This is a genomic window from Kribbella polygonati (genome assembly GCF_050320105.1).
Taxonomy (GTDB): domain Bacteria; phylum Actinomycetota; class Actinomycetes; order Propionibacteriales; family Kribbellaceae; genus Kribbella.
Window position 1 is genome coordinate 1,069,525 of record NZ_CP190129.1, and the last position, 56,065, is coordinate 1,125,589.

The window sequence follows — 56,065 nt, forward strand, 5'->3', positions numbered from 1 at the left end:
TGCCGGCGTTGTTGACCAGTACGTCGATCCGGCCGAACGCCTCCACCACCTGCTGCACCGCCGTACGGACGCTCTCGTCGTCGGTGACGTCCGCCCGGATGCCGAGCACACCCTCGGGCGCCCCGGACGGGTCGAGGTCGAACGCCGCCACCCGCGCGCCGCGGGCGGTCAGTTCGCGGGCGGTCGCCGCGCCGATCCCGGAGCCGCCGCCGGTGACGATCGCGACCAGCTCGCCGTATTCGTTGGAGCTCATCGAGCGGCCTCCCACGCCACGTACTCCTGGCGCTGGCGGCCGAGGCCGTCGATCTCCACCTCGACGACGTCGCCCGGCTTCAGGTACGGGAAGCGGCCGGAGAGCGCGACGCCTTCCGGCGTACCGGTCATGATCAGGTCGCCCGGGTCGAGCACCATGTACTGGCTCAGGTGGTGGATCACGGTCGCGACGTCGAAGATCTGGTCGGCGGTGCCGGAGTCCTGCCGCGGCTCGCCGTTCACGAAGCTGCGCAGCGTGAGCTTCTGGTGCTCGACCTCGTCCGGCGTGACCAGCCACGGACCGACCGGGCTGAAGCCGGCGGCGATCTTGCCCTTGCTCCACTGGCCGCCGGACTGCTCGATCTGGAACGCGCGCTCGGACAGGTCGTTCGCCACCACGAACCCGGCGACGTGGTCGAGGCTGTCGGCGGGGGAGTCGAGGTACGACGCGCGCTTGCCGATCACCACGCCGAGCTCGACCTCCCAGTCGGTCTTGGTGCTGCCGCGCGGGATCGTCACCGGGTCGTTCGGGCCGGCCAGCGTGTTCGGCGCCTTGAAGAAGATCACCGGCGTCGACGGCGGCTCGGCGCCGGACTCGGCGGCGTGCGCGGCATAGTTCATGCCGATGCAGACGATCGCGCCGGGCCGGGTGATCGGGGCGCCGATCCGGAGGTCGCCGGCGTTCTCGACCGGCGGCAGGTCGCCGGCGGCCAGCGCGGCCGCGGCCCGGGCCGGTCCGCCGGACTCCCAGAACGCGGCGTCGAGGTCCGCGGTGATGCCGGTGAGGTCCCAGGCCCCGTCGTCGGTGACGACGACCGGCTTCTCGGCGCCGGCCGGACCCAAGCGGGCGAACTTCATCGCGACTCCCTAGATCTTATCTTTGCCGGGATATTCCGGCTGATGTGGCGAGCTTTCGTAGCTTGACACGCTAAAGATATGATGTCTAGCGTGCTGCCGTGATCGACGTACCGCAGTTCGGACTCGGGTGCGCGCCGCTCGGCAACCTGTTCGAGGAGTTCACCGACGAGCAGGCCGACGCGATCCTGACCGCCGCCTGGGACGCCGGCGTCCGGTACTTCGACACCGCGCCGCACTACGGCCTCGGCCTGTCCGAGCAGCGCCTCGGCCGCTTCCTCGCCACCAAGCCGCGCGACGAGTACGTCGTCTCCACGAAGGTCGGCCGGCTGCTCCGCGAGAACCCGTCCTGGGACGGTACGGCGCTCGACGCGACCGGCTTCGTCGTACCGGCGAGACTCCGCCGCGTACTCGACTACTCGGCGGCGGGCGTGCGGGCCTCCGTCGAGGACTCGCTGACCCGGCTCGGCCTGGACCGGATCGACATCCTCTTCGTCCACGACCCCGAACTGTCGGGCGACCCCGGCGCGACCGAGTCAGCCCTGACCGCGTTGGCCGACGTCCGCTCGGAGGGCGTCGCTGCGGCGATCGGCACCGGCTCGCTGGGCATCGACGCGCTGCTGACCACCGCGCGTTCGGGTCTGGCCGACGTACTGATGGTGGCCAACCGCTACACGCTCCTTGACCAGAGTGTGGCGCCCGACCTCCTGACCGCCTGCGACACGCACAACGTCCGCATCATCGCGGCCGCCGTCTTCAACAGCGGTCTCCTCGCGTCCACCCCGAGCCGAGCTGCGAAGTACGACTACGCCGCCGTACCCGACGACGTGCTGGCCCGAGCCCTGGAACTCGACGCGATCTGCCGAGCCCACGGCGTCGAGCTGCCAGCGGCCGCTCTCCGTTACCCCTTGCAGGACCCCAGGGTCGTCGCGGTGGTGGCCGGTGCGACCAGTGCGGCGCAGGTCCACCAGAATGTTGCTCGCCTCACCACCGATATTCCGGCGGCGCTGTGGGACGCCCTGATCAGCTGAACGACCGGAGCGCCTCGTCGGCGTGGACGTTCATGTTGGTCTCGCTGTGGATGACCTTGCGGACGCGGCGGTCGGTGTCGATCGCGAACGTCCAGCGCTTGACCGGGGTGATCTTCGCGAGTACGCCGTTGCGGGCCACGCCGAACGTACGGGCGACCGCGCCGTCGGCGTCGGACAGCAGCGGGTAGTCGAACGAGTGCAGGTCTGAGAACTGCTTCTGCTTGTCCACGGCGTCCCGGCTGATGCCGACGCGCTGCACTCCGGCAGCCTCGAAGTCGGCGGCCACGTCGCGGAAGTGGCAGGCCTCCTTCGTACAGCCGGCCGTCATCGCCGCGGGGTAGAAGAACAGCACGACCGGTCCCTTCGCGAGCAAGTCGCTCAGAGACCGCGTCTCGCCGTACTGGTCGGGGAGTTCGAAGTCCGGGACGAGGTCGCCTTCCTTCATGCTTCTCCTGTCCTAGGTCCTGCTGCGCGGCGGAGTCGGTTGGCGATCGCCAGGCCGAGGCCTTGTTCTTCGGGGAGGGTCGCGAGGATGACGTCGCAGCCCTGGTGGTCGAGGTCGCGGAGGTAGCCGAAAAGGCCGCGGGCGTAGTCGGCGAGGTCGGCGGGCAGCGGTACGACGGCGTGGGCCTCGATCGCGGTGCCGGCCAGGGCGGGCGGGACGAGGACTCCGACCTTGTGGTCGGCGTACCGGACGGCCTCGGCGGCGAGGTCCTGCGGCTCGACCAGTACGACGCGGGCGCGCGGGGCGTAGTGCGACGGGTGCTGGCCGGGGACGCGGACCGGGCTGGAGGCCGGTACGGCGAGGGCGTGGCCGAGGGCTGCTTCGAGGTCCTCGCGGGTCACGCCGCCGGGGCGGAGAACGGTCGGCGCCGGGCCGGTGACGTCCACGATCGTGGACTCGACGCCGACGCCGCACGGGCCGCCGTCGAGGACGAAGTCGACGTCGTCGCCGAGTTCGAGGCGGACATGCTCCGCGGTCGTCGGGCTGACCGAGCCGAACCGGTTGGCCGACGGCGCGGCGACGGCGCGGCCGAACGCGGTCAGCAGTTCCAGCGCGACCGGGTGGTCCGGCACCCGGATCGCGACCGTCTCCAGCCCGCCGGTGGTCTCGAGCGGCACCCGCCGTCCACGTCGCAGGACGAGCGTCAGCGGGCCGGGCCAGAACCGCTCGGCCAGGAGTCGCGCGGTCTCCGGTACGTCGTCGGCCCAGTCGGCGAGCTGCTCGGCGCCGGCGATGTGGACGATCAGCGGGTGCGACGGCGGCCGGCCCTTGGTCGTGAAGATCCGGCCGACCGCCCGCGGGTTCTCGGCGTCGGCGGCCAGCCCGTAGACGGTCTCGGTCGGGATCGCCACCAGGCCCCCGGCACGCAGTACGTCGACGGCGTTCTGGATCTCCTCGGTTCCTGGCGGCACGTGTGCCATGGTCTCACGGCGTACAACCGGTTCTGAAAGGGTAGGGGCATGACTGATCGCCCTGTCCTCGTGCCGCCCGCCGGTGTCCGCGGCGAGAACCTCCAGGTCTGCTACGACGCGGCCCTGCACAACCTGCTCGACGTGAACACGATTCCGGACGGCGGTACGGCGTACCTCCGGGCCGGCGGCGGCTACTCCGATCCGTGGACCCGGGACGCCGCCATCAACGCGTGGCATGCGGCGAGCCTGCTGACGCCGGAGGTGGCGAAGCACACGTTGCTGAAGGTCTGTGCCGGCGGACTGATTGCCCAGGACAACCAGTGGTGGGATCAGATCATCTGGGTCATCGGCGCTCGGCAGCAGTGGCTGGTGACCGGTGACGCGGCGTTCGGCGCGGAGGCGTTCCGGATCGGGGCCGCTTCGTTCGAGATCCTGCGCCGGGAGCACTTCGACGCTTCGACCGGCCTGTACCGTGGGCCGTCGCTCATGCAGGACGGGATCGCGGGCTTCCCGGAGCCGCCGTACCAGCCTGGCAATCCGTCGTCGTTCGTCCTCGACCATCCGGGTGCGGCTGACCTTCGTTGCCTGTCGACGAACGCGGTGTACGCCGGGGCACTCGGCGCGCTCGAACAGCTCGCGGCGGTGGCCGGGGCGGATCCGGCGCCGTACGCCGCGCAGCGGGCCGAACTTGTTGCTGCCGTCAACGAACAGCTCTGGTCGGGGGACACCTACGGCTACTTCCTCGGGCCGGAGGGGCTCGACCCGCATCAGGAGACGGCCGGGCTCGCGCTGGCGGTGGAGTTCGGGATTGCCGGGCCGGAGCGTGCGGCTCGGGTCGTCGCGGGGATTCATCACGAGCCGTACGGCGTGGTGAACGTGTGGCCGCACTTCCCGCGGTTCGACGCCGAGCACCCCGGGCGGCACAACGCGATCTGCTGGCCGATGGTGATGGGGTTGTGGGGGTACGCCGCCGCGAAGGTGGGGGAGGCGGACGAGTTCGGTCGTACGGTCGACGATCTGGTCAGGTTGTTCCGCTCGAGCGGGGACGAGTTGTTCGAGCTCTACAACGCGACCACCGGCGCGGTGGACGGCGGCTGGCAGGTGGGGCGGCAGTGGGAGTCGCTACCGGATCAGGCCTGGTCCGCCACGGCATTGCTACGGCTGGTCCACGAGGGCCTGTTCGGCCTCGAGTTCACCGCCGACGGCATCACCTTCCACCCGACGGTCCCCACGACGTACGCCGGTGAGTGGTCGCTGCGGTCGCTCCGCTACCGGGCCGCGACGCTCGACATCACCCTCCACGGCGACGGCACCGAGGTCCGCTCCGTGCAGCTCGACGGGAAGGATGTCACGCACGTGCCGGCAACGCTCACCGGTCACCATCACGTCGTCGTCAGCTGATCACAGTGATCTCGGACGGCCCGGTCACCTCGGCCGGTGCGCCCGCGGTCGCCCGGACCTCGAGTGGGCCGTACGGCGTCGGGACCGAGGCCTGCGCCCATTCGAGACCGCCGAGCTGCGGCGTCACCGTGACCGTCGTCATCCCGGGCGCCGTCGGTCGTACGCCGAGGAGGGTCGCGGCGTAGTGGTACAGCGGGTGCGCGCCCCACGCGTGGCAGTCGCTCCGGGTCGGCTCGGGGTGCTCGATGACCGTTCGTAGCCCCCGATCCAGCAGGCCGTACCAGAGATCGAGCCGGTCGAGCAGTACGTCGGTCCGCCCGATCCGCTGGAGCGCCTCGAACAGGTAGTGATCGAAGTACACCGTGGTGCGTGCCAACGATTCGCCCAGCATCGTCCGGACGGCCGTCTCGCCGTACTTCGCTCCCGCGAGCACCGCCAGCGATTGCGCGTGTTCGGAGAAGGCCGTGTGCTCCAGGTCGTCGGCGTACAGCTTGCGATCCGTGTCGTAGAAGGCCTGGTCGGCGGCGTCGAGCAGGCGGTCGGCCAGCTGCGCGTATTCGGCACCGGACCCGCCCGTCCAGTTCTCCAGATCGGCGGCTTGGCGCGCGACCAGGGCCAGTTGGAGGTGGAGGACCGACGAGACGCCGTGGCTCGGTCCGGGCCAGTCGGGGTGTACTTCGCCGTCCTGGACGATTCCCGGCGGGCAGCCGGCTTCCCAGCCGGGCACCCAGTCGGTGAAGTTCCAGCCGTGCAGGGCGTGGAAGACGCCGCGGTCGTCGACGGTACGGCGGTGTGCGTCGAGGGCGGCGCGGACGCCTGGCATCAGCTCGGCGACGAAGGCGAGATCGCCGCGCCACAAGGCGAAATCGTGCACCATCGCCACCCACCAGAGCGTGAACGGCGGGATCGGCGAGGAATGCCGAGAGGGAGTGCGAGAAGGGACCAGGCCGTCCGGAGTCTGGGTTCGGGCGAAGGCACGGAGCGCTTGGCGGGCGAGCGAGTCGTCGCCGGTGGCGGCGTACGCGATCAGGCATTGGAGGCGGGTGTCGCCGGTGTACTGGAGTTGCTCGTAGTACGGGCAGTCCATGGTTGTCTCGTGGCTGCAGGCCTGGAGGGTGCGGAAGGCAAGGGCGCCGACCTTGGCGAGCCGGGGGTCGCTGGAGGTGAAGTTGAGGCGGTCTTCGTAGGGGTAGTGGGTTTCGCGGAAGCGCAGGGCGGTGATGGTCAGGGGTTCGGTGGCGGTGATGACGAGGAGCTCGACGTAGCGGCCGGATTGCCACCAGAGCGTGGTGTGTTGTTCGCTGTTGCCGCCGGCAATGAAGAGGTCGCCGATGCCGTCCTCTTCCAGTCCGGGGCGGCCGAAGAGTTTGCCTTGGACAACGTCGCGATTTCCCTTGCCTGCTTGGGGATCTGGTTCGTAGAGGGATTCTTGCCAGTGCATGCGTACTTCGGCGTCGCGGCCGCCGTCGAGGTCGAGGACCGGGTAGGCGCAGACGTACTGGTCCAGATCGATCAACACCCGCCGACAGGTGCTCGGCGGCACCACCAGCGGCGTACCGTCGAGAAGTTGTTGCCAGGCGCCCGCTTCATGCTCCAGATGGTCCGCTGCGGATACCACCCGGTGACGCGTCGGTTCACCCACCGGATGTTCCGCGACATGCCGCACACGGGCACCCGAAGCCCACTCCTGCGCAGGCGCAGGCAGCCGAGCCGGCTCCAACAGCCGGCCGCCACGTCCACCGTCGGCTGCGGCGCTCGGCCAGGGGAGGCTGTCGGCGGCGGTTTGCCAGCCCCAGGGGTAGGTGCGGCCGTCGGTGGTGTGGCGGGCGCCGCAGCCGTAGCCGTCGCCTTTGGAGCGGAGGGCGTGGCCGGGGAGAGTGGTGGCGTGCCAGTCCGCAGTGCCGGTGTTGACGTCGAGGTCTGACGAGGCGAGCAGGAAGGTTGGGCCGTCGCCGAGCGTTTGCTGAGCGAGCGGAGCGTCGTCGCCGAGGCTCCAGACTCGGGCGGCCAACCAGTGCACACCGGCCGGCAGTTGCAGCTGGTAGCTCTCGAACGACCAGTGGTCGACCTCACCCCGCGACGGCCCGCGCCCGACCAGCTCGCCGTCCACCCACAGCTCGTACCGCTCGTCGGCACTCACGTGTACGACGCCCTCGGCTGCCTCCACACACTCCACCCGCAGCCGGAACCCAACCACCACCGGACCCACGGCACGGGGCCGGGCGGCGATGTCCGCGGCGCGGATCCAGTGGGCGGGCCATGGGCCTTGGAAGGGGGTGATTTCGAGCTGTCGCCAGGTTGTGGGCACCGGGTAATGGTGACAGGGGGCAGGGTGGGAGGGGTAGCCTGAGCGCTGCCAGGCGGGCTCGGTGGAGAACGGCTGTGGAGGTGCGAATGCGGCTGGACGGCAAGGTCGTGTTGGTGACCGGTGGCTCCGCGGGGATCGGTGCGGTCGTCGTGGACGCCCTCGCCGCGGCGGGGGGGCGGGTGATCGTCCACGGGCGGGACAAGGACCGCTGTACGGCGGTGGCCGAGCGGGTCGGCGGTGCCGTCGTACTCGGGGATCTGGCCGTCCCCGGAGCGGCGGCCGACGTCGCCGAGGACGCGGTCGCCGTCCACGGGCGGGTCGACGTACTGGTGGCGAACGCCGGTGCCGGCTGGTCCGGTGCTTTCGTGGACCTGACCAGGGACGAGCTCGACCGGCTGGTCACGCTTGATCTGCTGGCCCCGCTGCATCTCGTTCGTTGCCTGCTGCCACCGATGGTCGAGCGGGGTACCGGCCACGTCGCCCTGGTCGGATCGATCGCCGGCCGTACGGCGGTCGCCGGGGAGGCCGTCTACGCCGCCGCCAAGGCCGCCCTCGACATCTTCGCGGAGAGCCTCCGGCTGGAACTTCGTGATACAGGTGTTGGTGTGAGCCTCACCGTCCCCGGCGTCGTGGACACCGGGTTCTTCGCCGCACGCGGTCGCCCGTACGACCGGAGACACCCGCGCCCGGTCCCTGCCGCCGTGGTCGCGAAAGCCCTGGTCGATGGCATCGCCAACGACCGCCCCGAGACCTGGGTACCGTCCTGGCTGCGGGTCGCGCCCGCCGTCCGTGCGCTCACCCCCGGCCTCTACCGCCGGCTCTCCGCCCGATTCGGCGAACACGTGTGAACGGGATCGTGGTCCCCTCGGCCGACGCGTTCTTCCTGCACGTCGAAGGTACGGGCGCCGCCCAGCACGTCGGCGGCGTCGTCGTCCTCGAATCGACCGGCCACCGACCGTCGATCGAGGACGTCCGCGCGCTGGTCGCCCGAGGTTTCGCCCAACTCCCGCGGATGCACCAACGCCTCGACCCGACGTCACGCTGGCGCCGGCTGCGCTGGGTCGAGGCCGAGCACGTCGACCTCGACTGGCACGTCATCGAGCACCGGTCGCCGGACGGCCGCGCAGGGCTGCTGCGGTACGTCGGTGAGCTCGCCGAGCAGCCGATGCCACGCGACCGGCCGCTGTGGCGGATCGTGCTGGTCCGCGACATCGGCCCGGGCGGCGCCGACGCGCTCGTCGTCCTGCTGCACCATTCGATTGCCGACGGCATCGGTGCGGTCATGCACACGTTCAGCCTGTTCGAGCCGCGCCCGGAGCTGCCCGAGCCGGCCGGACCGCTGCCCGGCCGGCTCAAACGGGCCGCGGCCATTGCGATGGGCCTCGCGGAACTCGCCACCGACGGCGTCGCACGGCCCTTGCCGCCCGGTTCGAAACGTCGCGCGTTCGCCGTCGCCGAGGTCGAGCTGGACGTCGTACGGCGGGTTGCTGCCGCTCGCGGAGTCCGCGTGACCGACCTGCTGATCGCCGTCCTCGCCGACGGCATCCACGCCGCGTCGACGGAGCTTCCGCCGGCCCTGCGGATCTCGGTGTCGACCGTCGTACGGACCCCGGGCACCGCGGTCGAGGGCAACGCGATCGGCGCGAGCATGGTCCAGGTGCCGGTCGACGGACGCCCGTTCGACGAGCTGCTGGCGGAGGTGTCCGCGCGGCGGGAGCGGCTGCGCCGTTCGACCCGCGCGCTGGGTGCCCGCTTCGTGATGGCGACCGGCCTGCGGGCGGTACCGGAACCGGCCGTCCGCTGGTTCGCGCAGACCGTCTACGGGCCGAGGTTCCTGCACGGCGTGGTGTCGAACATGCCCGGACCGACCGTGCCGATGACGTTCCTCGGCGTACCGCACCACCGCGTGTACCCGATCCTGCCGCTGGCACCCGGTACGCCGCTGTCCGTCGGCGCTCTCAGCTGGGGAGGCGTGCTCGGGATCGGGCTGGCGACAGACCCCGGGCTGCTCGACGCCGCCGTCCTCGCCGACCACGTGAACCGCGTACTACGGGCCGGGCCACTCGAGGGCGAGGAAGAGGCGAGCGCGTGAGTCAGGGTCCTCCAGGCGGTCGCCGTACAGGGTCCTGAGCCGCGCCATCCGGTAGCGCACGGTCTGCGGGTGGATGCTCAGTTCGTGCGCGATCGCCTGCCGGTCGCCGAAGTGCCGCAGCCAGCTGGCGAGCGTCTCGGCGAGCCGTTCGCGGGCGGCGTCGGTCTCGCCTGCGAGCGGCGCGAGCATCTCGTCGCGGAGCGCCGCGACCAGCGCCTCGTCGCGCCAGACGATCAGCGCGTCCAGGTGCTCGTCGGCGAACACCGGGTCGTCGGACAGTACGCCGGTACTCCGCAGCCGGGCCGCGATCCGGGCGATCTCCAGGCTGCGCGGCAACTGCGCGAGCGTGACCGCGTTGCCGACCACCGCTCCCATCCCGGCGAGCTCGCGGCTGAGCTGCAGCCGGCGACCCGGACCGGACGGTTCCGGGACGATCGCGCCGACCACCAGACCGTTGCGCCGGATCGGCAGCGCGCCGGGCTCGAGCCGGGCGACCAAGGTGGTGGCCGCGTGGTGGTCGCCGCTGTAGATGACCACCGCGGCGGTCTCGGGGACCCGCCAGGCCGCCTGCAGTGCGGCGATCCGGAGCGCCTCGCTGGTCGCGCTGCCGGCGAGCAGCAGGTTGGCGAGCTCCTCGCGGCGCCGTTCCCGGGCGACCGCGTCGTCGATCTGCTCCTGCAGGTAGCCGTTCGCGGCCGAGAACGAGAGCTGGTTGACGAAGACGAAGACCGAGTCCGCCAGCGCCGCGAGGTGGTCCGGTGCGAAGTCCAGCTGGAGCGCGGTCGCCGCGACGTGCCGCCACGCCACCCGCGCGCCGAGCTGGAACGCGGTCAGCAGCCGGGTCAGGTCGTTGCCCTCCCGGAGCTGGGTCCGGCCGATCTCCTCGAACACCGCGCGGACGGGGGTGTCCGCGCGCTCGAAGGTGGTCTGGTCGGGGTTCCGCAGATTCGCGAGCGACATGTCGAGCAGCCGGTGCACGAACAGCTCGGCCGGGCCGAGCACGGCGTCCCGGTCGGTGTCCAGGAACGCCGCGTAGTCCGGCCAGTGCTCGACCAGCCGGTCGCGGACCTCGGCGAGCAGGTCCGGCAGGTCGTCGAGCAGGGCCTTCTCCAGGCCGGCGCGGTCGAAGGTGGCGATGGTCATGTGCCCTCCGCGCTCAACTGTAACGCCGTGACAATTTCCGGCCGCCGGAATGTTCTCCGGCGGCGCAGAGTTGGCAGGAAACCGCTTCCGATGATGGAGCTGTGCCTCCAGACGGACTGCAGAGCGAACTCGGCAGGAGGGAACACGGGGAGAACTTCCCTGTTGCGCTGAAGGTCCTCCCCGGCGGACCGCGGGAAGGACTGCATGCTGTCTACGCCTATGCCCGGACGGTCGACGAGCTGGGCGACACCTACCAGGGCGATCGGGCCGCCGCGTTGCAGTCGTTCGCGGCCGACCTGGACCGGATCTGGTCGAGCGGGCAGCCGGTGCATCCGGTCCTGCGCCGGCTGCTCCCGGTCGTCCACGCCCACGACCTCCCGGCGGACCCGTTCCACCGGCTGATCCAGGCCAACCTGCAGGACCAGACGGTCACCCGCTACCAGACCTTCGACGACCTGCTCGGCTACTGCCGGCTGTCCGCCGACCCGGTCGGACGGCTGGTGCTGGGTGTCTTCGGCGTCAACGATCCCGAGACCGAGCGGCTGTCGGACCTCGTCTGTACGGCGCTGCAGCTGGTCGAGCACTGGCAGGACGTCGGCGAGGACCGCCGGGCCGGGCGCGTCTACCTGCCGCAGGAGGACCTGGCGACGTACGGCGTACCCGACAGCGATCTCGACGCGGCCGAGGCGTCGGACGCGCTGCGGCAGTTGATGGCGTTCGAGACCGAGCGGGCCGCGCGGCTCCTCGGTGACGGCGCCGGGATCGTACGGCGGTTGCGCGGGTGGGCGCGGGTGTCCGTGGCGGGGTTCGTGGCCGGCGGGCAGGCGACGGTGCGGGCGTTGCGACGTACCGGCGGTGACGTGCTGGCCCACCAGGCACGGCCGTCGAAGGTGGACACGATCCGGCTGCTGGTGAAGGCGGTGGCGTGATGACCGTTGCCGAGGCGTACGACGCGTGCCTGGACATCACCAAGGCGGAGGCGCGCAACTTCTACTACGGCATCCGGCTGCTGCCGCCGCCGAAGCGGAACGCGTTGTCGGCGTTGTACGCGCTGGCGCGGCGGATCGACGACATCGGCGACGGCGACCTGCCGCTCGCGGACAAGCGGACCGCGCTCGCCGAAGTCCGCAAGGACCTCGGCCGGCTCGACGACCTGACCGACCCGGTGTACGTCGCGGTCGCCGACGCGGCCCGCCGGTACCCGGTCCCGCTCGGCGCGTTCGAGGAGCTGGTCGCGGGCGTCGAGACCGACCTCGGCGACGTCCGGATCGCCGACTTCGACGAGCTGGTCGTGTACTGCCGGCGCGTGGCCGGGTCGGTCGGACGCCTGTGCCTGTCGATCTTCGGTACGGCGGACGCCGACTTCGACACGCTCTCGCAGTACGCCGACCAGCTCGGCATCGCGCTGCAGCAGACCAACATCCTGCGCGACATCCGGGAGGACTTCGGCAACGGCCGGATCTACCTGCCGGCCGACGAGCTGGAGCGGTTCGGGGTGCGGATCGCGCTCGACGAGCACGGCGTCCTCGAGGACCCGCAGGGCCGGCTGGCCGGGTACATCCGGTACGCCGCCGGCCGCGCGCAGGACTGGTACTCGCTCGGCTGGCGGCTGCTGCCGTACCTCGACCGGCGCAGCGGGGCGTCGTGCCGGGCGATGTCGGGCATCTACCACCACCTGCTCCGCCGGATCGGTGCGAACCCGGTGCTCGTGTACGACCGGCGGCTGTCGTTGTCGCCGGCGGAGAAGGCCCAGGTGGCGCTGACCTCGCTGGCCGGGGTGCGGTCATGAGGCGGGTCGCGGTCGTCGGCGGCGGCCTGGCCGGGATCACCGCGGCGCTGTCGCTGGCCGATGCCGGATGCGCGGTCGTGCTGCTGGAGGGGCGGCCGAAACTGGGTGGGCTGACGCATTCGTTCGAGCGGGGCGGGCGGTGGATCGACAACGGCCAGCACGTGTTCCTCCGGTGCTGTACGTCGTACCTCCGGCTGCTGGAGCGCTTGGGGGTGCGGGACCAGGTGCGGCTGCAGCGGCGGCTCGACGTGCCGGTGCTGAGCGGGCGGCACTCGGGAGTCGGGCGGATTCGGCGGAACGGGATGCCGGCGCCGCTGCATCTCGGTCCGGCATTGCTGTCGTACCGCTGGCTGACGGTCGCGGAGCGGATCGCGGCCGTGCGTGGCGCGCTGGCGATGGGGCGGGTGGATCGGACGGCCGTGGAGACGGACGCACAGTCGTTCGGGGAGTGGCTGGCCGCGCACGGCCAGGACGCGCGGGCGGTGGAGGCGTTGTGGGAGCTGATCGGGATCGCGACGCTCAACGCCCGGGCCGACGATGCGTCGCTGGCCGTCGCGGCGACGGTGTTTCAGCTCGGGCTGCTCGAACGCAGCGATGCCGCGGACATCGGCTGGTCGACCGTGCCGCTGCAGCAGTTGCACGGCGACGCCGCGGCGCGCGCGTTGGCGTCGGCGGGTGCCGCGGTGCGGTTGCGGGCCCGGGTCCGGTCGCTGGACGAGAAGGAGGGTGGTTGGGCGATCGAGGGGGAGACGTACGACGACGTCGTACTCGCGGTGCCGCCGGAGGATGCGGCGGGGTTGCTGCCGGACGACGCGGTGTCGCTGCCGGACGGGTGGGCGGCGGCACTCGGCAGTTCGCCGATCGTCAATGCGCATGTGGTGTTCGACCGGGTGGTGCTGGCCGAGCCGTTCGTCGCCGGGGTGGACAGCCCGCTGCAGTGGGTGTTCGACCGCGGCGCCGAACCGGGCGGTCAGTACGTCGCGGTCTCGTTGTCCGCGGCCGACGCGTTGATCGACGTGCCGGTCGCGGATCTCCGTGAACTGTTGGTACCCGCTCTCCGGCAGCTGCTTCCCGCGGCTGCCGACGCGCGTGTGAAGGAGTTCTTCGTGACCCGAGAACGCAATGCCACGTTCCGGCCGGCGCCCGGCACCGGGCGCTTCCGGCCCGGTGCGACGACGAACCGCGCCGGTCTGCACCTGGCCGGCGCCTGGACCGCGACCGGCTGGCCCGCCACCATGGAGGGCGCCGTGCGCAGCGGCGAGGCGGCGGCCGCGTCGGTGCTGAACACCGCCGTACCAGTGCCGGACGCGGCCTCATGACCGCCGTCGAACCGATGCCCTCGGCAACCAAAGCGCCGGAGCTGCTGGCCCGCGGGCGGGACCTGGTCGAGCCGCCGCTGCGGAACGCGCTGGGCCGGCTGGACGACCACACCCGGCTGATCGCGTCGTACCACTTCGGCTGGTGCGACACCGACGGCCGGCCGATGACCGGCAGCTCCGGCAAGGCGATCCGCCCGGGCCTGACGCTGCTGGTCGCCGAGGCGGTCTGCGGTACGCCGGAACCGGGCATCCCCGGCGGCGTCGCGGTCGAGCTGATCCACAACTTCTCGCTGATCCACGACGACCTGATGGACCGCGACACCCGGCGCCGGCACCGGCGGACGGTCTGGTCGGTCTGGGGCGACGCGACCGCGATCCTGGTCGGCGACGCGCTCGCCTGCCTGGCCGACGAGGTGCTCGACGAGTGCGATTCGCCGTACGCCGCCCGCGCCGGTCACGCGCTCGCGGTGGCGACCCGGGAGCTGATCCGCGGCCAGGTGCTCGACCTGGCGTTCGAGCGGCGCGACGACGTCGGCATGGACGAGTGCGTCGACATGGCGCTCGGCAAGACCGGGTCGTTGCTCGGGGCATCGGCCGAGCTGGGCGCGATCCTGGCCGGTGCGGACGCCGCGGCGTGCGAGGAGTTCCGGAGCTACGGGCGCGAGCTGGGGCTGGCGTTCCAGTTGGTCGACGATCTGCTGGGGATCTGGGGCGAGCCGGAGAAGACGGGCAAGCCGGTGTTCTCGGATCTGCGGGCGCACAAGAAGACGCTGCCGGTCGTGTGGTCGCTGGAGTACGGCGGGACGTACGGGCAGGAGCTGGCCGACTGGCTGGCGAAGCCCGGCGTACCGTCCGAGGACGACGTACAGCGGGCCGCGGTACTCGTGGAGCGCGCTGGCGGTCGCGAGTGGGCGCTGGCCGAGGCGGGGGAGCGGGTGCGCAGGGCCGGGCGGGCCTTGTACATGGCCGGGGTGGACGAGGCCGGGCGGGCGCACTTCGACGAGTTGTCGCGGTTCGTGGCGGAGCGTCAGCTGTGACGGCCTCGCGGGTCGACGCACCGGTCGACGTTCGGGTGCGCGAGTGCCTCGACGCGGCGGTCGCGTACCTGCGGTCGTTGCAGCACGAGGACGGGTGGTGGAAGGGCGACCTCGCGACCAACGTGACGATGGACGCCGAAGATCTGATGCTGCGGCACTTCCTCGGGGTGGCGACGGAGCGGACGGACGCGGAGACGGCGCGCTGGATCCGGTCGCAGCAGCGGGCGGACGGCACCTGGGCGACGTTCCCGGGCGGGCCCGGTGATCTGTCGACGACGGTCGAGTCGTGGGTCGCGTTGCGGATGGCGGGTGACGATCCGGGAGCGGAGCATCTGGTCCGGGCCGCTGCGTTCATCCGGTCGAACGGGGGTGTCGAGAAGGCTCGGGTGTTCACGCACATCTGGCTGGCGTTGTTCGGCTTGTGGGCCTGGGACGAGTGTCCGGATCTGCCGCCGGAGTTGATCTTTCTGCCGAGTTGGGCGCCGTTGAACGTCTACAACTGGGCCTGCTGGGCGCGGCAGACGATCGTGCCGCTGACGATCGTCAGTGCGCAGCGGCCGGTGCATCCGGTGGAGTTCACGGTCGAGGGGCTGCGGGTCGGTACGCCGCCGGTCGCGCGTCGGCGCGTGTGGACGATGGAGGGGGCGTTTCAGCGGTTGGACGTCGTACTCAATGCCTATACCCGGCGGGGGCCGTTGAAGTCGGTGCGGCGGTTGGCGATGCGGCGGGCGACCGAGTGGATCGTGGCGCGGCAGGAGGCCGACGGCGGGTGGGGCGGGATCCAGCCGCCGTGGGTGTATTCGCTGATCGCGCTGCGGTTGATGGGGTATCCGATCGACCATCCGGTGATGGCGGCGGGTTTGCGTGGGCTGGACGGGTTCACGGTTCATGCGGAGCTGCCGGACGGGCCGGTGCGGTGGCTGGAGGCTTGTCAGTCGCCGGTGTGGGACACCGGGCTGGCGGTCGGCGCGCTGCTCGACGCCGGCGTACCGGGCGACGACGAAATGGTGCTGAAGGCAACGGATTGGCTGCTGGCGGAGCAGATCGACGCGCCGGGGGACTGGCAGGTGCGGCGGCCGGGGCTGGTGAGTGGCGGGTGGGCGTTCGAGTTCGCGAACGACGGGTATCCGGACACGGACGACACCGCGGAGATCGTGCTGGCGTTGCGGCGGGTGGTGCATCCGGAGCCCGCGCGGTTGCGGGCGGCGCTGGACGACGCGGTGGCCTGGACGACCGGGATGCAGTCGGCCGACGGCGGGTGGGGTGCGTTCGACGCGGACAACACGGACACGACCCCGTTGAAGTTGCCGTTCTGCGACTTCGGCGCGGTGATCGATCCGCCGTCGGCCGACGTCACCGCGCATGTGGTGGAGATGCTGGCCGCGGAAGGGAAGACCGGGACGGACGAGTGCCGGCGCGGGGTGCGCTGGCTGCTCGCCGCGCAGGAGGACGACGGGTCGTGGTTCGGCCGCTGGGGCACGAACCACGTGTACGGCACGGGGGCCGTCGTCCCGGCGCTGATCGCCGTCGGCGTGCGGGCGGACGATCCCGTCGTACGGCGTGCTGTCCGCTGGCTCGAGGATCACCAGAACGCCGACGGCGGGTGGGGTGAGGACCTGCGGTCGTACGCCGATCCGTCGTGGATCGGCCGAGGTGAGTCCACTCCGTCCCAAACCGCGTGGGCCTTGCTCGCACTGCTGGCTGCGGAGCCGGGTGGGGACGCTGTTCAGCGGGGCCTGTCATACCTGGTGGGCACGCAGCGGGCGGACGGTGGGTGGGACGAGGACAAGTACACCGGGACGGGCTTCCCGGGAGACTTCTACATCGGCTACCACCTGTATCGCTTGGTCTTCCCGATCTGGGCCCTGGGCCGCTACCTCAGGAGCCCCCGATGACCGTCTGCACCCCGCTGTACGCCGAGTGGCTCGCCCTCCACTCCACTCACCCCACCCACACCGGCCGCTCCCGCGGCACGCCCCACGAGGACCCCGTCCTCGTCGCCGGAGTAGCGGGCGCACTGGTCGACGGAATCAACCCAGGCGACATCGTGGTAGCCACCGAAATCCAGCACGCCGGGCGGACTGTGGCTTGTCAGGCGGCGGGGTTGGTGGCGGGGGAGTTGCGGCGGCGGGGGTTCGTCGTGCATGTCGGGCCGATTGTGACTGCCGATCACGTCGTGGACTCTCCGGCGGAGCGGGCTGTGCTGGCGGGGCGTGGGGCTTTGGCGGTGGATACCGAGTCGGGGTTGCTGGCGGGGGACGACGGGCGGGCTGTGGTGGTTCGCGTGGTGGTGGATACGCCCAGCGAGCCGCTCAAGCGGATCGGAGCCGTACGGCGGGGGGCGCGGGCGCTTCGGGAGTTGCGGCGTACGGCGGACGTGATCAACGCGTGGAGTGCCGCCACCGGCGAGCGGGAGGTGTTGCTCGCGGCGCCCCGGTCGTTCTGTGCGGGAGTGGAACGGGCGATCGAGACGGTCGAGCGAGCGCTGGAGCTGTTCGGCGCGCCGGTGTACGTACGGCGCCAGATCGTCCACAACCGCCACGTGGTCGCCGACCTCGAACGTCGCGGCGCGATCTTCGTCGAGGAAGTCGACGAGGTCCCCGAGCACAGCGTCCTCGTCCTCGCGGCACACGGCGTCGCCCCGGCCGTCCGCGCCCAGGCCGCCGTCCGCGACCTCCGCGTCATCGACGCCACCTGCCCCCTCGTCGCCAAGGTCCACCAGGAGGTACGCCGGTACGCCGCGACCGGCAACACCGTCGTACTCATCGGCCACGCCGGCCACGAGGAGATCGTCGGCACCACCGGCGAAGCCCCCGACCACGTACTCGTCGTCTCCGACCCCGCCGAGGCCGCGACGATCGACGTACCCGACCCGGCCCGCGTCGCCTACGCCATGCAGACCACCCTCGCCGTCGAGGAAGCCGCCGAAACCGCCGCCGTCCTCCGCCACCGCTTCCCGGCACTCAAAGGCCCGCGCACAGACGACATCTGCTACGCCACCAGCAACCGCCAAGCCGGCGTCCGCGCGATCGCCCGCCGCTCCGACCTGGTGATCGTCCTCGGCTCCCAGAACTCCTCCAACTCCCACCGGCTGGTCGAAGTCGCCGAGGCCGCGGGCATCCCCGCCGTACTCGTCGACGACGCCGCCGGCCTCCCGCTCGACCGCCTCGCCGGCGCCCGGACCATCGGAATCACCGCCGGCGCCTCCGCCCCGCCGACCCTCGTCGACGACCTCGTCCGCTGCCTGTCCGGCCTCGGCCCGATCACCGTGACCGAGGTCGGCGAGCCGGCCGAGGACGTCCGCTTCGTGCTACCGAAAGAGGTGACCCACCCGTGAGCATGCCGTTGCGGCAGTCCGTCCGCCTGGGCGGATATCTGATGAAGCAGAAGCTCCGGCGCCGGGAGAAGTTCCCGATCCTGCTCGAGCTCGAGCCGCTGTACGCGTGCAACCTGAAGTGCGCGGGCTGCGGCAAGATCCAGCAGACGCACGACTGGCTGAAGCAGCGGATGCCCGTCGAGCAGGCGATCGCCGCCGTCGAGGAGTGCGGTGCGCCGATGGTGTCGATCGCCGGCGGCGAACCCCTGATGCACAAGGAGATCGACGAGATCGTCCGGCAGTTGCTCGCGCGGAACAAGATCGTGTTCCTGTGCACCAACGCCGTACTGCTGCCGAAACACCTGCACAAGTTCACGCCGCACAAGAACTTCGCGTGGATGGTGCACATCGACGGTCTCCGCGAACGGCACGACCAGTCGGTCTGCAAGGACGGCGTGTTCGACCAGGCCGTGGCCGCGATCAAGCAGGCGCAGGCTGCCGGGTTCCGGGTGATGACCAACACGACCTTCTTCGACACGGACAGCCCGCAGGACGTGATCGACGTACTCGACTACCTGAACGACGACCTGCACGTCGACAACATGCAGATCTCGCCGGGGTTCGCGTACGAGAAGGCGCCGGACCAGGAGCACTGGCTCGGGCCGGAGGAGACCCGGCAGCTGTTCCGGAAGGCGTTCGGCGACGGGCGCCGGAAGAAGTGGCGGCTGAACCACTCGCCGCTGTTCCTCGACTTCCTGGAGGGCAAGGTCGACTTCGACTGCACGGCGTGGGCGATCCCGCTGTACTCGCTCAAGGGCTGGCAGCGGCCGTGTTACCTGATGGACGACGGGTACGTCGCGACGTACCAGCAGCTGCTCGACGAGACCGACTGGTCGACGTACGGCCGCGGCCGGGACCCGCGGTGCGCGAACTGCATGGCGCACTGCGGGTACGAACCGACCGCGGTGGTCGCCACCCTCGGCTCGCTCCGGGAATCGCTGCGCGCGGCGGTCAGCTGACCCTGATCGGTGACAGGGGGCTGCTGTCGGGTCACGCCTTGTGTAGCGAGTAGCCTTGTCCGTTGGACTGGCGGACGGCGTGGGCGGGGACGGATGTTGATCGGGGAGCGGTACCGGCTGGGCGCGTCGCTGGGACGCGGCGGCATGGGCGAGGTGTTCCGGGCGACCGACGAGTTGCTCGGCCGCGAGGTCGCGGTCAAGGTGATGCTGCGGACCGGCGACGACACCGCGGCCGCCGAGCGGTTCCAGCGCGAGGCCCGGGCGGCGGCCCGGCTGAGCGACGCGCACATCGTCGCCGTGTACGACTTCGGCCAGTACGACGACAACTTCTACCTCGTGATGGAACTCGTCGAGGGCCGCACGGTCGCGGGCGAGATCGACGAGGACGGACCGGTCCCGTGGGACCGCGCGATCGACATCGTCGAACAGGCCGCGGCCGGACTCGCGGCGGCGCACGCGGAGAACGTCGTGCACCGCGACATCAAGCCGAGCAACCTGATGATCTCCGCCGAGGGCGTCGTGAAGGTCGCGGACTTCGGGATCGCGGCGCTGCCCGGCGCGGAGACCAGCGAGCTGACCATGACCGGGCAGATCATCGGCAGCCCGCTGTACCTGTCGCCGGAGCGCGCGCGGGGCCAGAAGGGCGGGCCGGAGTCGGACGTGTACGCGCTCGGCTGCGTGCTGTACCAGCTGCTCACCGGCCGGCCGCCGTTCATGGGCGATCACCCGACGGCGTTGCTGTACCAGCACGTCGACGCCGAACCGGTCCCACCGAGCCGCCTCCGCCCGGACCTCGGCGGTCCGTACGAGGGCCTGCTGCTGCGCATGCTCGCGAAGGATCCCGCCGACCGGCCGACCGCCGCGGAACTCACCTCCATCCGCAGGACGGCCGCCCGCTACCCCGCCCTCACCCAGCCGACCCAGTCTGTCCAAGGGACGCAACCGTTGAGCCCGACGGTCGCTCGACCGACGGCCGCGCCCACCCGCGAGCCCCGGAAGCCGCTGCTCATCGCGGCCGTCGCCGTACTCGTTCTGGGCGGCGCCGTCGCGACCGGCATCGTGCTGCACAACACCGCCGGCAAGAACCCGCCGACCGTCGACGTCGGCCCCCCGCCGAGCCCCACCGGCACACCGACGATCACGCCCACCACGGACCCGACCTCGTCCGACAGCGCCACCAACGCCACCCGCCGTACGACGAACACCCCGTCGTCGACCTCGTCCACCCCGAGCACGACCCCGTCGCAGACTCCGTCCACGCCGACGACCACCCCGACGACAACGCCCAGCTCGACCCCGACGAAGTCCACCCCGACCCCGACCCCCACGCCCACCAAGACGACCACCTCGACCACCCCGTCGACTACCCCGACCTCGACGCCCCCCAGCACCACCCCGCCTCCCACCACCTCGACGACCCCGCGCCCGTCGACCACCCCCACCCCGTAAGCGGCGTACCGCGCTTCCTTGACCCGTGCGGGTGCGGGCGGTCTACTCGAAGGGTCCGTCCCTGTCCCGGGAGGCCCGAATGAAGCGGTCCGGACGTGCGATGCGGCTGTCGGTCTTCGTCGGTGAGGCCGATCTGTGGCACCACCGGCCGCTGTACGGCGAGATCGTCCACCGCGCGCACAAGGCGGGCCTGGCGGGCGCCACCGTGCTGCGGGGCGTCGAGGGGTACGGCGCGACCTCGCACATCCACACGTCCCACCCGTTCCGGTTGAGCCAGGACGTACCGGTGCTGGTGATGATCGTCGACACCGAGCAGCGGATCCGCGACTTCCTCCCGCAACTCGACGGGTTGGTGACCGGCGGCCTGGTGGTCCTCGACGAGGTGGAGGCGATCCGGTACGCCGCCGAGCCGAGCCACCGCCGGGCCGGCTGAGACGGGCACCCCGTGACCGCTGACGACGACCCGTCCGTACGGCTCCGGGAGACCGGGACCGCCCTACGGCTGCAGATCTTCATCGGCGAGAACGACCGCTGGCACCGGCGCCCACTCCACCACGAAATCGTCCACCGCGCACACGAAGCAGGCCTGGCCGGCGCCACCGTACTGCATGGCATCGAGGGCTACGGCGCCGGCCTCCGGATCCACACCACCCGCCTGCTGAGCCTCACCGAGGACCTCCCCGTGCTCGTCATCATCGTCGACGAGCCCGACCGGATCCGCACCTTCCTCCCACAACTGGACGACCTCCTCACCGAGGCCCTGGTCCTCCTCGACCAAACAACAGTCATCCACCCCACCTGACAGCCCCCACCGGGGCAGGTGGATGTGAGTTGGTTGAGGTGGTGTCAACCGGAGGTGGCCGGTGCGCGTCTTGTTGGGGAGGTTCTGGTACCGGACAGGGGCGGGAGTCGATGTCGCACAGCATGCCCGCGGGGCACCGGCGGGGGCGGGTCGGACGGCGGGGGAGGCGCGCGCGGACGGCGGCGCAGGCGATCGGGCTGACGGTGGCCGGTGCGCTGGTCCCGGGGCTGGGGCTGGTGATCGGGGGACGGCGGAAGTTGGGAGCCGCCGTACTGGCGGTGAGCGCCGGACTACTGGCGATCGGCGTGTACGTCGGCCTCGCGCAGCGGGACTCGGTGATCGCGCTCGCGCTGTCCCCGACCGGTCTACTGGTGACAACCGCGGCCGTCGTCGTACTGGGCGCCGCATGGATCTGGATAGTCGTCAGCTCGCACAAGCTGCTCCGTCCGATCAGCATGTCGTACACAGGACGGCTGACAGGAGCCCTGGTCGTCGGCGTGCTGTGCTTCGCGATCGCCGTACCGACGACTGTCACCGCGCAGACCGTGATGGCGCAGCGGGACCTGATCGGGAGCGTGTTCAAGTCGCAGGGGAGTTCCCGGAGCGCGACCCGCCCGACCGTGAACGCGAAGGACCCCTGGGCGCACATCCCGCGGCTGAACATCCTGCTGCTCGGCGGTGACGACGGCCACGGCCGCACCGGGACCCGGACCGACACGGTGATGGTGGCGAGTATCGACACCAGGACCGGCAACACCGCGTTGATCTCGCTCAGCCGGAACTGGATGCGGATGCCCTTCCCGGCGAGTTCGCCGTTGCACGCGAAGTACCCGGACGGCTTCTGGGACCCGAGCCTCGGCAACGTAGAGCAACCGCAGTACTACCTCGACGCGATGTACGACACGATCCCCAAGAAGTACCCCGGGATCCTCGGCCAGACCGACAACGAGGGCGCCGACGTGGTGAAGCTCGCGGCCAGCGCGGCGCTCGGCCTGGACATCGAGTACTACATGCAGGTCAGCCTGGCCGGGTTCCAGCAGATCATCGACGCGCTCGGCGGGATCACTGTGAACATCAACTACCGGGTGCCGATCGGCGGCGAGTACGGCCTCGGCCCGGGTGCGAACAAGCCCAAGAAGCCGTCCGGCTACCTGCAGCCCGGGCCCAACCAGAAGCTGAACGGCCACGACGCGCTGTGGTTCGCCCGCGGCCGGTACGGGCTGAGCGACCCGTCCCGCCAGGAGCGGCAACGCTGTACGATCCACGCGCTCGTGAACAGCGCGGACCCCGCGACGCTGGTGACGAAGTACCAGCAGATCGCTGCCGCGGGCAAGGAGATGCTCCGCACCGACATCCCGCAGGAACTGCTGTCGGCGCTGGTCCAGCTCGGTCTCAAGGTGAAGAAGGCGAGCGTCAGCAACATCAACCTGAACCCTGACAAGAACTTCCCGAGCGGCAAGAACCCGAACTACGCCGGGATGCGCGAGATCATCGCCAAGGCCCTCAGCCCGCACCCGGCGACGCCGGCACCCCGAAAGATCACCACCCACAAAGCCAAGCCGGCCACGACCACCCCAGGCACCACCCCAGGCACCACCCCAGGCACCGCGCAGAACCTGAACGACGCCTGCGCCTACCACCCCACCACCGGCAGCTGACCCCGACCGTCCACCAGAAAGGCCGCGCCCATGCTCGACCTGCTCGGCATGCCCCGCGGCGAGGAGTGGCTCGTGCTGCTCGTCGTCGTCCTGCTGCTCTTCGGCCCGACCAAACTCCCTGGCCTGGTCCGCCAGCTCGCCCGGACCAAGAAGGTCTGGGACGAGGAGATCACCGGCCGCCGCAAGGCCCTGGACGAGCAGCCGGCCGAGGCGAAACAGGAGTCGGAGCAGCAGTAGGCCAACTCGTCGGCCGGCAGCACGGGCCGCCCGAACACCGCTTCGCCTGGCGCGGTCGTTAACGCACCACCACGCGCTCGACCCCGGGCGGCCGGTGAACGACGATCCGCGCCGGCTCCTCGACCCACGCCGTACTGTGCCTGACCTCCAGCGTCTCGCCGTACCGCCGGAACCGCAGCGTCATCGGCCCGAACAACGTCGGCATGCCGTCGAACACCGTCTCCTCATCCGCCGAGATCCACGCCCGCGGGCACAGCCGGAGCAGATGCAGCTCACCCGGCACGATCGCGTCGTCGATCACCGCGTGCCGCGCCGCCCAGACGATCAACGGCTGGACGCCGACCATCCCGTACATCCCGTGCCGGTGCTCCCCGGCGATGTACGTCTGCGGCGAGATCGCCCCGGTCATCAGCCCGTACATCCCTTCCAGGAAGTGCTCGCGATCGCCGAGTTCCCAACTGTGGAAGAGGTTCCAGCTGTAACACGGCTCGCCGCTGCTCTGCTCGTGGTCGAGCACGACGCGGTCCAGCGCGGTGTGGTGCGCCGGGTCGAAGTTCGCCGTGTTCGGCCCGACCCGGAAGAACTCGACGAACGACCGCATCAACGGATCGTCCGCCGGCAGCAGCCCCGCCCACACCGACATCAACGCGCCGCCGTCGAACAACTCCAGCTCCGGCCAGGCGCTCTCCGGCCCGTAGAACTTGCTCGGCAACACCGGCCACGTCGTACCGTCCGGAGCCGTCCACGTCGGCGCCTCCGCGGTCTGAAGCGCCTCGACGTACGCCGCCCGGAACCGCTCGCCGAGGTCCGCGAACTCGGCCGCGCGCGGATGCCCGATCCGCCGCAGCAGTTGCACCGCGCTCATCAGCCCGCGGTACGTCCACGCCTGGATCGACACCGACTGCTGCTCGACGCCGGTGTCGTTCGCCTTCGCCGGCGGCATCAGCCCGGGTATCGCCGGATGCTCGACGTACGCACACGACCGCGCGATGAAGTCACACGCCCGCACGATCGGCTCGGTCCACCGCTCCACGAACGCCTGGTCCCGGCTGAGCAGTGCGTGCCGGGCGACGGCTTCGAGGATCGCGCCGTGATCGCTCAGCCAGTCGAACGACTGCAGGCTCAGCGGCGTCGCGAAGAACCCCACGTTCGAGATCCCGTCGTACGCCGTCCCCGGCGGGCGCCGCACGCCCTGCGACGCGCGGTACAGCTCGAGGTGTGACGCGACCAGGTCGTGATGGCCGAGCAGGTCGAGGAACAGGTGGCTGACCATCGACGTCGGCGTACTCCACAGCACGTCGTACCCGAACGACCCGGTGAGGAACGTGTGCAGTCCGGTGTCCGGGCTCTTCTCCGCGATGATCTCGGCGAGCTGCACGCTGCGCCGGAAGAACGCGTCGACGTACTTCTCCGGCGTCCGGATCACCGCCGCCGTGCGCGGTGCCCAGTACGCCTCGGCCTCGGCCAGCGCGCCGTCGTACCCGAGCGCCAGCTCTTCGTCGACGGTGCCGGGCAGCATCGGCAGCAGCACGTCGACGTACGCCCCGACCCGGGCCTCGAGCACCATCTCCAGGTCGTAGACGCCCGGCGCCACCAGGTCGAGCGTGCCCGGGGCAACCAGCCGAACGTTGCCATCAGCATCGACCACCCGGTCGCCGCACTTCGACAGCGGACCGTCGAGCGGCGCGGCCGACGGCGTGACCTGCAGGGTGATCCACGCCTCCTGCTGCTCCGGCGGGTCGACGACGTGCGTCAGGAACACCTTGCTCAGCCGCAGCACGAACCGGAACTCGTCCGGCGGCCGTACGTCGTTCACCTGCTCGACGGCGAACCGAGTCCACGCGTAGACGGGCTCGAGCGCCGTCTCCACGTCCAGCCCGCCGGGCAGGTGCGCGAACGTCGACTGCCGCAGTACGACGCCCTCCTGCCGCCGGTGCTCGGTCCACAGCACGGGCGTCGCGGTGTCCTTCCGCCAGCCCTGGATCCCGACGCCGAAGTCGGTGCGATGCAGGTACTCCGGTGCGCTCGGCAGCGGGGGGATCCGGCCGCGGTCGGGCATCACCACGGTGACCTGGAAGTCCGGCCGCGGTACGGCGCGAGGTACGGCTTGAGCGTGGGGGAGTCACTGGGCGGCAGCGCCACCGCAGGCTGGCAGACGATCGTGCCGTTGTAGAACACGTCGAACCGGAACAGGTGCGACGGCCAGCCGACCGGTGTCCAGACCTGCCGCTGCGGCGCCCACCAGCTGAGCGCCTGTTCGGCATCCGGCTCCATGACACCATCTCCTTCCGGTATCCAGGAAAAGTCTTCGGGATACCGGAAGGAGATGCAAGGGGTGCCGGCTACTTCTTCCGGACGTCGATCGCCAGGCTGATGCTGAACGCGGCGATCACCAGCACGCCGCCGAGCAGCGTGAGGGCGGTGTCGTTCAGGGCGCCGGTGAGCATCACGACCACCAGGACGGCGAGCGTGCTGACGACCGCGACCGCGATCTTCCAGTCGTCGCCGATGATGAAGTCGTACCAGAACTGGCCGAAGGCCTTCAGATACTTCACTTCTGTACCTCCACGGGGACGACGGGGGTCGCGACGGCGGGCTTGCGCAGGACCGCGACGAACACCCGGCTGAGGATCAGCCAGGCGGCGATCAGGACCAGGATCATCAGGTCGTGTCCCGGCCAGCCGAGGCTCTCCCGGCCGCTGCGGAAGATGCCGATGCCCTCGACCGCCCAGTACGTCCCGAACGACGCGAGCAGCAGGCCGACGCCGTACTTGAGCAGGTTCTCGTTGATCATCGACAGCGGCCGCCGGAGCGCGATCGCGATCGCGAGGACGACGACCACGGCCGCCGCGGCGCCGGCGCTGGCGACCGGGATGTTGTTCGCGTTCAGGCCGAAGGTGAGGACGATGAACACGACCTCCATGCCCTCGAGGAACACGCCCTTGAACGAGACCATGAAGCCGAACAGGTCGATCCCGCCCTTGGACTCACCGGCCGCCTTGGCCGCCTCGACCTCCTCGCGGTAGATCGCGTCCTCGTCGTGGACGGCCTTCCGTCCGGACGATCTGAGGATCGCCTTGCGGAGCCACTGCAGGCCGAAGATCAGCAGCAGGCCGCCGATCGCGAGCTGCAGCGCCGACTCCGGCAGCCAGGTCGCCAGCGCGTAGCCGGCCGCGAGCGTGACCACTGCCAGTGCGGCCAGCGCCGCGAACGTACCGGCCATCGCCGACCGCCAGCCCCGGGTGTACCCCATCGCCATGACGATCGTGGTGGCCTCCACCATTTCCACGAAACACGCGACGAACGTCGCGATGATCAGTCCCCACGTTGCCGCGTCCATCTCTCACTTCCTCCGCTGCAGATGAAACATATGCTGCACGAAACGATAGTTACAGAGGTATGTGGTGTCAATCGGAACGAGGTGGTGTGAGGGTGCTCCGCCTTCGGGGGAGGTCCGTGCTGCGGGCAGGAGGTGGATTGCCCCCACCCGCCCAGTGGGGGTGCGGATGTGGTTGTGGAGGGGAGCGTGGTGTCCCGCCCCCGCCCCGGTGAGGTGGTGAGGGTGGAAGGTGGTTGCGTGGGCGGAAGTGGTTCGGGGGTTCTGCCTCGCCCGGGTTAGGGACAGGTTTGATGGAGGGCGCGCTCGGCATGCGGCACGCCGGAGTCTGGGGACGTTCCGAGCGGTAGCGCGACCAGTGTCAACGTAGGGACTCAGGACATGCTTGACGTGGGCCCTTCTGTAGAACGGCTCTCGTGGGCACGCGGGCTTGGATCAAGCCGCAACCGTCTACATATTCCCAATCGGATCGCGTGCTCGTAGCATCGCGACGGGGGAGAGAACATGTCTAGACCGAATTTGAAACTGGCTCTCGTTACGATTGCGGCTGGTCTCGGTGCGCTTCAGAGACTAACGCGGCTTCGTTCACTACTCGCAGCGGTTGGCCGCAACGTCCCAGGGCGCCAGATCGTCCTTCGTGTAAAGGCACTTGCAGGTTTGCTCGCGCCCCGACGCAGAAGGGTGTGGCTGCGTTGGCTGGAGTACCTGCTCCGCATCCCCATTGCTGCGATCTACTCGGCGGACAGTTGAGGTGAGTACGTTGCGGACAGGGAGAATGCGATTATCTGTTGTCGTCGCGATCGGAGTGCTCTGCTCGGCGTGCGGCAACGAGGTCCCGACGAGTCATTCGGCTGCGAAGGCGGCGGACTGCGTCATACTGGAACGTTTGAACGCTCCGGTCTACTCCCTCGCCTTCGACAAGGTGAAGGACGCGCTGTGGTTCCCGGTCATGGAAATCGGAGGCAAATCGAGCCTCCATCGCTATGATCTCGCGACTGGAAAAGACGTTCAATATCCGCTCCCGGACTCCGGCGACAATGGCCTTGTCACGACCACCGTTATCACCAGCGACGGCGCTGTATGGGTCAACCTGCCGTACGCTGTCGCTCGCTGGGATCCAATCCGAGAAACGATAACAACAACGTCGATCCCCGCAGCCGCCGAAGGTCAGCTTCCTGGGGCAGTTGACACGACCCAACCCCTGGCTGGCACCTGGATTTCAACCCTCATTGCGGACGGCGACGGGGTGCTGATCGGCCGTCTCAACGTTCCCTATCTCCAACGGGTGGCCAGCGACGGCACAACGTCGAGAGCCGTTGACTTGCCCAACGGGTACGAGGGTACCAAGAAGATCGCTCGAACGGGTAGCACGCTGATCGTGGCGCCAGGTTGGTTATCGGACGAGTCGGCAACAGACGTCCTAGCAATTGCGTCGAGCACAACAAAGCACACGGACGTTATCCCAATGAACGGTCTCTACGATCTTGGCGGGACCATCGCCGCGCTGACTGAGAAGGGTTTGGTAAAGGCCGACAGTGGCGAACCCCTGCCGTCGACGCTCGTACCGGATCCCTCCGCGGATGCCTTGTTGGCGCAGAACAGTGAAGCCGAGGTCGCGTACAGCCCGTCCAGGCACACGTTGGAACGTGCGGTGGGAACCGAGGTTGTGACCCTTCAGTTGAACAGTCGCACAGGACCTGCCGCTGGAGGAAATGGGACTGCAGATGTGAAAGCTTGGGAAGGCGTTACGGCGTTGGCACAAGCTGCTGATGCCACCGTGTTCGTCCTTCGCGCCAATGGGACCGAGCTGTGCGAATGGGCATCCGCCGAGTCAGATCAGAACTCGCCGAGACGGAGCCCGCCAGGCTGAGCAGTTGCGGCAGCGATGAAGGAATGCCGGTCTCTTCCGGGCCGGCGCGTCTACTGCAACGCGGTGGTGATGTTCAGCCCGAAGAGCATGGGGAGGACGGACGCGGGTCGATCGGCGGCTAGCGCGATCAGAGCGGCATTGCGGGAGGCCCGTGCGGAGATGCCGTACCGTCGCAGATGGGAAGAGACCACGGGCGGGCTGACGTGGCCCTTGATGCTTCGACCTGGAAACAGCCACCGGTCAGGGTCGGTGGATGAGATCAATCCGACGCAACTTCCCCTCACCGGGGAGGGTGGGCGGGAAACCGCCTCCGGCTCCCGTGAGCACATCTGCTCCCCGCAATCGTCTGGGTGGGCGGGCGGGGAAACCACCTCCCACACGTGCGCCCACCTTCCCCTCACCCTCTCGCCGGGGAGTGGTGGTGAGGGGTTAGGCCTCGCCTTCGGTGCGTTCGTAGACGTCGGCTTCGAATTCCTCGAGGAGGCGTTCGCAGTCGGCGACCTTGGTGCGGGCGAGGTCCTTGCCGTCGGCGCCCATCCAGTCGCGGCCCTCGACCTTGGCCAGCCAGCGGCGGAGCTTCTCCAGGTCCTGACGGATCTCCTCGGCCTCCTCGAACGTGTAGTTCTCCCGGAAGCGCTCGAACTCGATCTCCTTGACGAACTTCGTGTCGCACTCCTCGACGATCTCGGCGTACTCCTTGGCCGACTGGTCGCGGAACCCCTCGATGAACTGTTCCCGGACGTCGTCCTCGACGTCGTTGAGGGTGAGGAACACGCTCGACCCGCCGAGCTCGGTGACCCGCCCGCGGACCTTCTCCATCCCGGCCCGCAGCTCCTCGCGGTCGGGCAGTACGCAGACGGCCTGCTGGACGTAGAACCCACCGAGCCGCTTCAGCTCGCGCCACACCGCCACCCGGGCCCGCGACGAGTCGCTGGGCACCTTGTAGATCAGCAGCAGCCAGCTCTCCGGCTTCTTCGGGTTCGTACGTCGGGTCGCCATCTGGACAGCCTACCTACGACAGACCGGTTCCCACCGCGAGGCCGATCGCGAAGGTGACCGCCGCGGACAGCCCGCCGAGCAGCAACTGGCGGCCGCCGCCGTACCAGAACGGGCGGGCGGTGATCTTACCGACGATGCCGCCGGTGACCACCAGGCCGAGCGCGCTCAGCAGCAGTGCGGGCAGGAGGCTGCCGACGCCGAAGACGAACGGGATCAGCGGGATCAACGCGCCGACCGCGAACGCTGCGAACGACGACCCGGCCGCGACCCACGGCGACGGCAGGTCGTTGGGGTCGACGCCGAGCTCCTCGCGGACGTGCACGTCGAGCGCGACCTCCGGGTTCGAGGTCAGCTCGCGGGCCACCTCGGCTGCCAGTTCGGGCCGCAGGCCCTTGGCCTCGTACATCAGCGCGAGCTCGCGCTCCTCCTCGACCGGGTGGATCTCGAGTTCGCGTTTCTCGACGGCGATCTCGGCCTGCATCAGCTCGGCCTGGGACGACACCGAGGTGAACTCGCCGGACGCCATCGAGCAGGCGCCGGCCACCAGCCCGGCCAGGCCGGTCATCAGCACGACCTTGCCGGTCGCGCCGCCGCCGACGACCCCGGCGACGAGCGCGAAGTTCGACACCAGGCCGTCCATCACGCCGAACGTGGCGGGCCGCAGCCAGCCGCCGGTGACGTCACGGTGCGAGTGGTGGATCTCGGGGGACTGCTCCGCGAGTTCCGCGGTCATAAGGGACATCCTTCCGGACTGAGGTGAGCCTTGCCGAACTGAGGTTTGCGTAACCTCAGTTAATCTGCATCACCTGTTACAACAGTCTATTCGTTACCGAAATCATCGGCAAGAAAGCTCACCTGACCGGCCACCAGCGTGGCCAGGACCGGCAGTGCGCGGAGGTCGGCGTTCGACAATGTCGCGGGGTCCGAAGGGACCAGGACGAGATCGGCGGGGTCACCAACGGTCAGCTGGTGCCGGCCGCCCGCGGCGGCCTTCAGCGCGGCCGGCAGCGGGATCGCCTGCTCGACGTGCCACGGCGGCCGCTCGTCGTCGGTGCGGTGTACGGCGTCCGCGATCGCGTGCCACGGATCGGGCTCGGCCACCGGGGCGTCGGACCCGAGTTCGAGCCGCGCCCCGGCCCGGAGCAGCGATCCGTACGGGAACGCCGTCCGGTCCGGCCAGTGCCGGTCGGCGACGTCGCGGTCGCTCATCGCGTGCTGCGGCTGGATCGACGTGATCAGGCCCGGGCGGGCGAACCGGGTCGCGTCCACGGGCCTGATCAGCTGGGCGTGCTCGATCCGGCCGCGGCAGCCGACCCGGTCGAACGCGTTCAGCGCGATCGTGTTCGCGTGGTCGCCGATCGCGTGCACGGCCGGGTCGAGTCCGTTGCCGGCGGCAAGCGTCATCAGCGTGACCAGTTCGTCCTCGTCGATCAGCAACAGCCCGTGCTGCTCGCCGGCCTCGGCCTGCGGGTACGGGTCGTGGCAGTACGCCGTCCGCGTGTTCAGCGAGCCGTCCGCGACCAGCTTGAACGGCCCGACCTCGATCAGGCCGTGACCACCCGGTACGGCGTGACCGGTGCGGAGGCCGAGATCGATCGCCTCGTCCAGCCAGGGCCGCCAGATCGACGTCTTCACCCGGAGCGGCACCGGCCCTTGGCCGGAACGGCGTACCCAGTCGGCGCGGTTGTCGGCGTACTCGAAGTCGATGATCGAGGTGATGCCGCGGCGGGCGGCGGCGCGGGTTGCCTCGAGCACCCATCGGTCGACGAGTTCGCGCGGTACGTCGCGGGACAGCTCGTAGTTCACCTGGATGCAGTCCTGCTCCCGCAGTACGCCGGTCTCGTCCTCGCGCCCGAGGTGCCGCAGCAGCGCCGGGCTGAGCCAGATCGCGTGCAGGTCCTGGCTGATCACCGCGACCCGTACGCCGGGCAGCGCCGCCTCGAGCAGGTCCTTGTGCGGCGCGGACGTCCACAGGCCGTCGCGGAACCCGTGCGCCATCACGACATCGCCCGCTGCCAACGGCGGGCGGTCCCGTACGGCGGCGGCCACGAGCTCGACGGCCTCGGTCGCGGACCGCGCGCGCTGGACATCGATCCGGCGCCGGCGCTCGGCCCACTGCGCGGTGTGCACGTGGCCGTCGATCAGCCCGGGCAGCAGCGTCGCGCCGCGGTGGTACAGCACCTCGTCGCCGGTCTCCGGGACGACCTCGCCGATCGCGGCCAGCCGATCGCCGACGATCCGGACGTCGACGACCGGACCGCCGCTGCCCAGCCGGACCTGCCGCAGCACGACCGCCTCGGCAGTCTGAATCGGCGCGGTCATCGGCCGACCCCGTACGAGCGCATGGTCGCGGCCAGTTCCGGATTCCCGTGCACCTGATCCGCGTCGAGCCCGGCCAGTACGCCGGCCTGGTCGGCGGCGGGTTTGTCCTGGCTCAGCTTGGCTTTGGCGACGACGCGGGACGGCACCAGCCGGAACCCGGTGGTGTGTAGGGCGAGCTGCTGGGCGTACGCCGCCACCTGGTCGAGCCGGAACGGATGCGGTCTCGCCTGCTCGTAGTGGTCGACGGTCCGGCCGAGTACGTCGTACGTCTCGTCGGCGGTGAGCAGTTCGGGCCGGCCGTGCAGGTGACAGACGACGAAGTTCCAGGTCGGGACGTACGGGCCGCCGACGTACCAGTCCGGGGTGATGTAGCCGTGCGGGCCCTGGACGATGACGACGACGTCGTGCTGTCCGAGTTCGTGGCTGTCGGCGTCGGTGCGGGCGAGGTGGCCGACGATCGACCGGTCCGGCTCGACGAGGATCGGGGCGTGCGAGACAACGAGCCCGGTCGGCAGGTGGCTGACCAGGGTGACCCAGGAGTGACGGGTGACGAGGTCCTGGAGGCGGGCGGGGTCGGTGAGGGCGTAAGCGGGGTTCTCCAGCATGCGAGAACCGTAGATTTCCGGTACCGGCCGCGGCTTTGTCGCGCGGCAACGATTGTCGGCGGGCGGTTGTCGGGGACGACAGGTCAGTCGATCAGTCGCAGCAGCCGCAGCTGCAGCCAGGTGGCGAGGATCTGGTCGCCGTCCTCCAGCGACAGGTCGAACATCGTCTCGATCCGCCGGATCCGGTACCGCATGGTGTTCTCGTGGATGTTCAGCGCCTCCGCCGCCCGGACCGCGTCGCCGAACGAGCTGAGGTAGGTCAGCAGGCTCTCGGCGTACTCCGTCCCGTGCAGCTGATCGTGTTCGCGGATCGCGCGCACCGGTCCGAGCAGTTGCCCCTCGACGGCGGCGCCCTGGTTCGCGACCATCCGCAGTACCACCTCGGTCCGCACCTGCTCGACGCTCGCGACCCGGGGCGTCGGCTCGCCGCGGGACGACCGCCCGCTGAGCACCGCGAGCACCCGGTCCGCCATCGCCCGGGACTCGGGTACGTCGGCCAGACCGGCGGCGCACGACCCGATTCCGACCAGTACGTCGAGGTGCCCGGAGCGCTGGATCGTCGCCGCGAGATCGTCGGCCAGCTTGAGCAGCCGCGGCGACGGCTCGTCGGTCGTCCGGGTCGGCAGCAGCGCGTAGACGACGCCGGAATCCGTGACACACAAGGCGCTCGAGTGCCACGCCTCGCAGTACAGCGTGACCAGGTCGACGATCCGGGACGCGGCCAGGATCGGCTCGACGTCGTCGCCGACGGGCGCGATCACCAGCACCACGCTGGGCGTGTCCGGCTTGATCCCGAGCTGGGCGGCCGCGCTCCGCGGTGCGACCGCGCCGTCGAGCAACAGCCGGAGTGCCTCGGTACGCCGGGCCCGCTCGGGATCACGTTGCCCGCGGGCGCGGAGCAGGTGCAGCGTGGTCGCGCGGGCGGCGTCGACGAGGACGCGTTCGGCGCGGGCGACGACCGGCGGCCGGTCGGTCAGTACCCAGATCAGCCCGAGCGCCTCGGTGCCGGCCCGGACCGCGATCGCCATCCGGCTCGCGTACTCCGGCACCGGGCTCTCGAAGTACACCGGGCTCTCGGACCGCAGGACGGCCTGGTACTCCTCGTAGTTCGTCGGCCGGTCCGGGGTCTGGCGGCCGAGGATGCCGAGCCGGCGGATCTCGTCGATCTCCTGGTGCGGCAGGTTCGAGTACGCGATCACCCGGCCGGTCGGGTCCTCGATCGTGATCGCGCCGCCGACCGAGGTGGCGATCGCGTTCGCCAGCGCGAACAGGTCGCCGAGCCCGATCGCGGCGAACCGGTCGGTGGCGTCCGACAGCGCCGGCTCCTTGCTGGAGCTGATCAGCGCGTCGAGGTGCCGCCAGGCCATCTCGTCCGGGGTGGTCAGCAGCGCGATCCCGGCCTCGTCAGCGGCCTGCGCCAGCCGGGCCAGATCGTCCCCGAACGCCTTCACGACCACCGCCCGGTACCCGGCGGCCGAGGCCTCGTGAACGGTCCCGGCGGCCTGCGTCGACGGGCTGCCGGTGAGCAGCAGGATGCCGGCGTCGGCCGGCGGCAGCGGCTCGCCCGGGCCGTGCACGACGACCTCGCGGACCTTGCCGCACAGCCGGCCGCCGGCGGTGATCACGTGCAGGGCGTGCGGGCCGAGGTTCGCCACGATCCGGTCCAGGGTCAGGTCCGGTGCGTCGGCGGGCGGTTCGACGGGCACGACAAAGGTCGCCGACGGAATCGACGACTCGGGGCTGGACCGACCGTGCATACAGTGAGAATAGACGTCCTGACGGAGATCGCCTTGTCGGATCCGACAAAGCAACCGTTCATTCTGGTCGGCTGGACCAAGGCCCGCCGACCCCCTGCCCACCCACCATGAGAGGCCCGTCCGGACGATCGAGGAGGCGACCCGGGTGCTGCCCGCGTGGCTGGAGACCGAGCTGCAAACCGTCCCGGAGATCGAGGTGTTCAGCACCGCCGACGAACTCGTCGCGGAGCTGGCCCGGCTGCACGATCTCCACCCCGAGCTGACCACGCTGCGCCGGATCGGGACCTCCCGGCTCGGCGACCCGCTGCTCTGCCTGACCATCGGGTCCACCGGACCGGACGCGCTGGTGTTCGGCCTCCCGCACCCGAACGAGCCGATCGGCGGCCTGACCGCGCTGCACCTGGCCGCCCGGGTCTGCGCGGACGAGGAACTCCGGGAACGGCTCGGGCACCGCTGGCACGTCGTCGCCTGCATCGACCCCGACGGACTGCGGCTGAACGAGGGCTGGCTGAAGGGCCCGTTCACCCGCGAGCACTACGCCCGGAACTTCTACCGCCCGGCCGGCGACGAGCAGATCGAGTGGACGTTCCCGCTCGACTACAAGACGGCGTACTTCGACCAGGTGCTGCCGGAGACGGCGGCGTTGATGCGGGTGATCGACCAGGTCCGCCCGCGGTTGATGTGTTCGCTGCACAACACCGAGGTCGGCGGCGCGTACTACTACCTGTCACGGCCGGAGCCCGAGCTGCACGGCGTACTGCAGGAGATCCCAGAGCGGCTCGGGCTGAGCCTGGACCGGGGCGAGCCGGAGTCGCCGTCGATCGAGCGGTTCGCCGACGGGATCTTCCGGATGCCGGACATCGAGTCGATGTACGACTACTACGTCGAGCACGACGACCCGCTGCCGGAGAAGTTCGGCGGCAACAGCAGCCACTCGTACACGCGCCCGTACGGCACGCTGACGCTGCTGAGCGAGCTGCCGCACTGGGACGACGCGCGGGTGAGCGACGCGTCGCCGACCACGACGACGTACGGCGACGTGCTCCGCGAACAGGCGGCCGGGTTCCGCGAGCTGGTCGAGTGGATGGCGGAGATCCTCGCCGCGACCGGGGACGAGCTGACCGCCGGGTCGGCGTACGTGCGGGCCAGCCGGTACTACGCGCGGGTGATGGCGCCGTCGCCGGACGGGATCGAGAAGCGTGCGGCCGAGCCCGAGGCGCAGCGTCCCGCGACGGTGGCCGAGCTGGCTTCGGTGCGGGACTCGGTGCACATGTTCCGGCTGCGGTACGCCGGGATGCTGCTCCGGGCGCTCGACGGAGAGGTTGCCATCGGCAACGCCACGCCGACGATCCGGGCGGCGCAACGGCGGTTGGCCGCGCAGTACGACGCCTGGCTCGCGGAGGCGGCCGAGGCGGCGTCGATGGTGCAGATCCCGATCAAGTCGCTGGTCGCGTCGCAGTACGCCGCGCTGGCGGCGACGGCCGAGTACCTGACCCGTGGTCACTAGCCCGCGGATCGAGCAGCTCCGCCGGGACCTCGCCGGCGGACCGGCGGACGGCGTACTCGCGCGCTTCTGGGGCGAGGTGGCGCTGACCGGCACGCCACTGATCGAGCCGTACGACGACGACCGGCGGCTGGTCACATTCCTGTGGAAGCAGGAGCGGCCGGTCGAGACGGTCGCGGTGATCGGCGGACCCGCGCTGTGGTGGGAGATCCCCGAGAACCAGCTGGAGCTGATCGACGGTACGGACGTGTGGTTCCGGACGTATCTGGTCTGGGCGGATCACCGGGCGCGGTATATCCTCTCGCCGGACGACTCACTGGAGCCGCTGGCCGCCGCCGGTACGCCGGAAGCGGTCGCGCGGGCGGCGACGTTCGTCCCGGACCCGTTCAACCGGTCGCCGTTCACGCTGCCGGGTGTGGTGGGCGATCCGGTGAGTCCACCGCAGCACTTCTCGACGTTCGCGCTCGACCAGGCGACGCCGCGGGACTGGTGCGCGCCGCGGGCCGGCGTACGGCGTGGGGCGATCCGCGAGGAGACCGTCGCGTCGCACGTGCTGGGGAACGAGCGGACCGTCTGGCTGTGGGAGTCCGCCGTACAGGATCCCGATCCGGCGCTGCTCGTGCTGCTGGACGGGCGGGACTGGAACGAGGCGTTACCGATCTTCCCGACGCTGGACAACCTGGTCGCCGCGGGCGAGCTGCCGCCGCTGGTCGCCGTACTGCCGGACAGCATCGACTTCACGACCAGAGCCCTTGAATTGCCTTGTAACGAAGGATTCTTGGGGTTTGTGGCGGACGAGTTGTTGCCGTGGGCGCGTAAGTTGACCGGGGCGACGAGCGATCCGCGGCGGACCGTGATCGCCGGCAAGAGCTACGGCGGGCTGGCCTCGGTGTACGCCGGGCTGCGGCGGCCGGACGTGTTCGGGACGGTGATCGCACAGTCAGGCTCGTTCTGGTGGAGTCCGCCGGGCGAGGAGCCCGAGTACCTGCTCCGCCAGGTCGACCGCGAGCTGCCGGGCCGGTTCTGCCTGGACGTCGGGCTGCAGGAGGGCGACTGGATGATCCCGCAGACCCAGCGCCTCGCCGACGCCCTCGAGCGGTACGCCGACGAGGTCGTCTACCGCGAGTACAACGGCGGCCACGACCTGAACTGCTGGCTGGCCGAACTACCCGCCGAACTCCGCTGGGCGTTCGGGGACTAGGCCCACCAGTCCCGGCCGCCGATCGTCCCGACCCGGCGGTCGTAGTCCCAGCGGAAGATCTCGCGGCCCTGCTGGTACGCGACGTCGACCCGCTGCATGGGATCCAGCGGGTCCCCGGACCAGATGCACAGGTCGGCGTCCTTGCCCGGGGCAAGCGATCCGAGGCGGTCCGCGATCCCCAGCGCGCGGGCCGGGTGCAGCGTCACGGCCCGCAGCGCGACGTCCCGGTCCAGTCCTTCGCGGACGGCGTACGCGGCCTGGACGATCAGCAGGTTGGCCGGGATCACCGGGTGGTCGGTGACCAGCGACAGCTCGATCCCGGCCTCCGCGAGCAGCCGGGCGTTGCGGAACGCGCGGTTGCGCAGTTCCACTTTTCCGCGGCCGACGATCAGCGGGCCGAGCAGCACCGGGATGTTGCGCTCGGCAAGGAGATCGGCCACCAGGTGCGCCTCCGTGCCGTGGTCGATCACCAGGTCGTACCCGAACTCGTCGGCCAGCCGGACCGCCGTCCGGATGTCGTCCGCGCGATGGCAGTGCTGCCGCCACGGGATCTCCCGGCGCAGGACCCGGCCGAGCGCCTCCTTGCCGAGGTCGACCGGCGTGCCGTCGTACTGCCGTGCCTCCGCGAGCGCCTGGCGGATCACCGCGGCGATGCCCATCCGGGTGGCCGGGAGCCGGCCCGCGTCACCGTGGTACCGCTTCGGGTTCTCGCCGAGCGCGGACTTCATGCCGGCGGGGGAGCGCAGCACCTGCTCGTCCACGGTCCGGCCGGTGCAGCGGACCGCGACCGTCTCGCCGGCGATCGGGTTGCACGAGCCGGGGTTGATGCCGACCGCGAGGACGCCGCCGCCGACCGCGTCCCGGAACCCTTCGTCCGCGGGGTTGATCGCGTCCAGCGCCCGCAGTTGCGCGGTCACCGGCGTGGTCGCCTCGTCGTGGTCGTCGCCCGCCCAGCCCTCGCCCTCCTCGAGCGTGCCCATGTGGGTGTGCGCGTCGATCAGCCCCGGCAGCACCCAGCGGCCGCGGGCGTCCACCACCGTGGCGTCCTCGGGTACGGCGACCGCGGCGCCGACGGCGGCGATCCGCCCGTCGTCGATCAGCACCGTCCCGCCGGGGATCGGAGGCCCGTCGACCGGGACCACGGTGGCGCCCTGGATTGCCAGCATCGTCATGGTCCGCATCCTGTCCGGAGCGACCCTGCTTTGAGGCTGTCGATCTCGACAACATCGGCACGCCGAATCTGACCTGTCCGATAAGGCTGCCCCTTCACCGCGCGGGCCAAGGTGGGGCAGACCGATCCCCTGGAGGCCCCTGATGACCGGAATTCCCGCCAGTTCCGCGGCCCGTGTACGGCGGCGTGTGGTCGCCGTGCTCGTGGCCGTCTCGATGACGGTGCTCGCCGCGTGCGCCGGGAAGAGCTCGGCCAGTGACGGGGACCAGACCTTCGCCGTCGGCATCCCGGCGTTCTTCGTGCAGAACCTGACGCCCGGCAGTTCCGGCAGCAGCTACGTCGACTACGCGATCTGGTCGCCGCTGACCCGGGTCGACGGGCAGAGCGGCAAGCTCGAGATGCTGGTCGCGGACTCGATCGAGTCCACCGACAACGTGAACTGGACGATCAAGCTCAAGTCCGGCTGGACGTTCCAGGACGGCAGCCCGGTCACCGCGCAGTCGTTCGCGGACTCCTGGAACACGACCGCCCTCGGCGCCAACGCACAGACCAACAACGCGTCGACCTCGATCTTCGCCGGGTACGCCGCGATGAACCCGCCGAAGGGCAAGCCGGCCGCGAAGACGTTGTCCGGCGTACATGTCGTCGACAAGTCCACGCTCAAGGTCACGCTGCTCAAGCCGAACGCACTGCTGCCGTACATCCTGTCCTCGACCACGTTCGCGCCGCTCCCGGCGAGCGCGGCGAAGGATCTGAAGAACTTCGGCACCCACCCGATCGGCAACGGCCCGTACAAGACCGGCGGCTGGGACACCGGCGCGCAGGAGATCAAGCTCGAACGGTACGACGGGTACGGCGGCACCAAGGCCCTTGCCAGCGGCATCGACCTGCACGTGTACCAGCAGACCGGCGCGATCTACACCGACTTCCAGGCCGGCACGATCGACCTCGCGCTGCTCGACGGCGCCGACCTGTCCAAGGCCAAGAAGGACACCCCGAGCCAGGTCGTCGACGTCCAGTACCCGGCCGTCGTCTACCTGAGTTTCCCCTTGTACGACAGCCGGTTCGCGAACCCGCAGCTGCGCAAGGCGATCTCGATGGCGATCGACCGGGACGCGATCGTCAAGTCGCTGCTGGCCGGCAACGCGAAGGCCGCCACCGGACTCGCGCCGCCGACGCTCACCGGCGGCGGCGAGGCGAAATGCGACGCGTGCAAGTACGACCCGCAGGGCGCCAAGGCCGCGCTGCAGGCGGCCGGCGGCTGGAACGGCCCGATGATGCTCTACACCTACCAGGACCCGACGAACGAAAAGGTGCTGCAGGCGATCGCGAACCAGCTCCGCACGAACCTCGGCTTGCAGAAGGTCAGCTTCGAGTCGCAGCCGATCGCGCAGCTGTACCAGGGCCTCGGCGGCAAGTCGATCAAGGGCCCGAGCCTGCTGTACTCCGGGGCGCCGTACCCGCACATCTACGCGCTCGCGGACCAGATGTTCTCGGCCGGCGCCCCGCTGAACGTGACCGGGTACGACTCGAAGTCGTTCGCCGGCCTGATCGCGCAGGCGGCGTCGAGCAAGGACGCCGACTCGACCACGAACTACGCCAAGCAGGCGGCCGAGCAGGCCCTTGCGGACCTCCCGGTGGCGCCGCTGTACTGGCCGGTCGGCGGGCTGGTGCATTCGGACCGGCTGAGCGGAGTGGTACCGGAGGTGCTCGGCGGCGCCCGGCTGTCGGTCGTCAAGGTCGGCTGATGGCCGGCTACGTGCTCCGCCGGCTGGCCGGGATGGTCCCGGTCGTGCTCGGTACGACGCTGCTGATCTTCGCCGCGGTGTACGCGTTGCCGGGCGATCCGATCAAGGCGCTGGCCGGTCCGGGGCGGGTGCTGTCGCCGTCGGTCGAGGAGGCGCTGCGCGCGCGGTTCCACCTGGACCAGCCGTTGTGGTCGCAGTACGGGCACTACCTCGGCGGGCTGGTCCGGGGCGATCTCGGGATCGACCTGCAGGGGCACGAGGTGTCGGACCTGGTGGTCCGGGCGTGGCCGTACACGTTGCAGCTCGGCCTGACCGCCTGGGCGATCATGGCGGTGGTCGGGATCGCGCTCGGCACCTTCGCCGGGATGCGCCAGGGCGGCACGGTCGACTGGATCGTGCTGACCGCGACGACGATCGTGGTCGGCGTACCGTACTTCGTGATCGCGTACGTCGCGCAGATCCTGCTCGGCGTGAACCTCGGCTGGTTCCCGACGTCCGGCGTCCGGGAGGGGTGGCCGGCGAGCTACGTGCTGCCGGCCGCCGTACTGGCGTTGTTCGGCATCCCCGAGCTGGTCCGGCTGACCCGCGCAAGCATCATCGAGAACCGGTACGCCGACTACGTGGACACCGCGATCGCGAAAGGCCTGCCGCAGCGGATGATCGTGGTCCGGCACATCCTGCGGAACTCGCTCGTCCCGGTCGTGTCCGTGCTCGGGCTCAGCCTCGGGTACATGGTCAGCGGAACAGTGCTGATCGAGGGCATCTTCAACATCCCCGGACTCGGGTACGTCGTGTTCAACGGCATCTCGCAACAGAACGGGCCGGTCGTGGTCGGGGTCTGCAGCCTGCTCGTACTCGTGTACCTGATCATCAACCTGCTCGTGGACATCGTCTACGGCCTGCTCGACCCGAGGATCAGCCTTGCCGGCCGCAAGTGAGGTGCTGGCGGCGCCGCGGTCCCGGCGGGGGGTGCTGCGGAGGCCGCGGATCGCGATCCCGCTCGGCGTCGTCGTACTGATCCTGGTCGTGGCCGCCGTACCGGGGGTGTTCGCGCCGGTCGATCCGCGGGCGTGCGACCTCGGGAACAGCGGGAACGGTCCGGCCGCGGGGCATCCGTTCGGCTTCGACATCCAGGGCTGCGACCTGTACAGCAACGTGGTGTACGGGACACGGTCGTCGGTGACGATCGGGTTCACTGTCACGGCCGGGTGTGTGCTGATCGCGTTGGTGCTCGGGTGTCTGGCGGCGTACTACCGCGGCGCGGTCGATGCCGTGATCAGCCGCACGATGGACATCTTCTTCGGCTTCCCGGCGCTGGTCGGACAGGTCGTCATCCTGAACACCCTGCACCAGCGGAACGTCGTCGTGGTTTCCGCCGTACTGATCCTGTTCGCGTGGCCCGCGATGACCCGGCTGATGCGGTCGGCCGCGCTCGCGACCGTCGACCTGGACTTCGTGAAGGCGGCCCGCGGACTCGGGGCCGGACCGGTGCGGGTGATCGCCCGGCACGTGCTGCCGAACTCGTTCGCGCCGATCCTCGCGGTCGCCAGCCTCGGCGTCGGCGGGATGATCACCGCCGAGTCCGCGCTGACGTTCCTCGGCGTCGGGCTGCGGGCGCCGTCGATCTCGTGGGGCGTCCAGCTGAACCAGGCGCAGGACTCGTTCCGCGACCACCCGCATCTGCTGCTGTTCCCGTCCCTGTTCCTGTCCGTGACCGTGCTGTCGTTCGTGATGCTCGGCGACGCGTTGCGGGACACCTTCGATCCGAGGTCGCGATGACAACCCTGCTGGAGGTCTCGGACCTGACCGTGGAGTTCCGTACGTCGCGGGGCTGGAACGTCGCCGTCGACGGCGTCGACCTGTCGTTGACGCCGGGGCGGACGCTGGCGGTGCTGGGGGAGTCCGGGTCGGGCAAGAGCGCGACAGCCCGCGCGATCATGGGCGTCCTGCCGGCCGGGGTCGGCCGGGTCGGGCGCGGGCGCGTGGTGCTGGACGGTCAGGACCTGTTGCAGTTGCCGGCGGAGCAACGACGTACCGTCCGGGGTGCTCGGGTCGGGATGGTGTTCCAGGACGCGCTGTCGGCGTTGAACCCGGTGCTGCCGGTCGGGTACCAGATCGGCGAGGGCTGTCGTGTGCATCTGGGGATGTCGCGGCGCGCGGCCAGGCGGCGGGCGCTGGAGTTGCTGGACCGGGTCGGGATCCCGGACGCGGCGCGGCGGATCGACGACTATCCGCACCAGTTCTCCGGCGGGATGCGGCAGCGGGTGATGATCGCGACCGCGCTGGCCGCGGACCCGGAGATCCTGATCGCGGACGAGCCGACGACCGCGCTCGACGTCACCGTGCAGGCGCAGATCCTGCAACTGCTCGCGTCCCTGCAGGCGGATCGGCAGATGAGCCTGATGCTGATCACCCACGACATGGGGGTGGTCGCGGGGATGGCGGACGACATCCTGGTGATGTATGCCGGACGCGTCGTCGAGCAGGGTCCCGCCGACGATGTCTTCGAACGGCCGGCGCATCCGTACACGCGGGCGCTGCTGGACTCGATCTGTACGGCGGACCGGAAGGGCCTGCCGCTCAAGGTGATCAGCGGGCAGCCGCCGGACCTCGGCAACCTGCCGTCCGGCTGCGCGTTCCGTACCCGGTGCGGGCAGGCGGCCGACGTGTGCCGGACCACGCCGCCGGTCAGGTCGGTCTCACCGGTTCATCAGGCGGCGTGCCACTTCGCGGGAGGTGCGGGATGACCGCGGTACTTCGAGCCAGCGGCGTACGGCGTACGTTCCGGATCGGCGGGCTGCTCGCCGGGCGGCGGGGGACCGTGCACGCGGTGGATGGCGTCGATCTCGAGCTGGGCAGTGGCGAGACACTCGGGATCGTCGGCGAGTCGGGGTCCGGGAAGTCGACGCTGGCGCAGCTGCTGGTCGGGATGGAGCGGCCGAGCGCGGGCGAGATCGAGCTGCTCGGTGAGCCGCTGCACACGATGCGCGGGCGGCGGTTGCGGCGGGCGCGGCGCGACATCCAGCTGGTGCACCAGGATCCGTACACGTCGCTCGATCCGCGGATGACGATCGGGGCGATCGTGCGCGAGCCGCTGGAGATCCACCCGGACGTTGTACCGCGGGGGGACCGAGCGAAAGCGGTGGCGGAGCTGCTCGAGATGGTCGGGCTGAACCCGGACCAGTCGGAGCGGCTGCCGCACCAGTTCTCCGGTGGGCAACGGCAACGGGTCGGGATCGCGCGGGCGCTCGCGCTGCGTCCGAAGGTGCTGGTGTGCGATGAGCCGGTGTCGGCGTTGGACGTGTCGGTGCAGGCGCAGATCGTGAACCTGCTCGAGCAGTTGCAGCGGGAGTTGGGGATTGCATACGTATTCATCGCGCATGATCTGGCGGTCGTGCAGCACATCGCGGACCGGGTCGCGGTGATGTACCTCGGGCGGTTCGTCGAGGAGGGGGACTCGGTGCAGGTGTACGACCGGCCGCGGCACCCGTACACGAAGGCGCTGCTCGCGGCGGCGCCGGTACCGGACCGGTCGGCGCGGCACCGGCCGCCCGAGATCGTCCTGCGCGGCGAACCACCGAGCCCGCTGGACCCGCCGTCCGGCTGCCACTTCCGCACCCGGTGCTGGCTGGCCGAGGACCGATGCGCTTCGGACGATCCCGCGTTGCTGCGGGTCGGGGCGAGCGCCGTCGCCTGCCACTTCCCGCTCCCCGAACCGTTGCCGGAGGCAACCCATGCCGGCTGACGGAGGCCTCACCGCCGCCGAGGCAGCGGCCCGCTCGGCCGTGGTCTCGGTGACGTCGTACGCCATCACCCTCGATCTCACCCCGCTCACCACCGGCGACCAGTTCACCTCCCGCACCACCGTCAACTTCACCTACGACGGCACCGGCGGCCCAGGCCTCACCTGGCTGGACATCGTCGCCGACCACGTCGACCAGGTCACCCTGGACGGCGTCCCCCTCGACCCATCCGAGGCACTCCGCAACCACCGCCTCCGCCTCGGCCCCCTCGGCGGCCCCCACCGCCTAGACATCCACTCCCGCCACCACACCGCCCCATCCCGCGGCCTCTCCAAAACCGTCGACACCACCCCCACCCCCGTCCCCGCCCCCGCCCCCGGCGGCCCCGCCCCCGCCCCGGGCTCCGGCGTCGGTTCCGCCCCCATCCCCGTCCCGGGCTCCGGCGTTGCCCCCGCCCCCGCCCCCGGCTCCGGCGTCGGCTCCGACTCCGGGGCCGGCCCGAGCACCCGCGTCCGCGCCGCCGTCGGCGGCGCGGACGCGGGACGGGACGGAGGTCGTGGGCGCGGTGGTGCTGGTGTGGGCGCCGGGGGACGCGGCGGGGGTGGTCGGCGCGGTGGTGCTGGTGTGGGCGCCGGGGGATGGGCTGGAGGTGGTGCGCGCGGTGGTGATGTTGCTGGTGTCACGGGAGCTGCTGACCGTGGTGATGAGGGTGTGTATGTGTGGACGCAGTTTCAGCCGTTTGATGCTCGGCGGGTGTTTGCATGTTTTGATCAGCCGGACTTGAAGGCGACGTTCGCGTTCGAGGTGCGGGTGCCGTTGGGCTGGCAGTGTGTGAGCAACCAGCGGGAGACGGAGGTTGTCGAGGACGGGGACGCCGCGGTGTGGAGGTTCCCGCCGACGCCGCGGTTGCCGACGTACGCGACAGCTGTGTGTGCGGGACCGTTCCATGTGGTGAGGTCCGGGCGGATGGCGGTCTTCGCGCGCCGTTCGCTCGCGGCGGCTTTGGAGGCGAACGTCGACGAACTCTTCGACCTCAGCCGGCGGGCTCTGGCGCTCTTCGAGGAGGCGTTCGGGGTGGCGTACGACGGTGACTCGTACGACCACGTGTTCCTCCCCGACCAGCCCGGCGCGATGGAGAACCACGGCTGCGTGACCTGGAACGACCAGGTCCTGTACCGCTCCGAGCCGACCGCCGAACAGCGCCGCCGCCGGGCGCTTGTACTCCTCCACGAGATGTCGCACATGTGGTTCGGCAACCTGGTGACGCCGCAGTGGTGGGACGGCCTCTGGCTGAGCGAGTCCTTCGCCGACTGGGCCGCCCTCTGGGCCGCCGCCGAACTCGGCGTCCTGGACCGCACCTGGTCGGTGGCGACCGCCCTCGAGAAGGAACGCGCCGCCGACGCCGACCTGCTCTCCTCCACCCACCCGGTCAGCCGCCCGATCCCCGACATCGCCACCACCGAGGCGAACTTCGACGCGATCACCTACGCCAAAGGCGCCGCCGTACTCCGCCAACTCGTCTCCGTCGTCGGCGAAGCCGCCTTCTTCGAGGGCCTCCGCAAGTACTTCGCCCAGAACGCCGGCGCGAACGGCAACCTCCCCGCCCTGCTCGCGGCCGTCCAACCCTTCACCGCACTGGACCTCACCGCATGGTCGAGGGTCTGGCTGGAGTCAAGCGGCATCAACACCCTGTCCCTCGAGAATGGTGCCTTGCTGCAGGACGGCGTCATCCGCCCGCACACCATCGCGATCGCCAGGTACGGCGGTACGCCGCTCACCGAGCTCGACCGGGTAGAACTACCCGTGACCGACGCCCGCACCGAGCTCCCGCCAGCCGGATCCGGACTGCTGCTGCTCGACGACCGCGACACGACGTACGCGATCCTGCACCCCGACGCACACTCGATCCGGACCCTGGTGACGTCCGGCGCCGAGCTGACCGACCCGGTCGCGCGCTACACGGCCCGCCGTACCCTCCGAGGCCTCCTGCTCACCGGCCACCTCCCGGCCGCCGACATCTTCACCTACGTGACCGCAGCGGTGACGACAGAACCCGACCCCATCCACCTAAAGGCCCTGACCAGCCTCGCCGCCGAAGCAACCATCTACGCCACTCCCACCCAACGACCAGCACTCGAACACGACCTGGCCACCGCCGTCACCTCCATCCTCGACCCCTCGCAGCCAGTCCTGGTCGAGGCACTCGCGGACTGCGCCGGAACCGCAGACCAACTGGCCCTCGTCGACTCGCTCCTGACGAACGCCGACCTACCCCAGCCGATCCGATGGCGCCTCACCACCCGCCTGGTCGCCCTCGGCGCCGACAACCGCATCGACGCCGAGGAAACCCGGGACCCGGACGGCCACTGGCAAGCCGCCGCAGCACGCGCGGCCATCCCGACCACGGCCGCGAAGACCGCCGCCCTGGACCTCCTGCTCACCGCCCCCGGCGTACCGGCCGCCGTACTGCGGACCTTCGGCGCAGCCCTCTGGCACCCACGCCACGACCCGAACCACGCAACGGAGTTCCTGGACCGCCTCATCCCGTTCGCCCACACCACCGACTGGTTCACCGCGGCCCGCGTAGCCCGCTACGCCTTCCCGACAACGGCCGACCTCCCGTTCCTCGACGCCGTCCGCGAGGCCGCCGCCGGCGCACCACCCGTCCTCGCCCAGGCCCTGCAAGACCAGGAGGAAACAGCCCGCCGTGCGGCGACCGCCCGCGCCACGTAGCCGGGTCAGGCGATGCGGTTGTGGTTCGGGTGGACCGCGCCGGTGTGGGGTTCTATCCAGGCTTTGATGCGGGACCAGGAGTTGCGCCAGTTCGTCAGGGCGGCCTCGCGGGCGGCGGTGGGGTTGTGGGATTCGAGGGCCGCGAGGATCAGGAGATGTTCCTCGTAGGCCTCCTTGCGGATCTGTTCGTCGCGGAAGGCGGCGCGTTCGATCCGGCGGAGTTCGAGTTTGAGCTGTTCCAGGTAGCCGATCAGGACCGGGTTGCCGGCGGCCAGGTAGTAGACGTCGTGGAACTGTTCGTCGAGTTCCTGGGCGCGGGCGACGTCCTGCTGGCCGTCCATCTCGTCGACCATCGCGCGGAGGCTTGCCAGCTCGGGTTCGCCGAGGGTGGTCGCGGCGATCTCGGCGGCGTGCGCGTCCAGGACGCCGCCGAGGTCGTAGAGGTGGACGGCGCGGTCGAACTGGAGGTCGGCGACCCGCGTACTGCGGCCGCGGGCGATCTCCACCAGGCCCTCCTGGGAGAGCCGGATCAGCGCCTCGCGGACCGGCGTACGGCTGACGCCGAGCATCTCCGCGACGTCGGTGTCGCGGACGTTCTCGCCCGGTTCGAGCGGGCCGTTCACGATCCAGTCCTTCAGCCGCTCGTAGGCGATGTCCTGGGCATTGACCCGGATCGGCAGCTTGTCGCCGCCTGGCAACGGCATGTCAGCGCGCCCCCTCGTCGTTCGGTACTGAGCCAGACCCTGGGCCAGTGTGCACCATCGGTGGATCAGGTACGACGGACCTGGCGATGCTCACGTGGACGGCGGTCCATCCGCCGGCGACGCACTGGTTGACCTGCACGCGGGCGGCCGCGCCGAGGAGTTCGTACGCCTCGACCCTGGTCAGCCGGTGGCCGGTGTGCAGGCGCTCGATCAGGTCGGTGAACGCGTGCTGCAGGTTCCGTTCCAGCGGTGCGCCGAACTCGCAGCCGATCGAGCCGAGCGTGGTCGCGGTGTCGAGCCGCGGCGTCACCGGCTCGTCGCCGCCTTTGAGGACGTCGACCGTGATGTGTACGTCGGCGTTCGTCTCCAGCGCGGTGCCGGTGACCTCGGCGTCGCCCATCGAGGCGTGGACGTCGCCGAGGAACAGCAGCGCCCCGGGGACGTTGACCGGGAGCAGGACGGTCGAGCCGGTCGTGATGCTCGGGCAGTCGACGTTGCCGCCGTGCCGCGGCCCGAACTCGAGCGAGCTGGCGGCACCGGCGGCAGCCGCCGTACCGATCGAGCCGACCATCGGACGCACCGGCAGCCGCAGGTCGCCGGCCTTGGTCGGGAAGATGACGGTGTCGCCGTCGAGCGGGCAGATCCGGGTGTCGGGGATGCCGTCGTCGAGCGGGCTCCAGTGGCCGCCGCAGACGCCCTTGGAGTCGCCGGTGACCAGCGTCGCGGCGTACGGCGCGAATGTGCCGAGCTCGATCCGGTCGATCCGGACGGCGAGGCGGTCACCCGGCTCCGCGCCGTCGACGTGGATCGGGCCGGTGACCGGGTTGTACTGCCCGATCAGGTCGAGCAGGTCGTGCTCACGGCCGAACAGCTGCTCACTCGACGACACCTTGTTCGAGAAACAGTCGTACGTCTCCACTACCAGCGAGTCCCCAGCCGCAACCCGTACTACCGGCCCCGCCGCCCGATCAAACGCGAACCCGTGCGCGGTCCGCGGCACCCTGATCATCAGGCATCGCCCCCGAACACGATCCGGCCCGCGCTCATCGTCAGCACCGGGCGTGCCTCGGCGATCCGGTCCGGCGGGAGCCGCCGCGGATCGTCGCCCAAGGCAACCAGATCCGCGTCGTACCCGACGGTGATGCAGCCACGGCGGCCGCCGGCTCCGGCCGCGACCGCCCCGGCGGTGGTGGCGCACGCGAGTGCCTCGTCGACGCTGATCCGCTGCGCGCCCTCGCGGGCGACAGCGAGCTGCACGGCGACCAGCGGATCCGTGTCCCGCTGGTCGACCCGCAGCCCGAGCCGCCGGTCCGACCCGATCGTGACGACCACCCCGGCATCGAGCAGCGACCGGTACGGACTGAGCATGCTCCGGAACTCCTCACCGCCACGCGCCGCCAGTACGGGGCCTTGGGCAACGATCTCCCACGGCTGCACCTCGACGGCAACCCCCAGCTCAGCCAGCCGTACGACGTCCGACCGCTCCACCCGGCGCGCATGGATCACCCGGTGCGGCGGCAGCCCGGTGCCGACCCGCGACGGCAGCCCGGCGAGTACGTCGAGCGCCTCCGCGACCCCCAGATCGCCCATCGCGTGGATCGACAGCGCGGCGCCGAACGCGTCCGCCCGCTTCCCGAGCCGCCCCGCCTCCGCGGCCCCCGGATACCGGAACGAGTCGATCCGCGGACCGCCTGGCTCGGAGTACCAGCCGTTGTCCAGCGACATCTTGAACCCGGCGAACGTGATCAGCGGCGACGACGTCCGCACCTCGGCGAATTCGTCGACCCGCCAGATCGACGGCCGGAAGCTGTACCGCAACGGCAACTCCCCGGCCAGCGCGTCGATCAGCCCGACGTCGGTGAACGAACGCTCCAGGTGGATCGGCGTCCGGCGGTCCTCGACCGGGTACGTCGCGATGTCGTGCACCTCGGTGATCCCGCGCGCGGACAGGTCGGCGAGCAGGTCCCGCAGCTCCGCGAGCCTGCGCGCGCGGTTCGGCGGCGGTACGACACCCGCGGCGAGGCGGCTCCAGATCGCGGTGCCACGCAGTACGCCGGTCGGCGCGCCGGCCGGACTGTCGGGGGACCGCTCGATGCGGCCGCCGGACGGGTCCGCGGTGCCGGCGTCGATGCGGCAGCGCCGCAGGGCGACCGTGTTGAGGATCGCGATGCTGTGGTCGAGGCTGCGGAGGAACAGCGGGCGGCCGTCGGTGGCGGCGTCGAGTTCGGCCAGGGTCGGCAGCTCGGCCTCGGGCAGGTTGCCGGGCAGCCAGTCCCCGCCGGTCACCCAGTCGCCGGGCGTGACCCGGGCGGCGACGGTCCGGAGACTGTCGAACGCCTCGTCGTGGGTGGTGGTGCCGGACCAGTTGACGGTCCAGCGGTCCTCGGCGCTCCAGCCCAGGTGCGTATGACTGTCGACGAAGCCCGGCAGCAGGGTTGCGCCGTCCAGGTCGACAACCCGCTCGGCCGTCGGTTCCGGCTCGCCTGGCCGGCCGATCCCGCTGATCACACCACCGGTCACCGCGACCCAGCTCGGGTCACCGGAGATCTTTGCTTCACGCAACAAGATGTCAGCCATCGAGCTCCTCGATCCGGGCGGGGCGGGCGTAGACGTCGAGCCGGTCGTGCTGCAGCGAGCGGAGTTCTCTCCGCCGTACGTCGACCACCGACGGGTCGAGGTCGACTGTCAGGACGGCCGGCGTGTCGTCGGCCCGCGCGACGACGGTGCCCCACGGATCGACGACCATGCTGTGCCCGTACGCCGAGAACCCGGTCGCATCGGTCCCGATCTGCGCCGGGGCGACGACGTACGAGAGGTTCTCGATCGCCCGGGCGCGGAGCAGGGCCTCCCAGTGTGCGGGCCCGGTGTACGCCGAGAAGTTGGCGGGGACGCTCAGCACCGTCGCCCCCGCGTCCGCGAGGTTCCGGTACAGCGCGGGGAACCGCAGGTCGTAGCAGATGCTCAGGCCGACCGTGATGTCGCCGGCCCGGACCACCGCGGTGTCGGCACCGGGCACCGTGAATGCCGCCTCGTCGTCGGCGGGCGCGCCGGTCCGGTCGAGCCGGAACAGATGCACCTTCCGGTAGCGCGCCGCGATCCGCCCGGACCGGTCGAACACGAGACAACTGTTGTACGCGTGCGCGGCATCGCCGGACGGCGTCCACACCCCGCCGAGTACGACGTTCAGCCGCAGCTCACGGGCCAGTCCGGCGATCCGCCGCAGCGCCGGCCCGTCGTCGTCCTCGACGTACGCCGGATCGTACGGCCCGCGGTAGATGCTTGCCTCGGGCAAGAACACGATTCTGCTGTCGCCTGCGGTCCGCAACGCCTTCTCGATGTGGTCGAGGTTGGTGTCCCGGTCCGCTCCGGACCCCAGCTGGACGACGCTCACCCGGGTCATGACGGCACCACCTCAGCTTTTGGGGCGAGGGCGTACGGGATGCACAACGGGCTGCCGGTGCGCGGGTCCGCGATCACGTCGGACTCGATGCCGAACACGTCCCGGACCATCGCCTGGGTCAGTACCTCGTCCGGGCGGCCGTTGGCGTAGACGTTGCCGCCGCGGACCGCGACCATCCGGTCCGAGTACGCCGCCGCCTGGTTGAGGTCGTGCAGCACCATCAGGATCGTCGTACCGTGCTCGTGGTTCAGGCGCCGGAGCAGCTCCATCAGCTCGAGCTGGTACGCGACGTCGAGGAACGTGGTCGGCTCGTCGAGCAGGATGATCTTGGTGTCCTGTGCGAGCGCCATCGCGATCCACGCCCGCTGCCGCTGGCCGCCGGACAGCCGCTCCAGCGGGCGGTGCGCGAGGTCGGTCATGCCGGTCTGGTCGAGCGCCCAGGCGACGGTCCGCCTGTCCTCGTCGGACTTGATGCCGAGGAACTGCCGGTGCGGGTAGCGCCCGTGCTCGACCAGGTCCATCACGGTCATGCCTTCCGGCGCCGTCGGGCCTTGCGGGAGGATCGCGAGTTGCTGCGCCAGCGTCCGGGACGGGATGGTGGCGATCTCCTTGCCGTCCAGCAGGACGCGTCCCGAGCGCTGGTCGAGCAGCCGGCCGATACAGCGCAGCAGCGTGCTCTTCCCGCACCCGTTCCGCCCGACCAGGCTGGTCACAGCACCCTCCTCGATCTCGAGCGAGAGATCGGGGATGACGACCAAGGGACCGTAGCTGAGCCTGAGATTCTCGGTGCGCAGACGTGAACTCATGCGCGCATTCCCTTCCGGAGTTGGAGGAGGAAGTACGGTGCGCCGAGCACCGCGGTGAACAGGCCGACCGGGATCTCGGCGGGTGGCAGGATCGCGCGGCCGAGGGCGTCCGCGACCACGACCAGGAGCGCGCCGACGCAGGCCGCCGCCGGGATCAGCAGCCGATGACCGGGACCGACCAGCCGACGGCACAGATGCGGCGCGAGCAGCCCGACGAACGCGATCGTCCCGCCCACCGCGACCGCCGAACCGGCCAGCGCGATCGCGATCCCGAGCAGCCCGAGCTTCACCCGCTCGAGCCGGGACCCGAGCGCCCGCGGTACGTCGTCGCCCAGCCCGAGCAGGTTGAGCTGGTCGGACAGCAACCACGCCAGCGGCAGCAGTACGAGCGTCCACGGCGCGACCTGCTCGACGTGGATCCAGGTCCGGCCCCACAGGCTCCCGGTCAGCCACCGCAACGCCGCCTGCACGTCACCGGTGAACGACGTCGTCACGATGATCAGCTGGATCAGCGCCAGCGAGAACCCGCCGAACGCCACCCCGATCAGCGCCAGCCGGCCGGGGTTCACGATCCCGTCCCGCCGCGACAGCAGGTACGTCGTACCGCCCGCGACGGCCGCGCCGCCGAAGGCCGCGGCCGGCACCTCCCAGATCGCGGCCGCGCTGCCGGCGAAGCTCAGTACCAGCAGCGCGGCCAGCCCCGCACCGCCGTTCACGCCGACGACCGCGGGGGAGGCCAACGGATTGCGGGTGACGGCCTGCAGGATCACGCCGGACACCGCCAGGCTCGCGCCGACGCACAGGCCGACGACGATCCGGGGGAGCCGGAACCCGATCACGATCCGGTGGTCGGCGATCGTGCCGGTACCGGCCAGCGCCCGCAGGATCCGGCCGAGGTCGATCCGCACGGCACCGATGCCGATGCTGACCACCGCGACCGCGACCAGCAGCGCGAACAGCCCGAGCACCACCAGCAGCCGGCGGTGCGCGGCCCGCCGCAGGATCGTTGCGGAGGGCAACACTTCGGTGAGCGTCGTCATACGACACCCCTTCCACGGCGGGCCAGGTAGATGAAGTACGGCGTACCGATGACCGCGGTCAGGACGCCGACCGGTACCTCGGTGTTCGGGATCGCGATCCGGCTGATCACGTCGGCGCCGACCAGCAGCGCCCCGCCGTACACGGTGCCGAGGCCGAAGACCCGCAGGTACGACGTACCGACCGACCAGCGGACCATGTGCGGGACCAGCAGTCCGACCATCGCGATCGGCCCGGCGACGGCGACCGCCGCGCCGGCGAGGACGACCACGAGCGCGAGTGCCTGCAGCCGGACCCGCTCGACCGGGAGGCCGAGGCCGCGGGCGACGTCGTCGCCGAGGGACAGCACGGTGACGGACTTCGCGAGCAGAAACGCGCCGCCCAGGCCGATGACCGTGTACGGCAGCAGGGTCTCGACGCCGGACCAGTTGGCGCCGTCGACGCCGCCGACCAGGTAGCGGAGCAGGAACTGGATCGCGTTGTCGTTCAGTACGACGACGCTCATCACCAACGCGTTCGCGAGCAGCGCGACGGTGACTCCGGCCAGCGCGACCCGGCCCGGGGTCATGTCGACGCCGGCCACGATCACGAACACCAGCGCGGCCGCGGCCGCCGCGCCGGCGAACGCGACGAACGGCATCAGGCCGATCCCGCCCAGGCGCAGCGGGCCGACCGTGTACGTGACGAGTGCGACCGCGAGCGCGGCGCCGGCGTTCACCCCGATGATCGACGGCTCGACGATCGGGTTCCGGGTAACGCCCTGGATCAGCGCGCCGGACACCGCGAGCCCGGCACCGATCAGCAGCGCGACCACGGTCCGGGGCAGCCGGAGACTCGTCACCGCCGCCGTGAGCTGTGGGTCGGCGTGCCCGGTCAGGGCCCGCAGGACCTGACCGGGCGACGCCGTCCCGGTCGAGCCGACCATCAGGCTGAGTCCGCAGGCCACCAGCAGGACGAGCACGCCGGCGCCGAGGGGGATCCGCAGAGGACGGAGGCGGTCAGCGGCTGGTGCCGTCAGTGTTTGTGCCATCGGATCAGCCCTTGGCGAAGGCGTCGACCGTCTGCTGGACCATCAGCGGCACCGAGAGCGCGCCGCGGCCCACCGACCAGATCCCGCGGTCCACGGTGTGCACCTGATTGCCTTGCACAGCAGGGATCGAGTCCCAGAGCGCGTTGCCCTTCCAGGTGTCGGTGACCACCTGCGAGCCGGGATCGACGGTCAGGAACATCACGTCGGGCTTCGTCTGTGCGAGCGATTCCAGCGGCGCCTGCTCGCTCAGCTTGCCCGGAACCTCTTTGTAGGCGTAGCTCAGGCCGAGTTCCGTGAGTACGCCGGCCTGCATCGAGTTCGCGGTGAACGCGAAGAACTTGTCCGGTGTCGGTACGCCGATCAGCGCCCGTTTGCCGGCGTCGGCGGCCAGCTTCGTCCTGCCGTCGGCGATCGCGCTCTTGACGCTCTTCTCCACCTCGGCGGCCTTGTCCGCCTTGCCGACCGCCTGGCCGAGCTTCTCCAGGTTCGGGTAGAAGTCGGCCCAGCTGGAGGTGTCGAGGATCAGCGTCGGAGCGATCTGCGAGAACTGCTCGTAGTCCTTCAGATGCTCGCTCTTGTCGGCGACGATCAGGTCGACGGGCTCGGCGGACAGTACTTCGAGGTTCGGTGAGATGCGGCTGCCGAGCGAGGTGTACTTGCCGAGCTTGTCCTTGAACTGCGGCGGCAACGGGTTCCCGCTGCCCGGCTGTTGCTCGTCGGCGATCATCACCGGCTGCACACCCAGCGCGAGCAGGTCTTCCAGGAACTGCCACTGCATGACGGCCACGCGGACGGCGGGCTTGGGCAGTTTGACCGGCCCGGTCGCGGCCTGGACCGTGACGGCCTGGCCGCCTTCCGCGGCGGCATCGGTCCCCGAACCGCTACCACCGCAGGCAGCCGTCATGGCTGCCACCACAACCGCGGCGATCAGAACTCTGGCATTCATAGGTGCTCCTTACGGGACAGGGGAGAAGGACTCAGCGACCTGTGATATGCGAATGCTGTATATCGCTCGAAGGTAGGACGGTCCAATGACACTGTCAATGGATCGAGCAAGTTTGCCCCTGAAACAGTTGCTACAACTGCGGGGCGGCGCGGCGCGGCGCGGCTTCAGTTGGAGGGCTGGGCTTCGGTGAGGAGTTTCTGGGCCATCTGGCTGAGGTGGGGGATAGGGGAGCCGGCGGCGAGGGTGAGCCAGCGGATCGCGGCCGGATCGTCGTGGCGTTCGCGGTGCAGGGCGGCCAGGTTGATGGCGGCCATCGTCGCTGTTTCCGGGTCGTCGTCGGCCGCGAGTTCTTCGAGTAGTGCGCGGGAGCGGTCGTGGTCACCGAGGGTGAGGAGCAGTACGCCGAGGCGCATCCGGGCCTCGCGGGACTCGAACGGGGCGGTCGAGTCGGCGGCGGCCTCGTAGAACGTACGGGCGTCGTACGGGAGTCCGGCGCGTTCCTTGAGTTTGCCGAGGTCGAGGGCGGCGGACAGGACGGACGGCGCGTAGCCCGAGTCGTACGCGAGCAGCAGGTAGAGCTCCGCCTCGGTGTCGTTGCCGTGGTCGGCGGTCATCCGGCCGAGGGCGATCGCCGCCTGGGTCATCCGGCGGCCACTCGGGTTCTCCAGCGCGCGGTGCAACTGCTCGACGGCCTCAGGCTCGCGGTCGAGGTGCAGGAGGAGCTGGGCGCGGCGCAGTGCGACGTCCGGTTCGGCTTGGGGGCCGGCCAGCGCGAGTGCGCGGTCGAGTGTTGCCGCGGCGTCCTGGAGGCGTTTCTGGGTCAGCTCGAGCAGCGACATCATCAGCTCGCCGGCGCCCCGGGTGCCGGCATCCAGGCTGTGCCGGGCCTGCTCGGCGAAGTCGAACGCCTCGGCGACCCGGTCGGCCGCGACCAGGTCGTCGAACCTGTTCAGCGCGCCGTCGTAGTCGAGCCCGAGCGTGGAGATCTCCGCCTGCCGGACAGCGAGGCTCGCCGCGATCTTCGCGTCCCGCCGTCGCCCGAACCAGCCGCGCCGCCTGCCCGCGTCGTTCATCGCCGCCCCTCTTCCGTCTCGTGCACTCGATACCCGATGCCCCGGACCGCCTCGATCCGGAGCGTGTCACCGGCCCGGGCCCGGAGCCGCTCGACGACCTCGTCGACGCCGGCACCGCACTCACGCTCGAGCCGCGCACGCGTCACCACCGCGCCCGGCGTCCGCAGCAGCAGTTCGAGTACGGCGTACTCCGCACCGTCGACCGCGAACCGCTCCGCCCCTGGAACCGGGGCGGCCACCGGCGCGCGGCAGATGCTGCGCACCCGCTCGACTATCTCCGCTGGATCCACCGGCCAAACCAGGTAATCGTCCGCGCCGTACTGTACGAGCGTCGCCCCGTCGTCTCCCGCCGTCAGCACCAGCACGGGAATCGTCTCTCCGCCCTGCCGCAGCGCGCTCACCAGCGCGACGTCGTCCGCGACCAGCCCGTCGTACGCCGCACCCGCGAGTGCCCGCTCCGCGAGTGCCTGCTCGGCCGCGGCCCGATCGCCCACGGCCGCCGCCTCGAACCCGCCCGCCCGCAGAGCCGCGACTGCCCCAGCTCTGGCCTCGCCCTCACGATGCAGTACCAGAATGCGCACGACAGCCGAGTCTATTCGAACGATCGAACCCTGCCGGCCACGGTTCGGGTCAGCATGTGGGCATTGTCCACTCGATCGGTTGACTTAGGGCTCAATAGAGGCAGGACCCCTCGACGAACGGAGCTGCGATGACGCTGGACGACGCCTATCGACTGCGGTACGGCGCGGGGACGCCGTTCGTGCCGCCGACAGCGTGGAGCGAAGTGCTTGCACAGCAGCTCGGTCACCGGTCGGTGCGGGCGTACCGGACGGATCCGGTGCCCGACGACACGCTGACGGCACTCGTCGCGGCGGCGCAGTCGGCGCCGACCTCGGGGAACCTCCAGCTGTGGAGCGTCGTCGCTGTCCGCGATCAGGAGCGACGTGCCCGGCT

Annotated in this window: 52 protein-coding genes (2 of these 52 running past the window's edge); 26 read left to right on the forward strand and 26 right to left on the reverse strand. The window is 70.5% G+C overall.

The genetic code is table 11. From position 1 onward, the window contains the following. Together ACQHIV_RS05070 and ACQHIV_RS05075 are read right to left on the reverse strand one after the other, a co-directional pair. Positions 1-253, reverse strand: partial view of an SDR family NAD(P)-dependent oxidoreductase gene (locus tag ACQHIV_RS05070; protein ID WP_427892144.1) — the 5' end (the start) only. The gene continues 509 nt to the left of window position 1, outside the view; only the first 253 of its 762 coding nucleotides appear in the window; it begins with the start codon at positions 251-253; the stop codon falls past the left edge of the window. Next, positions 250-1,110, reverse strand: coding sequence for a fumarylacetoacetate hydrolase family protein (locus tag ACQHIV_RS05075; protein ID WP_427892146.1), 861 nt, complete (start codon positions 1,108-1,110; stop codon positions 250-252). Before ACQHIV_RS05075 ends, ACQHIV_RS05070 begins: the two co-directional genes overlap by 4 nt. 98 nt (positions 1,111-1,208) lie before the next feature. Here ACQHIV_RS05075 and ACQHIV_RS05080 point away from each other — a divergent pair, with 98 nt between their 5' ends. Beyond that, positions 1,209-2,138, forward strand: a complete 930-nt coding sequence (locus tag ACQHIV_RS05080; RefSeq protein ID WP_427892148.1) for an aldo/keto reductase — start codon at positions 1,209-1,211, stop codon at positions 2,136-2,138. Here ACQHIV_RS05080 and ACQHIV_RS05085 read toward each other — a convergent pair. Together ACQHIV_RS05085 and ACQHIV_RS05090 are read right to left on the reverse strand one after the other, a co-directional pair. Next, entirely contained in the window at positions 2,131-2,583 is a 453-nt protein-coding gene (locus ACQHIV_RS05085) for a peroxiredoxin (RefSeq protein WP_427892150.1), read from the reverse strand. The genes ACQHIV_RS05080 and ACQHIV_RS05085 overlap by 8 nt on opposite strands. Further along, a complete protein-coding gene (locus ACQHIV_RS05090; protein ID WP_427892152.1) occupies positions 2,580-3,554 on the reverse strand; it encodes an L-threonylcarbamoyladenylate synthase in 975 nt (324 codons plus the stop codon). The genes ACQHIV_RS05085 and ACQHIV_RS05090 overlap by 4 nt, the downstream gene beginning before the upstream one ends. Positions 3,555-3,602: 48 nt before the next feature. Between ACQHIV_RS05090 and ACQHIV_RS05095 the strand changes: the two genes are divergently transcribed. Continuing rightward, on the forward strand, positions 3,603-4,955 hold the full coding sequence (locus ACQHIV_RS05095; protein WP_427892154.1) for an MGH1-like glycoside hydrolase domain-containing protein: 1,353 nt from the start codon (positions 3,603-3,605) through the stop codon (positions 4,953-4,955). Here the strand turns inward: ACQHIV_RS05095 and ACQHIV_RS05100 are convergent. Beyond that, positions 4,948-7,122, reverse strand: a complete 2,175-nt coding sequence (locus tag ACQHIV_RS05100) for an alpha-L-rhamnosidase C-terminal domain-containing protein (protein WP_427892156.1) — start codon at positions 7,120-7,122, stop codon at positions 4,948-4,950. The two genes, ACQHIV_RS05095 and ACQHIV_RS05100, sit on opposite strands and share 8 nt — an antisense overlap. A gap of 215 nt (positions 7,123-7,337) precedes the next feature. Between ACQHIV_RS05100 and ACQHIV_RS05105 the strand changes: the two genes are divergently transcribed. Together ACQHIV_RS05105 and ACQHIV_RS05110 are read left to right on the forward strand one after the other, a co-directional pair. Continuing rightward, positions 7,338-8,111: an SDR family NAD(P)-dependent oxidoreductase gene (locus ACQHIV_RS05105; protein WP_427892158.1), complete on the forward strand. Its 774-nt coding sequence runs from the start codon at positions 7,338-7,340 to the stop codon at positions 8,109-8,111. Beyond that, the gene (locus ACQHIV_RS05110; protein WP_427892160.1) at positions 8,108-9,355 is read left to right on the forward strand and encodes a wax ester/triacylglycerol synthase domain-containing protein; all 1,248 of its coding nucleotides are present in this window, start codon (positions 8,108-8,110) and stop codon (positions 9,353-9,355) included. Before ACQHIV_RS05105 ends, ACQHIV_RS05110 begins: the two co-directional genes overlap by 4 nt. Here ACQHIV_RS05110 and ACQHIV_RS05115 read toward each other — a convergent pair. Beyond that, positions 9,311-10,498: a PucR family transcriptional regulator gene (locus tag ACQHIV_RS05115; protein WP_427892162.1), complete on the reverse strand. Its 1,188-nt coding sequence runs from the start codon at positions 10,496-10,498 to the stop codon at positions 9,311-9,313. The genes ACQHIV_RS05110 and ACQHIV_RS05115 overlap by 45 nt on opposite strands. Positions 10,499-10,599: 101 nt before the next feature. Here ACQHIV_RS05115 and hpnC point away from each other — a divergent pair, with 101 nt between their 5' ends. The 12 genes from hpnC to ACQHIV_RS05175 all read left to right on the forward strand — a co-directional run bounded on the left by hpnC (position 10,600) and on the right by ACQHIV_RS05175 (position 23,124). Continuing rightward, a complete protein-coding gene (hpnC, locus tag ACQHIV_RS05120) occupies positions 10,600-11,427 on the forward strand; it encodes a squalene synthase HpnC (RefSeq protein ID WP_427892163.1) in 828 nt (275 codons plus the stop codon). Next, the gene (gene hpnD, locus ACQHIV_RS05125; RefSeq protein ID WP_427892165.1) at positions 11,427-12,287 is read left to right on the forward strand and encodes a presqualene diphosphate synthase HpnD; all 861 of its coding nucleotides are present in this window, start codon (positions 11,427-11,429) and stop codon (positions 12,285-12,287) included. The genes hpnC and hpnD overlap by 1 nt, the downstream gene beginning before the upstream one ends. Then, positions 12,284-13,606: a hydroxysqualene dehydroxylase HpnE gene (gene hpnE / locus ACQHIV_RS05130; RefSeq protein WP_427892167.1), complete on the forward strand. Its 1,323-nt coding sequence runs from the start codon at positions 12,284-12,286 to the stop codon at positions 13,604-13,606. The genes hpnD and hpnE overlap by 4 nt, the downstream gene beginning before the upstream one ends. After that, positions 13,603-14,643 carry a polyprenyl synthetase family protein gene (locus ACQHIV_RS05135; protein WP_427892169.1) on the forward strand — a complete coding sequence of 347 codons (1,041 nt, stop codon included), beginning with the start codon at positions 13,603-13,605 and terminating at the stop codon, positions 14,641-14,643. The genes hpnE and ACQHIV_RS05135 overlap by 4 nt, the downstream gene beginning before the upstream one ends. Then, positions 14,640-16,538 (forward strand): squalene--hopene cyclase, encoded by a 1,899-nt coding sequence (shc, locus tag ACQHIV_RS05140; protein ID WP_427892171.1) that lies wholly within the window; start codon positions 14,640-14,642, stop codon positions 16,536-16,538. Before ACQHIV_RS05135 ends, shc begins: the two co-directional genes overlap by 4 nt. Beyond that, positions 16,535-17,980, forward strand: coding sequence for a 4-hydroxy-3-methylbut-2-enyl diphosphate reductase (gene ispH / locus ACQHIV_RS05145; protein WP_427892172.1), 1,446 nt, complete (start codon positions 16,535-16,537; stop codon positions 17,978-17,980). The genes shc and ispH overlap by 4 nt, the downstream gene beginning before the upstream one ends. A gap of 2 nt (positions 17,981-17,982) precedes the next feature. Then, positions 17,983-18,978 carry an adenosyl-hopene transferase HpnH gene (gene hpnH, locus ACQHIV_RS05150; RefSeq protein ID WP_427896407.1) on the forward strand — a complete coding sequence of 332 codons (996 nt, stop codon included), beginning with the start codon at positions 17,983-17,985 and terminating at the stop codon, positions 18,976-18,978. 93 nt (positions 18,979-19,071) lie between these two features. Next, positions 19,072-20,427 (forward strand): protein kinase domain-containing protein, encoded by a 1,356-nt coding sequence (locus ACQHIV_RS05155; RefSeq protein ID WP_427892174.1) that lies wholly within the window; start codon positions 19,072-19,074, stop codon positions 20,425-20,427. 79 nt (positions 20,428-20,506) lie between these two features. Continuing rightward, positions 20,507-20,860 (forward strand): DUF190 domain-containing protein, encoded by a 354-nt coding sequence (locus ACQHIV_RS05160; protein ID WP_427892176.1) that lies wholly within the window; start codon positions 20,507-20,509, stop codon positions 20,858-20,860. A 12-nt stretch (positions 20,861-20,872) separates the two neighbouring features. Further along, entirely contained in the window at positions 20,873-21,229 is a 357-nt protein-coding gene (locus ACQHIV_RS05165) for a DUF190 domain-containing protein (RefSeq protein ID WP_427892178.1), read from the forward strand. A gap of 122 nt (positions 21,230-21,351) precedes the next feature. Beyond that, entirely contained in the window at positions 21,352-22,887 is a 1,536-nt protein-coding gene (locus tag ACQHIV_RS05170) for an LCP family protein (protein WP_427892179.1), read from the forward strand. A 30-nt stretch (positions 22,888-22,917) separates the two neighbouring features. Beyond that, positions 22,918-23,124, forward strand: coding sequence for a twin-arginine translocase TatA/TatE family subunit (locus ACQHIV_RS05175; RefSeq protein ID WP_427892181.1), 207 nt, complete (start codon positions 22,918-22,920; stop codon positions 23,122-23,124). A gap of 58 nt (positions 23,125-23,182) precedes the next feature. On the opposite strand, the gene ACQHIV_RS05180 is transcribed toward ACQHIV_RS05175, so the two are convergent. The 4 genes from ACQHIV_RS05180 to ACQHIV_RS05195 all read right to left on the reverse strand — a co-directional run bounded on the left by ACQHIV_RS05180 (position 23,183) and on the right by ACQHIV_RS05195 (position 26,464). Further along, positions 23,183-25,186 (reverse strand): hypothetical protein, encoded by a 2,004-nt coding sequence (locus ACQHIV_RS05180; RefSeq protein ID WP_427892183.1) that lies wholly within the window; start codon positions 25,184-25,186, stop codon positions 23,183-23,185. Next, positions 25,183-25,398 carry a hypothetical protein gene (locus ACQHIV_RS05185; RefSeq protein ID WP_427892185.1) on the reverse strand — a complete coding sequence of 72 codons (216 nt, stop codon included), beginning with the start codon at positions 25,396-25,398 and terminating at the stop codon, positions 25,183-25,185. Before ACQHIV_RS05185 ends, ACQHIV_RS05180 begins: the two co-directional genes overlap by 4 nt. A gap of 68 nt (positions 25,399-25,466) precedes the next feature. Continuing rightward, positions 25,467-25,679, reverse strand: a complete 213-nt coding sequence (locus ACQHIV_RS05190) for a hypothetical protein (RefSeq protein WP_380200023.1) — start codon at positions 25,677-25,679, stop codon at positions 25,467-25,469. Next, positions 25,676-26,464 carry a COG4280 domain-containing protein gene (locus ACQHIV_RS05195; RefSeq protein WP_427892187.1) on the reverse strand — a complete coding sequence of 263 codons (789 nt, stop codon included), beginning with the start codon at positions 26,462-26,464 and terminating at the stop codon, positions 25,676-25,678. The genes ACQHIV_RS05190 and ACQHIV_RS05195 overlap by 4 nt, the downstream gene beginning before the upstream one ends. An 883-nt stretch (positions 26,465-27,347) precedes the next feature. Between ACQHIV_RS05195 and ACQHIV_RS05200 the strand changes: the two genes are divergently transcribed. Next, positions 27,348-28,331: a hypothetical protein gene (locus ACQHIV_RS05200; protein WP_427892189.1), complete on the forward strand. Its 984-nt coding sequence runs from the start codon at positions 27,348-27,350 to the stop codon at positions 28,329-28,331. 429 nt (positions 28,332-28,760) lie between these two features. On the opposite strand, the gene ACQHIV_RS05205 is transcribed toward ACQHIV_RS05200, so the two are convergent. From ACQHIV_RS05205 to ACQHIV_RS05225, 5 genes are all read right to left on the reverse strand, one after another. Then, positions 28,761-29,330: a Chromate resistance protein ChrB gene (locus tag ACQHIV_RS05205; protein ID WP_427892191.1), complete on the reverse strand. Its 570-nt coding sequence runs from the start codon at positions 29,328-29,330 to the stop codon at positions 28,761-28,763. A 13-nt stretch (positions 29,331-29,343) separates the two neighbouring features. Continuing rightward, positions 29,344-30,063: a VIT1/CCC1 transporter family protein gene (locus ACQHIV_RS05210; RefSeq protein ID WP_427892193.1), complete on the reverse strand. Its 720-nt coding sequence runs from the start codon at positions 30,061-30,063 to the stop codon at positions 29,344-29,346. Between the two features lie 86 nt (positions 30,064-30,149). Then, positions 30,150-31,652, reverse strand: coding sequence for an amidohydrolase (locus ACQHIV_RS05215; RefSeq protein WP_427892195.1), 1,503 nt, complete (start codon positions 31,650-31,652; stop codon positions 30,150-30,152). After that, positions 31,649-32,257: an FMN-binding negative transcriptional regulator gene (locus ACQHIV_RS05220; RefSeq protein WP_427892197.1), complete on the reverse strand. Its 609-nt coding sequence runs from the start codon at positions 32,255-32,257 to the stop codon at positions 31,649-31,651. The genes ACQHIV_RS05215 and ACQHIV_RS05220 overlap by 4 nt, the downstream gene beginning before the upstream one ends. An 83-nt stretch (positions 32,258-32,340) precedes the next feature. After that, positions 32,341-34,014 carry a PucR family transcriptional regulator gene (locus ACQHIV_RS05225; RefSeq protein ID WP_427892199.1) on the reverse strand — a complete coding sequence of 558 codons (1,674 nt, stop codon included), beginning with the start codon at positions 34,012-34,014 and terminating at the stop codon, positions 32,341-32,343. A 145-nt stretch (positions 34,015-34,159) separates the two neighbouring features. Between ACQHIV_RS05225 and ACQHIV_RS05230 the strand changes: the two genes are divergently transcribed. Both ACQHIV_RS05230 and fes read left to right on the forward strand, forming a co-directional pair. Continuing rightward, entirely contained in the window at positions 34,160-35,521 is a 1,362-nt protein-coding gene (locus tag ACQHIV_RS05230) for a M14 family zinc carboxypeptidase (protein WP_427892201.1), read from the forward strand. After that, positions 35,511-36,719, forward strand: a complete 1,209-nt coding sequence (gene fes / locus ACQHIV_RS05235; RefSeq protein WP_427892203.1) for an enterochelin esterase — start codon at positions 35,511-35,513, stop codon at positions 36,717-36,719. Before ACQHIV_RS05230 ends, fes begins: the two co-directional genes overlap by 11 nt. Here fes and ACQHIV_RS05240 read toward each other — a convergent pair. Beyond that, positions 36,716-37,891: an amidohydrolase gene (locus ACQHIV_RS05240; RefSeq protein ID WP_427892204.1), complete on the reverse strand. Its 1,176-nt coding sequence runs from the start codon at positions 37,889-37,891 to the stop codon at positions 36,716-36,718. The two genes, fes and ACQHIV_RS05240, sit on opposite strands and share 4 nt — an antisense overlap. Positions 37,892-38,033: 142 nt before the next feature. Here ACQHIV_RS05240 and ACQHIV_RS05245 point away from each other — a divergent pair, with 142 nt between their 5' ends. Genes ACQHIV_RS05245 through ACQHIV_RS05270 form a run of 6 tightly spaced genes read left to right on the forward strand, consistent with a single transcriptional unit; the run spans position 38,034 to position 46,114 of the window. Next, complete coding sequence (locus ACQHIV_RS05245) at positions 38,034-39,638, forward strand: peptide ABC transporter substrate-binding protein (RefSeq protein WP_427892206.1); 1,605 nt, start codon at positions 38,034-38,036, stop codon at positions 39,636-39,638. Further along, positions 39,638-40,576, forward strand: coding sequence for an ABC transporter permease (locus ACQHIV_RS05250; RefSeq protein WP_427892208.1), 939 nt, complete (start codon positions 39,638-39,640; stop codon positions 40,574-40,576). Before ACQHIV_RS05245 ends, ACQHIV_RS05250 begins: the two co-directional genes overlap by 1 nt. After that, positions 40,560-41,417, forward strand: a complete 858-nt coding sequence (locus ACQHIV_RS05255; protein WP_427892210.1) for an ABC transporter permease — start codon at positions 40,560-40,562, stop codon at positions 41,415-41,417. The genes ACQHIV_RS05250 and ACQHIV_RS05255 overlap by 17 nt, the downstream gene beginning before the upstream one ends. Next, positions 41,414-42,385, forward strand: coding sequence for an ABC transporter ATP-binding protein (locus tag ACQHIV_RS05260; RefSeq protein WP_427892212.1), 972 nt, complete (start codon positions 41,414-41,416; stop codon positions 42,383-42,385). The genes ACQHIV_RS05255 and ACQHIV_RS05260 overlap by 4 nt, the downstream gene beginning before the upstream one ends. Beyond that, complete coding sequence (locus ACQHIV_RS05265; protein WP_427892214.1) at positions 42,382-43,383, forward strand: ABC transporter ATP-binding protein; 1,002 nt, start codon at positions 42,382-42,384, stop codon at positions 43,381-43,383. Before ACQHIV_RS05260 ends, ACQHIV_RS05265 begins: the two co-directional genes overlap by 4 nt. After that, positions 43,373-46,114, forward strand: a complete 2,742-nt coding sequence (locus ACQHIV_RS05270; RefSeq protein ID WP_427892216.1) for a M1 family aminopeptidase — start codon at positions 43,373-43,375, stop codon at positions 46,112-46,114. Before ACQHIV_RS05265 ends, ACQHIV_RS05270 begins: the two co-directional genes overlap by 11 nt. Before the next feature lie 5 nt (positions 46,115-46,119). Here ACQHIV_RS05270 and ACQHIV_RS05275 read toward each other — a convergent pair whose 3' ends face one another. The 10 genes from ACQHIV_RS05275 to ACQHIV_RS05320 all read right to left on the reverse strand — a co-directional run bounded on the left by ACQHIV_RS05275 (position 46,120) and on the right by ACQHIV_RS05320 (position 55,692). Then, positions 46,120-46,818, reverse strand: a complete 699-nt coding sequence (locus tag ACQHIV_RS05275) for a GntR family transcriptional regulator (RefSeq protein WP_427892218.1) — start codon at positions 46,816-46,818, stop codon at positions 46,120-46,122. Position 46,819: 1 nt separating this feature from the next. Next, on the reverse strand, positions 46,820-47,827 hold the full coding sequence (locus ACQHIV_RS05280) for an acetamidase/formamidase family protein (RefSeq protein ID WP_427892220.1): 1,008 nt from the start codon (positions 47,825-47,827) through the stop codon (positions 46,820-46,822). Then, positions 47,827-49,395: an amidohydrolase gene (locus tag ACQHIV_RS05285; protein WP_427892221.1), complete on the reverse strand. Its 1,569-nt coding sequence runs from the start codon at positions 49,393-49,395 to the stop codon at positions 47,827-47,829. Before ACQHIV_RS05285 ends, ACQHIV_RS05280 begins: the two co-directional genes overlap by 1 nt. Beyond that, the gene (locus ACQHIV_RS05290; protein WP_427892222.1) at positions 49,388-50,218 is read right to left on the reverse strand and encodes a carbon-nitrogen hydrolase family protein; all 831 of its coding nucleotides are present in this window, start codon (positions 50,216-50,218) and stop codon (positions 49,388-49,390) included. The genes ACQHIV_RS05285 and ACQHIV_RS05290 overlap by 8 nt, the downstream gene beginning before the upstream one ends. Further along, positions 50,215-51,024, reverse strand: coding sequence for an ABC transporter ATP-binding protein (locus ACQHIV_RS05295; protein WP_427892224.1), 810 nt, complete (start codon positions 51,022-51,024; stop codon positions 50,215-50,217). Before ACQHIV_RS05295 ends, ACQHIV_RS05290 begins: the two co-directional genes overlap by 4 nt. Continuing rightward, positions 51,021-52,064 (reverse strand): FecCD family ABC transporter permease, encoded by a 1,044-nt coding sequence (locus ACQHIV_RS05300; protein WP_427892226.1) that lies wholly within the window; start codon positions 52,062-52,064, stop codon positions 51,021-51,023. Before ACQHIV_RS05300 ends, ACQHIV_RS05295 begins: the two co-directional genes overlap by 4 nt. Continuing rightward, positions 52,061-53,092 (reverse strand): FecCD family ABC transporter permease, encoded by a 1,032-nt coding sequence (locus ACQHIV_RS05305; protein ID WP_427892228.1) that lies wholly within the window; start codon positions 53,090-53,092, stop codon positions 52,061-52,063. The genes ACQHIV_RS05300 and ACQHIV_RS05305 overlap by 4 nt, the downstream gene beginning before the upstream one ends. A 4-nt stretch (positions 53,093-53,096) precedes the next feature. Further along, positions 53,097-54,038 (reverse strand): ABC transporter substrate-binding protein, encoded by a 942-nt coding sequence (locus ACQHIV_RS05310; RefSeq protein ID WP_427892230.1) that lies wholly within the window; start codon positions 54,036-54,038, stop codon positions 53,097-53,099. 164 nt (positions 54,039-54,202) lie between these two features. Beyond that, positions 54,203-55,111 (reverse strand): hypothetical protein, encoded by a 909-nt coding sequence (locus ACQHIV_RS05315; RefSeq protein ID WP_427892232.1) that lies wholly within the window; start codon positions 55,109-55,111, stop codon positions 54,203-54,205. After that, on the reverse strand, positions 55,108-55,692 hold the full coding sequence (locus ACQHIV_RS05320) for a response regulator transcription factor (RefSeq protein ID WP_427892234.1): 585 nt from the start codon (positions 55,690-55,692) through the stop codon (positions 55,108-55,110). Before ACQHIV_RS05320 ends, ACQHIV_RS05315 begins: the two co-directional genes overlap by 4 nt. Positions 55,693-55,820: 128 nt before the next feature. Here ACQHIV_RS05320 and ACQHIV_RS05325 point away from each other — a divergent pair, with 128 nt between their 5' ends. After that, a protein-coding gene (locus ACQHIV_RS05325; protein ID WP_427892236.1) for an NADPH-dependent oxidoreductase crosses the window boundary here: on the forward strand, positions 55,821-56,065 show its 5' portion. It continues 574 nt past the right edge of the window; the window shows 245 of its 819 coding nt (coding positions 1-245); its start codon is at positions 55,821-55,823; its stop codon lies off the right edge, out of view.

What these genes read in the sequence shown, in the direction of transcription:
- ACQHIV_RS05075 (WP_427892146.1), bottom strand. Translation starts at nt 1,110, where the DNA reads ATGAAGTTCGCCCGCTTGGGTCCGGCCGGCGCCGAGAAGCCGGTCGTC.
- ACQHIV_RS05085 (WP_427892150.1), bottom strand. Translation starts at nt 2,583, where the DNA reads ATGAAGGAAGGCGACCTCGTCCCGGACTTCGAACTCCCCGACCAGTAC.
- ACQHIV_RS05095 (WP_427892154.1), top strand. Translation starts at nt 3,603, where the DNA reads ATGACTGATCGCCCTGTCCTCGTGCCGCCCGCCGGTGTCCGCGGCGAG.
- ACQHIV_RS05115 (WP_427892162.1), bottom strand. Translation starts at nt 10,498, where the DNA reads ATGACCATCGCCACCTTCGACCGCGCCGGCCTGGAGAAGGCCCTGCTC.
- hpnD (WP_427892165.1), top strand. Translation starts at nt 11,427, where the DNA reads ATGACCGTTGCCGAGGCGTACGACGCGTGCCTGGACATCACCAAGGCG.
- hpnE (WP_427892167.1), top strand. Translation starts at nt 12,284, where the DNA reads ATGAGGCGGGTCGCGGTCGTCGGCGGCGGCCTGGCCGGGATCACCGCG.
- ACQHIV_RS05135 (WP_427892169.1), top strand. Translation starts at nt 13,603, where the DNA reads ATGACCGCCGTCGAACCGATGCCCTCGGCAACCAAAGCGCCGGAGCTG.
- ispH (WP_427892172.1), top strand. Translation starts at nt 16,535, where the DNA reads ATGACCGTCTGCACCCCGCTGTACGCCGAGTGGCTCGCCCTCCACTCC.
- hpnH (WP_427896407.1), top strand. Translation starts at nt 17,983, where the DNA reads ATGCCGTTGCGGCAGTCCGTCCGCCTGGGCGGATATCTGATGAAGCAG.
- ACQHIV_RS05155 (WP_427892174.1), top strand. Translation starts at nt 19,072, where the DNA reads ATGTTGATCGGGGAGCGGTACCGGCTGGGCGCGTCGCTGGGACGCGGC.
- ACQHIV_RS05160 (WP_427892176.1), top strand. Translation starts at nt 20,507, where the DNA reads ATGAAGCGGTCCGGACGTGCGATGCGGCTGTCGGTCTTCGTCGGTGAG.
- ACQHIV_RS05170 (WP_427892179.1), top strand. Translation starts at nt 21,352, where the DNA reads ATGCCCGCGGGGCACCGGCGGGGGCGGGTCGGACGGCGGGGGAGGCGC.
- ACQHIV_RS05175 (WP_427892181.1), top strand. Translation starts at nt 22,918, where the DNA reads ATGCTCGACCTGCTCGGCATGCCCCGCGGCGAGGAGTGGCTCGTGCTG.
- ACQHIV_RS05185 (WP_427892185.1), bottom strand. Translation starts at nt 25,398, where the DNA reads ATGGAGCCGGATGCCGAACAGGCGCTCAGCTGGTGGGCGCCGCAGCGG.
- ACQHIV_RS05195 (WP_427892187.1), bottom strand. Translation starts at nt 26,464, where the DNA reads ATGGACGCGGCAACGTGGGGACTGATCATCGCGACGTTCGTCGCGTGT.
- ACQHIV_RS05205 (WP_427892191.1), bottom strand. Translation starts at nt 29,330, where the DNA reads ATGGCGACCCGACGTACGAACCCGAAGAAGCCGGAGAGCTGGCTGCTG.
- ACQHIV_RS05210 (WP_427892193.1), bottom strand. Translation starts at nt 30,063, where the DNA reads ATGACCGCGGAACTCGCGGAGCAGTCCCCCGAGATCCACCACTCGCAC.
- ACQHIV_RS05215 (WP_427892195.1), bottom strand. Translation starts at nt 31,652, where the DNA reads ATGACCGCGCCGATTCAGACTGCCGAGGCGGTCGTGCTGCGGCAGGTC.
- ACQHIV_RS05220 (WP_427892197.1), bottom strand. Translation starts at nt 32,257, where the DNA reads ATGCTGGAGAACCCCGCTTACGCCCTCACCGACCCCGCCCGCCTCCAG.
- ACQHIV_RS05225 (WP_427892199.1), bottom strand. Translation starts at nt 34,014, where the DNA reads ATGCACGGTCGGTCCAGCCCCGAGTCGTCGATTCCGTCGGCGACCTTT.
- ACQHIV_RS05240 (WP_427892204.1), bottom strand. Translation starts at nt 37,891, where the DNA reads ATGACGATGCTGGCAATCCAGGGCGCCACCGTGGTCCCGGTCGACGGG.
- ACQHIV_RS05245 (WP_427892206.1), top strand. Translation starts at nt 38,034, where the DNA reads ATGACCGGAATTCCCGCCAGTTCCGCGGCCCGTGTACGGCGGCGTGTG.
- ACQHIV_RS05250 (WP_427892208.1), top strand. Translation starts at nt 39,638, where the DNA reads ATGGCCGGCTACGTGCTCCGCCGGCTGGCCGGGATGGTCCCGGTCGTG.
- ACQHIV_RS05260 (WP_427892212.1), top strand. Translation starts at nt 41,414, where the DNA reads ATGACAACCCTGCTGGAGGTCTCGGACCTGACCGTGGAGTTCCGTACG.
- ACQHIV_RS05265 (WP_427892214.1), top strand. Translation starts at nt 42,382, where the DNA reads ATGACCGCGGTACTTCGAGCCAGCGGCGTACGGCGTACGTTCCGGATC.
- ACQHIV_RS05270 (WP_427892216.1), top strand. Translation starts at nt 43,373, where the DNA reads ATGCCGGCTGACGGAGGCCTCACCGCCGCCGAGGCAGCGGCCCGCTCG.
- ACQHIV_RS05275 (WP_427892218.1), bottom strand. Translation starts at nt 46,818, where the DNA reads ATGCCGTTGCCAGGCGGCGACAAGCTGCCGATCCGGGTCAATGCCCAG.
- ACQHIV_RS05280 (WP_427892220.1), bottom strand. Translation starts at nt 47,827, where the DNA reads ATGATCAGGGTGCCGCGGACCGCGCACGGGTTCGCGTTTGATCGGGCG.
- ACQHIV_RS05285 (WP_427892221.1), bottom strand. Translation starts at nt 49,395, where the DNA reads ATGGCTGACATCTTGTTGCGTGAAGCAAAGATCTCCGGTGACCCGAGC.
- ACQHIV_RS05290 (WP_427892222.1), bottom strand. Translation starts at nt 50,218, where the DNA reads ATGACCCGGGTGAGCGTCGTCCAGCTGGGGTCCGGAGCGGACCGGGAC.
- ACQHIV_RS05295 (WP_427892224.1), bottom strand. Translation starts at nt 51,024, where the DNA reads ATGAGTTCACGTCTGCGCACCGAGAATCTCAGGCTCAGCTACGGTCCC.
- ACQHIV_RS05300 (WP_427892226.1), bottom strand. Translation starts at nt 52,064, where the DNA reads ATGACGACGCTCACCGAAGTGTTGCCCTCCGCAACGATCCTGCGGCGG.
- ACQHIV_RS05305 (WP_427892228.1), bottom strand. Translation starts at nt 53,092, where the DNA reads ATGGCACAAACACTGACGGCACCAGCCGCTGACCGCCTCCGTCCTCTG.
- ACQHIV_RS05310 (WP_427892230.1), bottom strand. Translation starts at nt 54,038, where the DNA reads ATGAATGCCAGAGTTCTGATCGCCGCGGTTGTGGTGGCAGCCATGACG.
- ACQHIV_RS05315 (WP_427892232.1), bottom strand. Translation starts at nt 55,111, where the DNA reads ATGAACGACGCGGGCAGGCGGCGCGGCTGGTTCGGGCGACGGCGGGAC.